This window comes from Nocardioides ureilyticus (assembly GCF_051280745.1).
Taxonomy (GTDB): Bacteria; Actinomycetota; Actinomycetes; order Propionibacteriales; family Nocardioidaceae; genus Nocardioides.
In genome coordinates this window covers 1-55939 of record NZ_JBNCOG010000009.1, presented here as the reverse complement: position 1 = coordinate 55939, position 55939 = coordinate 1, and the positions used below count along the sequence as shown (strand labels likewise).

Sequence of the window (55939 nt, the reverse complement as noted above, 5' to 3'; positions counted from 1 at the left end):
CCTCGGGCTCGGTGGTGTTGCAGCCGAGCTCGTGATCGACCTTCCCCGCCCCGTGGTGGTCGCTGGAGCCGGTGACGACCAGGTCCAGCTCCCGGGCCAGCGCCCGCAGGCGCCGGCGGCTGGCCGGGGTGTGGTCCTCGTGGTCGACCTCGATCCCCGTGAGGCCGGCGGCCTTCAGCTCGGCCAGCTCCGGCTCCCCCGGCCACTCGCGCTGCGACCGGCCCCAGGGGTGGGCGACGACCGTGACCCCACCGGCCTCGGCGACGAACCGGATCGTGTCGAGCAGCGGGGCGGCGTAGCGGTCGACGTACGCCGGACGCCCGGCGCCGAGGTACCGGTCGAACGCCTCGCTCCGGTCCCGCACCGCGCCGAGCGCGACCAGCGCGTCGGCCACGTGCGGGCGGCCGGTCGCGGCCGTGCCGTCCGCAGCCCGGCGTACGTCGTCCTCGCTCACGTCGACCCCGAGCGCGCGCAGCCGGTCGAGCATCTCCGGCACCCGGGCCCGCCGGCCGGACAGCACCCGGTCGAGCTGCTCGACCAGCGGCGGGTACGTCGGGTCGGGCAGGTAGGCGAGCAGGTGCACGCCGCGGCCCTGGTGACGGGTGCTGATCTCCATCCCGCGCACCAGCTCGAGCCCGACCTCGCGCGCTGCCGCCTCCGCCTCGGCCCAGCCGTCGGCGGTGTCGTGGTCGGTGAGGGCGAGCACGTCGATCCCGGCCGCAGCGGCCGACCGCACCAGCCCACCGGGCGGCTCGGTCCCGTCGCTGGCGCGGGAGTGGGTGTGCAGGTCGATGCGCACGCGGGTCAGCCTCCGTGCGGCCGGAGGTCACGGCGCGGGCGCATCCGGGCCGCCTCCGTTCGTGGCGCAGTCGCCGTTGGTGCACACGCGCTCGTCGACGGTGCTGTCGTTGTCGCCCCGGACGGTCGCCCGCGCCGGGTCCTCGGTCGCGCGGTGCGGGCGGAGCTCGGTGGGTGATCCGCAGACGCGGCACGCGGCGTGGTCCTGGTACATGCCGCGCAGGTACCCACTCTCACCACGACGGGCGGGGCCCGCCGAAGGGCATCTCGACCAGTGCGGGACCCAGGGCGGAGACGTCGCGGAGCAGCCAGTCGTCCCGCAGCAGCAGCATCGCCGATGCCGGGCGCAGCACCAGCCACAGCCACCGCCCGCCGGCCTCCCCCGCGACCACGGAGCGGTCCCACTCCCCCGACGCCGCGCTGGTCGAGACCGGCCAGAGCCGGACCGCCTGCCCGTCGGTGCGCACCTGCACGGCCGGGGGCCCCTCGACTGCGTCGAGCCCCGGGTCGTCGTACGGCGTGCCGGCGCAGCGGCCACCGAGGCCCGTCCCCGCCTCCTCGACGACGACGAGCACGTCGACCGGGCCGTCGAGCTCGCTGGTCCCCGAGCAGCAGGTCATCGTCGCGCGGGCGCGCTCCGGGTCGCTGCCGACCACCCCGAAGTCGGTGACCGACCAGCCCGGGCTCATCGGCCACGGCAGGTACGTCGGGAAGCCCCGCGAGGCCTGGAGGTGCTCGTGGAACCCCTCGTAGGACGCCTCGGCCGGCCGCCACAGCGGCTCCAGGACGCCGTGGTCGGGGCAGGCCCACCGCCCCTCGGGGGCAGGCGCCACGGGGGTCGGGCAGCGCGGACATCCGGCGGTCAGGGACATGCGGTCCACCGTCGGGTCAGGCCCGGCCGGTCGTCAAGCGTTCCACCGCTCGACGACGGGGGTCTCCCGCTCCCAGCCGAGCACCGAGACCGTGGCGGTGCCGAGCCGGAGCAGCCGGCCCTCGCGCGCGGGCAGGCCGAGCCAGCGGGCTGCCAGTGCGCGCAGGCTGTGGCCGTGGGCGAAGACGAGCGTGCGTCCGGGCACGGCCCGCGCCCGGGCGACCACGCGGTCCAGCCGCTCGGCGACCTGGTCGGCGCTCTCGCCGCCGGGCGTCTCGTGGGTCCACACCGTCCAGCCGGGGACCGTCTCCCGGATCTCCGCGGTCGTGATGCCCTCGTAGTCGCCGTACGCCCACTCGACGAGGTCCTCGTCGACCTCGGCGTCGGGGAAGCCCGCCAGCTCGGCGGTGTGCCGCGCCCGGAGCCGAGGGCTGGTGAGGACCTGCTGGAACTGCGCGGGGTCGAGGCGCCCGCGCAGCGAGCGGGCGACCTCCTCCCCCTCGGGCAGCAGCGGGAGGTCGGTGACCGAGGTGTGCCGGTGGTCGCGGCTCCACTCGGTCTGCCCGTGCCGGACCAGCCACAACTCGTTCATGGCCGATCGGTGTCCCGCCGGCAGGGCCCGCAGACCCGACGGTGGTCCTGCCGACGGTCGTGGGAGTTGTAGTGGACCGCTCTGGTGTCGCGCACGCCGTGCAGGCTCGCACGCTACGGGAGCGAGGTGCTCACTCGGGCCGGAGTGCCGGCATCGCGGCAGATGAGTGCCTCCTGTCAGGGCACGTAGACGACCGTGAAGCCCTCCGGCAGTTCACTACGCAGCCGCTCCACCAACACCAGCGCCCCCGCGGCGAGCCTGCGGTCGCGAGCGCGCAACGCTTCGACTGCGAACTTCTCGCCGCGATGGGGCGCGTTCCAGTCGTCACCCCACGCCGCAAGGTCTGCCACTAACTCCGGGCTCAATCCAAGTGCCCGGTTGAGCCACTCCGGTTCCTCTGACAGTAGGCCTTCCTCGTCCCAGAGGGGGACGCTCACCGAGTCCTCTGGCATGAAACGGATGACTGTTCCCTCCACCTCGAAGGACTCCGGGGGCTCTACGTATCCCTCCGGTGGAAACGCAGCCCAGTAAGCCCCGTTCGGGTAGCCACCCAGGTACGGAGGCGGTCGGTCGGGTCCGCTGCTCACCCGTCCAGTTGAGCACGAAGCAGCAATCCACTCATCGCCAGAGTCGCGCGCTCGGCCCGAAGCGCGCTGATTGCGGAAGTGATCCGGGGTCAGGGCCGTTCGAGCTTGCCGTGCCTACGTCCGGCGGATAGCGCAGAGACGAAGAGTCCGAGCAGTAACGACAGCGTTAGCGTCATCTGGACCATGTCTTGTGCATCCTGCTTCTCCGTTGTGAGCGACCAAGCGAAGAACGCGCCGGCGAGGGCAGCGAAGACCGCGAAGCCAGCCGCCGTGGCCATCCAGAAGGCGTGAGTTCGGGCGACCTCTGGGCTTCGAAATAGCAACACGTTCCGCCACGTCAGCCATGCGAAGAAGGAGAGGCGCACAGCGGCGCCGGTGCGATCAACAGCATCGTCGCCGGTCACGATGTCGAACACGGCTTGGGGCACGAGAACCAGCAGCAGCCCTCCAACGAGGAAGACCATGCAGCCACGACTCATGAGTGCTTCGGCAGGGTCCCTCCCAGGCGGTTGCTCGTCAGAGTCCACTGCCGGAGTCTGCCACTCCAACACGGCTGCCCCCGGGGACGAAACCGGGTCGAGTGCCTACGGGAGCGCAACCCGAATGAGCTGCCGTTGAAGTGGCAGCCGTAGCGGCCGTAGCGGTCGTGTCAGCGACAGCTGTGTTTGGGCATCGGGTCGGGCGCAACCTCGAAGGGGATCTCGGCGCCCCCATCCGCGACGAACAGAGCAGCGTCCACCTCCTCGATGACAAAGCGGCCGTCCTCAGTGAAACCCTCCGGCAGGCCGCCTCCGTACCCCACGTATGCGCGCTCGGTGACCCACTGGCGGCCAGCAACTGTGAGGGGCTCGACGAAGCAGTGCCCTACCTCCAGCGTGACTCTCGTCCCTGCATCCTCGCGGACTCCGCCCGTAGGAGCGGTAGCCGCATCGTCCTCCCGGGGCAGTGATCGCCCGTCAGCCGAGGGCCCCGCTGAGCAGCTCGCCGTGACCAAGGCCACGAGCAAGCCGACAGGAATCTGGCGCATGACCTTGGGACGTAGGGGTGACTTCGGGGGTTCCGCCCTTGCGTCAGATCTCTGATCCGGGCCCGGGCGTGGGTAGTCGTCGCGTGCGCTCCGGGGCGCGGTCTTCGCTTCGCGCGTGGCCGCGCGCAGGTGGGCCCAGACGCCTGCGGTGATGGCGCGCGTGGCAGGTCGGTCGTCCGAGGCTCTGCAGATGGGGGCGGGCCACACCGTCACTGTGAACTTGTCGGTTCTCGGCGAGACCTCGACGGCCGGCGAAGCCTGTCTGCGACGGAAGTCGAACGGCCGCGTCATCGAACAGAGTCTTGAAAACGCTGTCCGTCATGTGAACAAACGGCGTGGTTCCGGGCTCGGACTGTCGGTGGTCACGGCTTGACTGGGGTCATGGCCAAGGACGTGCGACCCGGCGGAGACCACCCGGTCTCGCGTGCGGTCGCGCGGCTCCGTTCAGAGCTGGACGCGCTGGCCGAGGTGCCGTTGTTCGGCATGGACGCCGAGGAGACCGGCGCGGCGCTGGTGCAGCTGACCCGGCTCGCCGCGCAGGTCGCCGAGCTCGAGCTTCGGGTGGCCGCGCACGCCGGGGAGATCGGTGTCGAGCAACGGACCGGCGCCACGTCGACGGCGAGCTGGTGGGCGCAGGAGACCCGGCAGGACCGCCGCGCCGCCGCCGGCCGCGTACGGCTCGCCGACGCGCTGGGTCGCTTCCATCACGTGCGTGAGGCGCTGGCAGCCGGTGGGATGAACGCCGAACAGGCCCGCGTCATCACCGCTGCGTTGAACGCGCTGCCCGACGACCTCGACGTGGAGCTGCTGGCGAAGGCCGAGGAGCACCTGGTCGCCGAAGCAGCCCACCACGACCCGACCGCGCTGCGGATCATCGGCAAGCACCTGCTCACCGTGATCGCTCCCGAGATCGGCGAGGCCCACGACGCCCGCGCCCTCGAACGCGAGGAGCAGGCGGCTGCGGCCCGTGCGTTCCTCACCCTCTGCCCCGACGGGCGCGGCAGCATGGTCGGCAAATTCTCGGTGCCCGAGGCGCAGGGTCAGATGCTGCACAAGGCACTGCTCGCGCTGTCGGCGCCCAAGCACGTCACCGGCATGAACGGTGCAGGGTCCTACGAACGTCGTCCCTCACCCGAACGGCTCGGGGAGGCGTTCACCGAACTCATCGAACGCTTCCCCAGCGACCGGCTCCCCGACCTCGGCGGCACCAACGCCACCGTCGTCGTGACCATGGACCTCGACCCCTCACCGGGGGCCTCGCCCACGCGCAGCTGGACACCGGCGCAGTCGTCTCCGCTGCCCAGGCCCGGCGGATGGCCTGCGAAGCAGGCCTGATCCCCGCTGTCCTCGGCGGCGCCTCCGAGGTTCTCGACCTCGGCCGCACCAGCCGCCTTTTCGTCCGACCGCAGCGCACCGCCCTCAACCTCCGACAGCCGACCTGCACCGCACGAGGATGCGACTGGCCCGCCTACCTCTGCCACGCCCACCACGACACCGCCTGGTCACACGGCGGCCTCACGAACCTGGCCGACGCCCGCAACCTCTGCCCCCACCACCACGCCCGCATCCACGACCCCACCTACGAGACCACACGACATCCCGACGGCACCGTCACCTTCCACCGACGCGAATAGCGCAGGCGGGGTCTCGACAAGCTCGACCGACGACCGGGCGCCCGACCGAAGACGGGCGCTCGACCGACGAACGGCGCTCGACCGACGAGGGGCGATCGACCGGCGACCGAGGCTCGACCGACGAACGGGCGCTCGACCCGGATGGAACCGAGCGCGGGGTCCGTCACGTCCGAACAGGAAAAGTGCCACGGAGAGGGCGATTGATGACTGAGGCTCCCGATGGATCGCCGGACGAGCTCCCCGTCGGGCCGGCGGCGAAGCGGCGGCGTCGCGGGTCGGTCGCCGGTGCCGCCGTCGCGACCGCGCTCGTGGTCGGCGGTGCGGCCGTCGGTGGGAGCGCCGTCGTCGGGGACAGCGACGACACCCCGGTCGCCAGGCAGCCGGACGACGCCATCGCCGTGGACCTGCCCACCAGTGATCGGAAAGCGGGCGACGGCGGGTTCCGCGCCCTGCTCCACGGCACGCTCGCGATCGACGAGAACGACTGCGTCTACCTCGCGAACGACGACGCCGAGCGCGTCTACGCCATCTGGCCGTCCGGCTACACCGCGACCGCCGACTCCGCCGACCTCCACCTGTTCGATGCCGAAGGCGCCGAGGTTGCGCGGGACGGCGACATGGTGCAGGTGCGCGGCGGCTACGGGCCGGCGCGGTCCGCTCACCCGTGCCTTCCGACATCCGCCGAGATCGCCCACATCCAGTCCGAGGTCGAGGTGACCGCACCGAAGCCCGAGAGCAGACCTGACCCGGCCGCCGGACCCGGCGACCCCGCGGTCTGGCACGTGGCCGACGCTGCGGGGCTCACGGCCTCGACCACGACGTTGACGGCGGACGTGCAGCGGCTCGGCTGCAACAGCGGCGTCACCGGGCGGGTGCTCTCTCCCGTCGTCGAGTACTCCCCCACCCAGGTGGTCGTGACGTTCGAGGTCGAGGCCGATCCCGACGGCGGTGACTGCCCGGGCAACAGAGCGGTGCCCTACGACGTCGAGCTCGCCGAGCCCCTCGGCGACCGGGCGCTGGTCGACGGCCAGTGCCGACCCGGCGAAGCAGCGGCCACGACGAGCCACTGCTCCTCCGGGGGCCTCCGGTGGGAAGCAGCGTCGGGCGAGTGACCTACTCGCCGGCGGCGTCGGGGCCCGGCCAGTTCTTGTCCGGCTGCGGGACGGGGCGGCCCGGCTGCTCGCCGCCGCGCTGCTCGAGGTAGTTGTTCTTCGGCACCATCACCTTGCGGCGGAAGATGCACACGACCTTGCCGTCCTGGTTGTAGCCGATCGTCTCGACGTGGACGACGCCGCGGTCGTCCTTGGACTTCGACTCCCACTTGTCCAGCACCCGGGTCTCGCCGTAGAGCGTGTCGCCGTGGAACGTCGGCGCGACGTGGCGCAGCGACTCGATCTCGAGGTTGGCGATGGCCTTGCCGGAGATGTCGGGGACCGACATGCCGAGCAGGATCGAGTAGACGTAGTTGCCCACCACGACGTTCCGGCCGAACTGGGTCGTCTCCTCGGCGTAGTTGACGTCCATGTGCAGCGGGTGGTGGTTCATGGTGAGCAGGCAGAACATGTGGTCGTCGAACTCGGTGACCGTCTTGCCGGGCCAGTGCTTGTAGGTGGCACCGACCTCGAACTCCTCGTAGCTGCGACCGAACTGCACAGGGGCTCCTCACGACAGGGGGACGGCGACCCGGACATCCTGCCCGGGCCCCGTCCCCTCCGTCACGGGTGCCGCCGCGTGGGTTACCTCACGGTAGGTTCACGAGCCCCCTCCGCCGGCCTTGCGGCGGTGCATCTTCGGAGCGCCGCCGACGACCTCGGGCCCGTGGGCCTTGGCCTTGGCCGGCCGGTCCTTCGGCACCCCGCGATCGTTGGCCTGCTTGTGGGCCAACGCCTCCTTCATCCGCGCCTTGAGGTCGTCGTTCGCGCCGTTCGTCGCCGTCATGGGTCCTCCTGGGTCGGTGCCGGACCTCCACCGTCGCACCGCACCCCGCGCCCTGTCGACGGCTTATCGCCGCGGCACGTCGGCTCAGGTCGCCATGAACAGGATCATCTCCCGGTCGTACTCGCGGCCCGGGTGCTCCTCGGCGAGGTGGGCCTGGACCCCCTGGACCAGCTCGTCCTCGTCCTGGCCCTTGACCACCTGGCCACAGGGGCAGGTCAACCGCGTCTTCATGCCCGCACCGTAGCCGCGTTGCTTCCGGAGCGCCGCTGCTCGGCCCGCTGGACGGTCGCTCCCGCGAGCACGTCGACCGCCGCCGCCAGCCGTACGTCGGCCGGCACGCCGGCCGGGTCGGCGCCGGGCACCGTCACCGGCGTGAGGTCCGCCAGGTCACCGACCACCCGCGCCCCGGTGGCCGCGACGCGGGCGGTGACCTCCTCGGCCCGCTCCCGGAGCCACCGCGGCGGCGCGAAGCCGATGGGCTCACCGCCGCGGGCGGCCATCACCCGCTTGGCCAGGCCGAACTTCACCAGCGTGTGGTAGTCCCGCTTCTCCAGGCCGGCCTCGGCCAGGCGCCGGTTGAGGTCGAGGAGGACGAGCGCGGAGGCGGCGTCCAACGACGTGTTGGCCGGGCGCACCTCGGCCGCGCCCGAGCCGTCGAGGTGCGCCGCGGTGCAGAAGCGGTCCCACAGCAGGTCCGGCGGCGCGCCGGGGGGCGGCACGGTGACGGCGGTGGTGCGGTCGGGGCCGACCGCGGCGACCCAGTTGCCCACGATCCGGCCCATCCCCTGCTGCCGCCAGAACGCCCGCGCCGGGTCCCGGCCGCCGGCCAGCCCCTCGACGTACTCGGTCCACTCCGTCGTGCCGCCGTTCTGCAGGCTCTCCTGCCACATGGCCGGTACGGCGCGGCCGAGGTCGCGCAGCGTCACGACGACCTCCACCGGCGTCGGCGCGAAGGCGCCGACGACCGCGGCGATCCGCTCGGGCGGCGCCGGGCCGAGGAACTCCATGCTGACGACCACCACGCCGTCGTGCGCGCCGGCCTCGCCCACCAGGCCGGGCCACCGGCCCCGGGCGGCCCGCCCGGCCTGCCGACGGCCGAGCACGTCGCTCACCGCCAGCACCTGGTCGCGCCACGTCTCCCCCGGGAACAGCACGCCGCGCTCGAGCAGGAGCGCCCGGTTCGCGCCGAGCCGGTGCTGCAGGTACGAGGTGCCGGACTTCATCAGCCCCACGTGCAGGACCACCCGGCTCGCCATGCCCGCAGGCTAGTCGAGCCGGGTGGTGTGTCGTCTCCGACGGCGCCGCCGGTCAGGCCTTGAGCTTGTACTCCTTGAGGAGGGAGCGGCCGATGATCATCTTCTGGATGTCCGAGGTGCCTTCGCCGATGAGCATGAAGGCGGCCTCGCGGTAGAGGCGCTCGATCTCGTACTCCTTGGAGTAGCCGTAGCCGCCGTGGATGCGGAAGGAGTCCTGGACGACCTCGTTGCAGTACTCCGCCGCCAGCATCTTGGCCATGCCGGCCTCGACGTCCATCCGCTTGCCGGAGTCCTTGAGCCGGGCGGCCTTGACCATCATCGCGTGCGAGGCCTCGACCTTGGTCGCCATCTCCGCGAGCCGGAAGAGGATCGCCTGGTGGTCGGCGATCTGCTTGCCGAAGGTCTCCCGTTGCTGGGCGTAGGCGATGGCCAGCTCGAAGGCGCGCAGCGCGATGCCGCACGCACGGGCGGCGACGTTGACGCGGCCGACCTCGACGCCGTCCATCATCTGGTAGAAGCCCTGCCCGGTCTGCCCGCCGAGCACCTGGTCGGCCGAGATCTGCATGCCCTCGAAGACGGCCTCGGTGGTGTCGACGCCCTTGTAGCCCATCTTGTCGATCTTCCCGGGGATGGTCAGGCCCGGGGCGGTCTCGCCGAAGCCGGCCTCCTTCTCCACCAGGAAGGTCGTCATGTTCTTGTAGACCGAGTCCGCGCCCTCGTCGGTCTTGACGAGCACCGCGATCAGGTTCGACGTGCCGCCGTTGGTCAGCCACATCTTCTGGCCGTCGATCGTGTAGCCGCCCTGGCCGTCCGCGACGGCCTTGGTCTTGATCGCGGAGACGTCCGAGCCCAGGCCCGGCTCCGACATCGAGAACGACCCGCGGACCTCACCGGCCGCCATCCTCGGCAGGTACTTCCGCTTCTGCTCCTCGGTGCCGTGCTTCATCAGCATGTAGGCCACGATGAAGTGGGTGTTGATGACGCCCGAGACGCTCATCCAGCCCCGTGCGATCTCCTCCACGCAGAGCGCGTACGTCAGCAGCGACTCGCCGAGGCCGTCGTACTCCTCGGGGATCATCAGCCCGAAGATGCCGAGCTCCTTGAGCCCGTCGACGATCTCCTGCGGGTACTCGTCGGCGTGCTCGAGCTCGGTCGCGACCGGGAGGATCTTCTCGTCGACGTACGTCCGGACCGCCTTGATGATCTCGGTCTGCTCCTCGGTGAGACCCTCGGTCTCGCACAGGCGGCCCATGCATTGCTCCTCGGTCGTGGTGGCTCGTGGCTCGGTCGGATGCGGTCTGGGGCCGGCTCGTGCGGTGGCCCGCGACCGAGGTTACCGGTCGGTAGAAGTCGGCGGTATGTCGCGGTTCACACCTGCCGGGCCGGCCGGCCGGGCATCCCCCACCTCCAGTCCCAGCATCCGCAGGCGGCGCTCCAGCGGCTCGACCAGGGACCGCTCGAGGTCCGCCACCAGCGCGGTGAGCGGCACCTCGAGCGCGGCGTTCTCCTCGACCGCCTCGGCCAGCTCCTCGACCTGCCGGGCGAGCTCGGCGACCTCCTCCACCCCCGTGCCCGCGGCGACCCGGCGCAGCACGTCGGGTGAGCGGAGCCGACGCCTCATCGCGCGCCCCTCACAGCGACTGGTTCCGGTAGGTGTTGAGCGCCTTCGCGGTCACCCGGCCGTCGGTCGACCGGGGCGGCAGGAGCAGCTCGGTGACGACGTCGGAGAGCTCGGCCACCCGCAGCTGGAGCTCACGGCTGCGCGCGACCTCCTCCTCGAGCTGGGCGATCCGGGCGCGCAGGTCCTCGGCGCGGCTCTCCACCCGCGGGGCGGTGATCCGGCGGACGACGCCCTTCCCGAGCGCGACGACCCGGGGCTCGTCGGGGTTCGCGACCGAGGCACGCCGGGCGGCGTCCCGCTCGTGCGTGCGCTCGCGGACGAGGAGGAGCAGGCGCACGATGGCCTCGACCGCCACCTCGAGCAGCTCGCCCTCCGCGGCCTCGCCCGGCGTGCGCGCCTGCGGTCGGGTCGCCCGCAGGTCCTCGAGGTCACCACGGACGTCGTAGCCGGCCGCCGCGAGAGCCACGACGGCTGCGTCCGCGCGCTGCGCCGCGTCGGCGTACTGCTCGTCGGTCAGGCCGATGGGCTCCCGGCCCAGCTGCGCCAGGACGCCGTGCGCCAGGGTGTCGCGCAGCCACAGCGCCTGCTCGCGGTTGCCGGTGATCGGCTCCCGGACCTTCTCGTTGACCCGCCGCAGCAGCTCGGCCGAGACCAGGCCCATCGACTCGTTCACCCGCTCCAGGTCGAGCCGCAGGCCGGGCGCCTCGATCCCGCACGCCGCCGCGAACCGGCGCCACAGCTCGTGCTCGTCGCCGGGAGTGGTCGGGACGGTCACCACGTGCACCCGTGCGGGCGGGAGCTCGGCTCCCCAGCGGGCGGCGACACCCGCCGGGTCCATCGTCCGCCAGCCCCACTCCGCCCGGACGCCGGCCGACTCGGGGCGGGGCCGCCAGCGCTCGAGCGGCGTGGTGAGCGCGAACTTCAACCGCTCCTGCCACGCCGACGGCACCGACCGACCGAGGTCACGGGCCGTGATGACGACGTGCACCTCGATGCCGTCCAGGTCGCGGAGGACCCGCGCCACCTGGTCGGCCGAGGCACCGGCGAGGAGCTCGTAGCTGAGCACGGCGACCGGACCCCGCCAACCGCGGACCTCCGCGACCAGGCGGTCCCAGGCGCCCGCGGCGCGGGCGGGGAGGGAGTCGAGGCGGGGGTCCTCGCGGACCACCATCGCCGCGTGCACCCGCTCCAGGTGGGTCTCGCCGACGACGAGCACCCCGGCGTCGGCCAGCACGCCGCGGTTCGCCTCGAGGATCTGCTGCAGGTAGGTCGTCCCGGACTTCGGAGCGCCGACGTGCAGGTAGACGCGGTCGGTCACTGCTGGTCCTCCCTCGGCCGCTCGGGCCACTCGATGATCATCCTCCACTGCGCGGGAGCCCCGCCGGCCACCGCCGCGGCGGCGGCGAGGAAGCCCTCCCGGTGGACGACCCGGCCACCGGCGCGGACCGCCCGGCCCTCCAGCACGCGAGGGTCGACCGGGTGCAGCCGGCCACCGCCCCGCTCGGCCCGGTGCTCGCTGGCGTCGGCCGGTGACAGCGCCCAGCCCGCGAGGTAGGCCGTCCCACCGGTGCGCAGCGTCATCGAGACGAAGCGCCAGAAGTTCTCGGCGCCGTCCGGCTCGAGCGCCTCCAGGAGCTCCCGGGCGTAGACGGCCTGTCGTCGGGCGCGGTCGCGGGCGACCAACGCGCCGCGAGTCAGCACGTCGCGCAGGTCGTAGAGGTTGAGGTGGTCGAAGTCGACGGGGAGCCCGTCGCGCCGGGCCCGCCTGGCGGGGGCACGCAGGCTCTGACGGCCGTAGTCCAGGGCGAGGACCCGGTGGCCCCGCTCGGCCAGGCGCAGGGCGTCCTGGCCCGTGCCGGCCCCGAGCTCGACGACCCGCACGGCGTCCTCCCCGTCGCCCACCGGCAACCGGTCGGCCACCCAGTCGGCGAACCCAGACGGCCCGTGCCCCTCTTCCTGCGCCAGGTCGGCCAGGTACCGCTCCCAGTCGCGTCGCTGGCGCATGAGGGAGGAGAACCAGCCGTCGAAGCGGTCGGTCACCTCCGGTCCGGGCTCGTGGCGGAACGACGGGTCGGGCACCCGCCAGCCGGGTCCGTAGGACACGGTGAGCATGGCGTCCGGGTCCGCCGGCGCGGGCAGCATCCGGCCCTCGAAGGAGATCTCCCGCAGCGGCACGATGGCGCTCCTGGGGACGCGGCGCCGCACCGTCGCGGTCTCGTGGAGCAGGTCGCCGATGTAGAAGCAGGTGTAGACGTCGATGCTGGCCGTGCCGCCGTCCGGCGAGCTGAAGAGGACCGTGATGAACGCCGCCGACTTGTGCAGGACCCGCATGCCGTGGGCCCGCAGGGCCCGGGCGATCCCCCACAGCTCCAGCGCCATCTCGGCAGGGGTGTCCCGCTCGCTGAGGTACGCGAGGTCGATGTCGGAGTCGTGCCCGATCACCGCGCCCTCGCGGGCGGCACCGAGCAGCGTGCCGAAGGCGATCCAGCCGTCGACCCCGCACTCGGTGCGCATCACGTCGAGGATCTGCTCGGTGACCTCGACCATCTGCTCCACGACCCGGGTGTCACGTCCGGAGAAGGGGCGCTGGAGCAGCCCCCACTTGTCGATCATGACGGGGATGCCGTCCTTGTCGACGAAGCGGACGCGCCCGTCGCCGCTGCCGAAGACGACCTCACCGGCGAAGATCTCGGTGCCGGCGGCGACCACCCGGACCTGCGAGGTCCCGTCGAGCCACCGGGTCATCCGCTTCGGCCAGGCGACGAACCGCTCGCCCGGCCCCGCCGCGAAGGACCAGGCGTGGTGGCCGTCGAAGAGCACGTCGGCGGAGCCTTCGAAGCCGTCCGGCAGGTGGACCCCGGCGTCGTCGACGCGCGGTCGCGCGTCGGTACCCGCGTCGTCCACCATGAGGCGTGAGGCTACGGCACCGACACCTGGGTCGTGATGACGGCGTGGTCGGTGATGCGGCGGACCAGGGGGCCGGTGTCCATCCGGAAGCCGGAGAACTGCACGTCCCGGGTGCCGAAGATCCAGTCGACCCGCATCGGCCGCGGCGGCCGGCAGGTGCCGTCGTTGCTGCCGCCGTTCGCGGCCTGGAGCCCCGCCTGGCCGGTGAACCGGCAGAAGGCGTCCTCGTGCTCGTTGAAGTCGCCGATGATGAAGACGGGGATGCCGTCGCGCTTCAGCGTGTTGACCGCGGCGACCTCGATCTGCTCCGCCTTGTCCCGCTCGTCCTCCCGGCCCTGGCGGTCCTTGGGCGAGTTGTGGACGTTGACGACGTAGACCTCGCGGCCTGTCTCCAGGTGCTGCAGGCGCACCACCGGCTGCGGCCGGGTGCCGCCCATGAACGGCACCGTGATCGAATCGCGGTAGGTCGCGGTCCACACCGAGGTGTCCCACATGAGCGACTGCGGGATGCCCTTGCCGCCCAGCGCCGCGCCGGGCCAGAACTCGAAGCGGCCACCGGTGGCCCGGCCGAGGGCCTCGACCTGGTCGGCCTGGATCTCCTGCAACCCGACGATCGAGGCGCCGTAGGAGGCCACCAGTCCGGCGGCCCACTCGGTCCGGAGCCGGCCGGGCGCGTACTCCGCAGCCGAGCCCCCGGGGGCGGTGTGCTGGCTGCCGAGGATGTTGAAGGTCGTCAGCGTGAAGGAGTACGGGTCGTCGGCCGCCTCGTCCTGTGCGCGGCGCGCCAGCTCCTCGGCGCCGCGAGGCACCCGCTGCAGGGCCTGGGGCGCCACGTCACCGCGGTCGAGCAGCGCCGCCTCGGCCACCTCCTGCGGGCTCAACCGGGCCAGCTCGGCGGCGCTCGTGCGGCTCGCGGACGGGGACGCCGCCGGGCCCGCGGCCGGCTCTCCTCCGCCGCCGGGCAGCAGGTTGGCCAGGGCGACCACCGCGACGACGGCCACGACGCCGCCCACCGTGCCGAGGGCCGCCCGCCGCTCGGCGCGGCGCTCCAGCTCCCGCTCGGCCGACTGCTCGTCGAGGGGACCGCTCACGAGACCTCCTCCGGAACCGGTCGATCGGTGCTGCTGCCGTCGCCGACCTGCCCCACCTCGTTGTTGCCCCAGCACGCCGTACCACCCCGCGCCGTGCCACCACAGGCGTGGAACCAGCCGGTGTCGAGCGAGAGCCAGGCGTGCCCTCCCCCGACCGGGACCGGGACCGTCCGGTCGCCCCGGGTGCCGTCGCCGACCTGCCCGTAGCGCCCGCTGCCCCAGCACCAGGCCTGACCGGCGTTGTCGACGCCGCACGTGGTGGCGTCGCCGGTGCTGATGCTAGTCCAGATCTGCTGGCCCGCCACCGGTTCCGGCGTACGCCGCGGCGCGCGGCGGGCGCTGCCCAGCTGGCCGTCGGCGTTGAGCCCCCAGCACAGGGCGGCGCCGGCGACGCTCACTCCGCAGGTGTGGCCCCAGCCCGCGTCCAGTCGCGCCCACTGCTGTGCCGGACCCGGTGTCGCCCCGGGCTGCGGCACCGGCTGCGGCACCGGCTGCGGCTCGGGCCTGGCGTTGCCGAGCTGGCCGAAGGTGTTCTGGCCCCAGCACCACGCCGTCCCGTCCAGCTTGGTGCCGCACGTGAAGTAGCCGCCGGTCGTCACGGTGGCCCAGTCGCGGCCGGTGCCCACGCGGGTGGGCCGGCCCCGGTGGCGGTAGGTGCCGTCGCCGAGCTGGCCGCGCAGGTTCTGCCCCCAGCACCACAGCGTGCCGTTCTGCCGGGTCCCGCACGTGTGGAACCAGCTGGTGCTGACCGAGGTCCACGTGGTGTCGGCACCTACCTGCACCGGCGTGGTCCGTGGCCGGCCCTTCCCGATGCCGAGCTGGCCGAAGTTGTCCAGGCCCCAGCACCACAGCGAGCCCTCGGTGCGGATGCCGCAGGTGGTGGAGCCGCTGGTGCTGAGGGTCCTCCAACGGTCGTCACCCGCCACCTCGACCGGCGTCAGGCGAGTGGTCGTCGTGCCGTCGCCGAGCTGCCCGTGGCTGTTGCGCCCCCAGCACCAGGCGGTGCCGTCGTCGCGCACGGCGCAGGAGACCTGGCCGCCGGCGGTGACGGCGGCGGGGCCGGCGGGGACGGTCAGCACGACCACCCCGGTCGTGGCCGTCGTCGCCGGCGTGGTGCCACGGACCCGGTAGGAGATGTTCCACGTCCCCGCCTGCTCCGGCGTGCCTGCGAGCAGGCCGTCGGCGTCGAGCACCAGGCCCGCCGGCACGTGCTGCGGGTCCTCCCAGACGACTCCGGGGCCCGCGGCGGGGTCGACCGACACCTCCAGCTGGAGCCGGAACGGCTGGCCCAGGGTGGCCGTGGCCACCTGGACGTCGGGGCGCGGCACCGGCCACGACGTCGCGCGGGCCACCAGCGCCCGGGCGGCCCGACGGACCGCGGCCGCACCGGGCCCCGAGGCGTAGGACCGGGCGGTCCGGACGGCGGCCCGGACCGGGGTGTTCCTCGGGTCGCAGACCAGGTCGCCGTCGGTGCACACGCTCCACACGGCGTACGTCGGGGTGGGGGCCGGCACGTCGGGCCCGGCCGCCAGCAGCCGGGTCGCGATCCCGCTGCGCCCGCGGGCGGCCGGCGGTGCGCCGAGGGCGGTCGCCGACGTACCCGCCCGCCGGTCGGGGTCCGAGACGAGCGCGGCCCCGGCCACCCGCGCCAGCCCGTCGGGTCGCTCCGCGAGGACGTCGAGGGCTCGGTGCACCGCGGCGGCGCCCTGGGCGTGGCCGACGAGTCCGACCTGCTGGTCGGGGCAGTCGACGGCCCTGCGGTCCAGGAGCGACAGGAGCGCGTCCGTCGCTGCCGGGACGGGACGCATCCAGGCGCCGGCCCGTGCACGGGTCACGGCCCGCAGCGCACGGTCCCGGCGGGCCCGGGGGGCGACGAGGGCCGTCACGGGCCGGGAGGCCATCGGCACCCGCACCGCTTCCACGGTCCGGCCGGCCTCGCGGGCGACGCGGGTGAGGGCCCGGGCGGTGGCCTGGACGGTGCGGCCGAAGGTCTGGCCGCTCCGCGGCGTCTCGCCGGCACCGTCCACGCCGAGGACCAGGAGGTCGGCGCAGGACTCGACCGCCACGGCCGTCGCGGCGCCGAGCACGGCGCGGTCCCGTTCCTGCCGGTCGCTCCGAGCCGAGCCGGTGTGGAGGAGCGCCGCGACCACCGCCACCGAGACGACGGCGGCGGCGATCAGCAGGAGGGCCTGGCTGCCCTGACGTCGCACGGAGGTCAACCTAGGCCGCGACCACGCGCGCGCCGCGGCGCCGCGCGGGAGTGATCAGTTGACCTGGATGCCGGCGTAGGGGTTGCCGCCCCGGGCCACCAGCGCCCTGCGGGCGAGCAGCGCCTGCGTCTCGCGCTGCTTCTGCACGCGCGGGTTGCGGCTGTAGGCCGGCGGGTTGGCGTAGAGGTGGTCGACCCAGTCGGCGTACTGCTTGCGGACGCCGGCGCCGTAGATCCGCATCACGATCTCGTCGCTGACCAGCGCGACGCTGGTCCAGTTCGCCGAGCCGTTCCACGTGACCTCGGCGTCGGTCTTGCCCTGGTACCGACCGCTGACCGCCATGTACTTCATGTGCAGGTAGCGGTCGTAGACGCCGTCGAAGTTCCAGTCCTGGGCGATCTGCCGGTGCGGGACGGGGCCCCGGCCGGTGTTGCGCAGGATGTTGAGGACGTTGTTGCCGAAGACGGCGTAGACGATCTTGATGTCGCAGCCGCGCTGCCACATCGTCCGCAGCCGCTGGGCGATGGCCTTGCCCCGCTCGCCGTGCATCGAGGTCTGGGCGATGCGGATCTTGGTCATGCCGTTGGTGCCGGTGCCGCCGGTCGCCCCGGCGCACACGATGTCGTTGAGGTCGCGCAGCAGCGGGTCCTCCTGGGTGCCTGCGCCGCGGTAGGGGTAGAAGTACGACGTGTAGGGGCCGTGCTCGTAGGACTCGTAGGCCTGCCGGACGACCTTGTCCTTGCGCATCTGGTCGAAGACGTGCTCGAACTCGGCGTAGATGTTGGCGCGGTTGCGGATGGTGAAGACGTCGTTCCACTGGCCGTAGGCGGCGAGGTCCGTGGCGTTGTTGGAGCCGTAGATGACGACGTCCTCGGCCCGCCCGGCCTTGCTGAAGAGGAAGAACTTGGTGTGCGCGATGCCGCTGCGGTTGCGGCACGAGCTCACGCACTTGCGCACGTCGCTCTTCATCTCGGCCCTGCGGTTGGCCTCCCGCTTCTTGAAGGCCGCCTGCATCCGGTTCACGCCCTCGTTGACGTTCTCCTTGTTGGCGTTCAGCCGGTCGAGCACCACCCGCACGGAGACGCCGCGGTTGTGCGCCGCGATCAGCGCGTCGACGATGTCGTCGCTGCGGATGTTCCAGCTCGCGAACCGGATCTTCTCCCGCCCCGGCACGCTGTTGATCGTGCGGATCAGGTGGCCGATGATCCGGCGGCGCGCCTCCCGGTCGCCGAGCGGGTCGTTGACCCGGACGCCGACCGGCGGGGTGTAGCGCATCGGCGCTGGCTTCACCCGGCGCGTCGGCGCGGCGAGCCGCTCGGGCGCGGCCTCGACGGCGGGCTCGCTGGACGACGGCTGGCTGGACGACGGCTGGGCGATGGACGGCGAGGCGCCGAGCAGCCCGGCGAGGAGGGCCAGGACGGCGGCGAGCACGGTCGCGGCGGAGAGACGGCGCACGCGGGTTCACACTCCGGAGACGAGAGGACGACCAGCCCGGGGCCGAGGCTGTCCGGGGACGGTCGTCCCGGGCGGAAGGCTACCCCCGCAACGGCTCAGCCGCTGCACTTGCGCAGGACGTCCTGGTACGCCGGATCCTCGACCAGCTCACCGGCCGCCTCCGCGATCCGTCCCCCGGGCACGGCGTAGAACCGCTCGTGGGTGACCAACGGCTTGCCGAACTCGCAGTAGCGCCCGTCCATCGCGACCCACGCCCCGGCGTCCACGCACCCGTCGTAGCCGCGCGGCAGCGTGGCACCCTCGGTCCAGACGTCGGTGCAGGCGGGCCCGGCGGGCTCCGATGGCTCCGATGCCGCCGGGCTCGACGCCGAGGCGGCGGGGTCCGCAGCGGTCGTACCCGCGTCCTCGCCACAACCGGTGAGGAGGGCGGCGCCCAGCGCCAGCGGCGCGAGCAGGGTGGCGGACCGACGAGGGGTCATGGCCGCACTGTACGCCGGAACAGCCCGCGTCGCCGAGGGCCGCGGCCGGCCTCCTCGAGCAGGCGGGCCGCGATCCGCGCCGGGTCCTCGCCGGCCGGGGGCGGCACGTCGGGGTCGGGGTCCCCCGGCCCGCCGAGCACCGGCCACAGCTCCGCGGACGGGCCGTGCAGCGGGTGGGCGCCCGCCGCGAGCTCCCCGAGCCACTGCTCGGTCACGCCCTCGAGCAGGGCCCGGAGCCGGTGCGGGGCCCGGGGCCGCGGCGAGCGGCGCGCCGCGAGCTCCCCCTCGGCGTACTGCTTCTTGACGACGCGGTTGTGCTCGGCGGGGCCGAGGCGGCCGGCGAGCTCGCGGTTGACCGCACGGAGCAGCGCGATCTCCGGCGCGCCCAGTGACGGGTTGGCGAGCGCCTCGGCCGGCCCCTCGACCAGCGCAGGGTCGAGCCGGCCGGCGGCGGCGAAGCGGCGCCACAGCTCCAGCGGCTCCGCTCCGGGGGGCGGGCAGACGACCAGGTGGACCCGCTCGGGCGGGAGCGGGGCGGACCAGCGCTGCAGCGCCCACACCCAGTCCTGGGCGTGCCAGAAGTGCGGGCGTCGGCCGCCGGCGTCGGGGCCGACGTCGCGGCCGGTGTCGGCCCGCAGCTCGCTCGCCTCCAGCTCCGCGAAGGAGCGGACGTCCCCCCGCTTGACCTCCTCCTGCCAGTGCGCGGTCACCTGCCGGCCGAGGTCCCGCGCGGTGACGACCACGTCGACCTCGACCCCCGCCAGCGGCGCGAGGGTCGCCTCGACCTGGGCGGGGGTGGCGCCGGCCAGCACCTCGTGCCCCAGCACCGCCACGCCGTCCCAGCCGCGTGCCCGGTCCACCAGCGCCGACCAGGTGCCGGCGACCTCGCGCGCCGCGAGCCCGAACCGATCGTGGGAGCCACGGACCTCGACCGCGGCGTGGAACATCGCGCCCGGCCGCAGGAAGGGGTAGAGCACCCCGCCGGCACGCAGGGCCTCCCGGTGCGTCGCGAGCAGCGACTGGAGGTAGGTCGTGCCCGTCTTGGGCAGCCCGACGTGGAGGACGACGCGCACGTCCGCCATCCTCGCACCGGACCGCTCCGGCGGCGGGTGGGCCGCTAGCCTCGCTCCGTGAGCACCACGCCTGTCCGCGTCTACGCGGCCCGACTGGTCGGGTTGCCGATCTTCGACCCCCAGGGCGACCAGGTGGCGAAGGTCCGCGACCTGGTGGTCGCGGTGCGGTCGGAGGTCAACCAGCCACGCGTGCTGGGCATGGTGGCCGAGGTGTTCGGACGCCGGAGGATCTTCGTGCCGATGACCCGGGTGACCAACATCGACGCCGGCCAGGTCTACACGACCGGGCTGCTCAACATGCGCCGGTTCGAGCAGCGGTCGACCGAGACGCTGGTGATCGGCGAGATGCTCGACCGACAGGTGACGATCCCCTCCAGCGGGGTGAGCGGCACGGTCTACGACGTGGCCATGGAGCAGGCCCGCAACCGGGACTGGGTGCTGAGCCGGGTCGCCGTGCAGGAGCCGGCCAAGGGGCTGCGCCGCCGCGGCCAGACCCACGTCGTCGAGTGGCGCGACGTCGTCGGCCTGACCCGACGGGAGCAGACCCAGGGCGCCACCCACCTCGTGCACGCGCTCAACGAGATGCGCCCCGCCGACGCTGCCAGCATGATCCACGACCTGCCGAAGGAGCGCCGGACGGCCGTCGTCGCCGCGCTCGACGACGAGCGGCTCGCCGACGTCCTTGAGGAGCTGCCCGAGGAGGACCAGGTCGAGATCCTCAGCCACCTCGACTCCGAGCGCGCCGCCGACGTCCTCGAGGAGATGTCGGCCGACGACGCCGCCGACCTGATCGCCGAGCTCTCGCCCGAGGCGGCCGAGGCGCTGCTGAGCCTGATGGAGCCGGCTGAGGCGGACGACGTGCGCCGCCTGATGTCGTACGTCGAGGACACCGCCGGCGCCATGATGACGCCCGAGCCGGTCATCCTCGGCCCCGACGCGACCGTGGCCGACGCGCTCGCCCACGTCCGCAACCCCGAGCTCACCCCGTCGCTGGCCGCGCTGGTCTACGTGTGCCGACCGCCGCTGGAGACGCCCACCGGGCGCCTGCTCGGGGTGGCCCACATCCAGCGGCTGCTGCGCGAGCCGCCCTCCACGCTGGTGGCGGGCGCGCTCGACGACTCCATGGAGAACCTCAAGCCGGAGGCGACGATCGACCAGGTGGCCGCCCACCTCGCGACGTACAACATGGTCGCCGCGCCGGTCGTCGACGAGAACGGCCACCTCCTCGGGGCGGTCACCGTCGACGACCTGCTCGACCACATGCTGCCGGCGGGCTGGCGGGACCGGGCGGTGCGCCATGGCTGAGGGCCGCACCAGCCGGGGTCCGCGGCTGGACACCCCGCGGGAGACCCGCCGCACCCTCGTCCGGCGCCCGACGTACGACCCCGACACCTTCGGCGTCTTCGCCGAGCAGTTCGCACGGTTCATGGGCACCGCCCGGTTCCTGCTCTACATGACGGGCTTCGTGGTCATCTGGGTCTGCTGGAACCTCCTGGCGCCCGAGCGGGTGCGCTTCGACGACTACCCGTTCATCTTCCTCACGCTCATGCTGAGCCTGCAGGCGTCGTACGCCGCGCCGCTCATCCTGCTGGCCCAGAACCGGCAGGAGGCGCGGGACCGGGTGATCGCGGAGCAGGACCGCCAGGCCGACGCCCGGGCCCACGCCGACATGGAGTTCCTGGCCCGCGAGGTCGCCTCGCTGCGGATGTCGGTCGGCGAGGTCGCCACCCGCGACTTCCTCCGCTCGGAGATGCGCTCGCTGGTCCAGGAGCTCGAGGAGCGTGAGTCGCGTCTCGCCGGGTCCGCCGATGACCGGTCCGACCCGGCGGCGACCTAGACTCGATGATCATGAGCACCGGGCTGGTCGACAAGGTCAACGCTGCACTCGCGACGGTCAACGACCCCGAGATCAAGCGCCCCATCACCGAGCTGGGCATGGTGGAGTCGGTCACCGTCGACGGCTCCGGCGTCGCCCACGTGACCGTGCTGCTCACCGTCGCCGGCTGCCCCCTCAAGGACACGATCAACCGCGACGTGACGACGGCCGTGGAGAAGGTCCCGGGCATCGTCGGCGTCGAGCTGGAGCTCGGCGTGATGACGGCCGAGCAGCGCGCCGGCCTCAAGGACGTGCTCAGCGGCGGCGCCGCCCAGCGGGAGATCCCGTTCGCCCAGCCGGGCAACCTCACCAAGGTCTTCGCGATCGCCAGCGGCAAGGGCGGTGTCGGCAAGTCCTCGGTCACCGTGAACCTCGCCCTGGCGATGGCCGCCCAGGGCATGAAGGTCGGCGTCGTCGACGCCGACATCTACGGCCACTCGGTGCCCGCCATGCTCGGTGTCGCCGACGCACGGCCGACCCAGGTCGAGGACCTGATCATGCCGGTGCCGACGCCCAGCGGCGTCTCGGTCATCTCCATCGGGATGCTCAAGCCCCGCCGCGACCAGGTGGTCGCCTGGCGTGGGCCGATGCTCGATCGGGCACTCGTGCAGATGCTCGCCGACGTCTACTGGGGCGACCTCGACGTGCTCCTCCTGGACCTGCCTCCGGGCACCGGTGACGTCGCGATCTCGCTCGGCCAGCACCTGCCCGGCGCCGAGGTCGTCGTCGTGACCACGCCGCAGGAGGCCGCCGCCGAGGTCGCCGAGCGCGCCGGCACGATGGCCTCGATGATGCACCAGCGGGTCGTCGGCGTCGTCGAGAACATGAGCTACCTGCCGTGCCCGCACTGCACCAGCGAGGGCAAGGAGCACCGGCTCGAGGTCTTCGGCTCCGGCGGCGGCGAGCGCGTCGCCCAGACGCTGTCCTCCCGGTTCGGGTACGACGTGCCCGTGCTCGGGCAGGTGCCGCTCGACATCTCCCTCCGCGAGGGCGGCGACGTCGGCAAGCCGATCGTCGACGCCGACCCCACCGCCCCCGCCGCGCAGGTCCTCACCAAGGTCGCCGCGACGCTGTCCGGCCGCGGCCGAGGCCTGGCCGGGATGCAGCTGGGACTCACCCCCACCGCTAAGTTCTGACCCGTGTTCGGGGTCGGCCTCACCGAGATGGCAGTCATCGCCTTCGTGGCGGTGCTCGTGTTCGGCCCGGACCGGCTGCCCGACCTGGCCAAGCAGGCGGGGCAGTTCCTCCGCAAGGCGCGCCAGCTCGCGAACGCCGCGCGTGACGAGCTGCGCGACGAGCTCGGCCCCGAGTACGCCGACCTGGAGCTGCGCGACCTCGACCCTCGCGCCATCGTCCGCAAGCACGTGATGGAGGCGATGGAGGACGCCGAGGAGGAGTCGGCCCGCCCCAAGCGGCGCGGCCTGCGGCCGCTCGCGGACGGCGAGGTCCCGCCGTACGACGTCGACGCGACCTGACCCGGCCCGATCCTCTGGGGCCCAGTCCTCGGGCCCAGTCCTCGGGCTCAGTCCTCGGGGGTCAGTCCTCGGGGGTCAGTCCTCGCGGCTCTGGACCGCCGCCAGCGCGTCGAAGGGCAGCAGCACCACCCGGTGGGCCTCGCCCACCCGGACCTCGGCGAAGTCGCTACCCACCCGCGTGACCACGCCCTCGTACCGACCGCCGTCGACGGTGTGCCACACGCACCGGGCGGAGAGGTCCGCCAGCCGGCGCAGCGCCGACCGGAGCCCGAGCCGCGCGGTCACGGGCCAGGCGAGCTCGGGCACCGACCGGTCCGAGGCCGCGTGCACGGCGAGGACCGCCGCGAGCCGGACGACCCAGTCCTGGCCGCGGCCGTGGAGCAGGCACCAGCCGTCCGCGACCCGCTCGAGCGAGCCGGCGAGCGTGCCCACCCCCCGGACCTCGAGCGCGAGCTCGGTGCCGATCGAGGCGACGAGCCGTGAGGCGAGGGTGACCTGCTGGTACTCCGCACGGCTGCGGTCGGCGAGCTCGGCGGCGCGCTCGGCGTCGTACGCCGCCTCCGCCTGTTGCTCGAGGTCCTCGAGCAGCCCGAACAGCTCCTGCTCCCACGCCATGGGCCGACCCTAGGGCGTGGCGCACGCCGCGGGGTTCCGCGATCCACGGACAGAGCCGGCGGTCGTCCCTGACCATGGACCCCGAGGCACCGCGGGACGGCCGCGGGCCCGTCCGGGACCGAGGTGGAGACGATGACGATGCAGATGTGGTGGGGGCTGTGCCTGGTGGCCTCCGCGGCGGTGACCGGGCTCGGCATCCAGCTCTCGCTCGCCGGCGAGGGCCCGCTGGCGAGCTACCCGCTGGTGGTCGGGGGCATCCTCCTCCTCCCGGCCGCGGCCGCCGTGCTCGAGCGGCTCCTCGGCGAGTCGGTGGTCGGGGCGCGGACGGGGCACACCGAGGACTGACCGATCGGGGGAGGCGTGCGCCGCGAGCGCTGGGGGTACCGCCTCACCACAGGCGCCACTGCGCCCCTCAACCCCGAGAGAACGAAGGAGCCCGAATATGTGGGAGATCGTCGGAATCATCGTCGCGGGCCTGATCATCGGCCTGCTCGGCAAGCTCGTCGCCCCTGGCGACAAGGACAACACCCCGATCTGGCTGACGCTGCTGTGCGGCATCGGCGGTGTCCTCCTCGGCCTCGTCGTCTACCAGGCCTTCGGCGGCGATGGCTCGCCTGGCATCGACTGGGTCCGCTGGGCCGTCTCGATCGCCATCGCGGCCGTCCTGGTCGTGCTGGCCTCGACCCTGACGGGCCGCAACCGCACGCACGCCCACCGCTGAGACCACCGGGCGTGGCGCACGCGCCTCGCCCGGCCCAGCACCACGGAGGCGTGGTCGCGCACCCAGCGCGGCCACGCCTCCTGCTGTGCCCGGCCCCTCCCGACGGACCATCCCGGCTCATCCGTTCGGCCCGGCGACGTGGCGATCGGGACGGTTGTGACGGATGATGTCAGCGTGACGACGACTGGACGCCGCCCGCTCCTCCTGGCCCTGGCCGGGGGGACCGCCGCCGTGGCCGGACTGGGCACTGCTGCCCGCACCGGGCTGCTCGGCGGTGACGACCGACCCGCCGACGGCCGGCTGCAGCTCAGCGCCGGTGACGACATGGGGGTCGAGTCGCTCTCCGTCCCCCTCGACGAGGACGTCCTCGTCGGTGGCTCCGCGCCCGGGGGACGCGCCTCCGCACGGATGGCGACGACCACCTTCTCGATGGTGGGCTTCACCTGGCCGCGTGGCGCCGCCGAGCCGGCGATCGAGATGAGCGTCCGCCGCGACGGCAGCTGGCAGCCGTGGCAGCCCGCCCCACACGCCCACGAGGCGCCGGACCCCGACAGCCTCGACGCCAGCCCGACCGTCGGCACCGACGTCGTCTGGGTGGGCCCCACCGACGGCATCCGGGTGCGCGTCGACGGCGAGCGACCGGCCGGCCTGGCCCTTGTCCTGCTGCACCCCACTCCCCTGCCCGGCGACGCTGCCACGGTCGCCGACGACCCGGCCGACGACGCCGACCCGGCAACGGCCCAGCCCGCGTCGTACGACGCCTCGGCGGGGTCGGCCGCGGTCGTGGCCGCCCGCACGACGACCGCCCGGACGACGACCACGGGCGTCGTCCCGCGACCCAACATCCGCAACCGCAAGGCGTGGGGCGCGAACGAGAACCTGCGCGACGGCAGTCCGTCGTACATCCCGACGATCAAGCAGGTCCACGTCCACCACACGGTCAACAGCAACGACTACGCACGTGAGGACGTCCCCGCGCTCATCCGCGGGATGTACGCCTACCACACGCAGAGCTTGGGCTGGTCCGACATCGGCTACAACTTCCTCGTCGACCGCTTCGGCCGGATCTGGACCGGCCGTTACGGCGGCGCCGCCAAGAACGTCCGCGGCGCCCACACGCTGGGGTTCAACCACAACTCCGCCGGCGTCTCGGTCATCGGCAACTTCGACCAGGCCACGCCGACCTCCGCCGTCATCGCCGCCATCGCCCGGGTCGCGGCGTGGAAGCTCGACCGGTACGGCATGGACCCGGTGGGCCGGGTGACGGTGACCAGCGAGGGCAGCGACAAGTACCGCTCCGGACGCGCCGCGACGCTCCCGGTCATCGACGGTCACCGTGACACCAACGACACCTCCTGCCCCGGCAGCAACCTCTACGCCAAGCTGCCGGCCATCCGGGAGAAGACCCGGGTGCGGATCGCTAACTTCCGCCGGGCCGCGGAGCGGGTCGAGGCCGAGATCACCGAGCCCTTCGCCGCGGCGAGCTCAGCGGTGGTCGGCCGGCGCCTCCGGATCCGTCCCGGGAGCTGGACCCCCGGCAGCGCGAAGCCGTCCTACACCTGGCTGCGCGACGGTGCCGTGATCGCCGGCGCGAGCGGCCGCACGTACACCGTCACGACCGCGGACGTCGGCGCCCGGCTCTCCGCACGGGTGAGCGTCGGCGGGTCCGATGTCGAGCCGGCCACCCAGGACCTCTCCTGGCCCGACCCCGCACGGGCGCGGACCAGCCTGGTGCTCGACGCCGCGGGTCGCCGCGGCAAGGCCAGGCTGCGGGTGCGCGCCTCGGCCCCGGGCCTCCCCGGGGACGTCCCCACCGGCTCGGTCGTCGTCATCGTGGCCGGCCGCGAGGTCACGCTGCCGCTGGACGACGAGGGCCGCGCGACCACCGTCGTGACCGGTCTCGAGCCCGGCACCTACGCGGCCCGCGCCGTCTTCGCCGGCGACACCCAGGCTTCCTGGGCCCGCGCCACCGACCAGGTCATCGTCAAGCCACGTCGTCGCTGACCCACCCGGTCCCGGCTCCGCGCGTGCCGCTCCCCTGGGAGCGGTGACGCCGATCGGCCGCTGAGCCGCTCGACCCGGCTCGACCCCGCCCGGCTCTGCCGGCCTCCCGGAGCGGGGTCGCTGGCGACCCTGTGGACAGGGGGTTGACCCCACGCCCCCGGCCCGCGTTGTCTTGTCACCGGACACAAACCGCGGCAAACGCAAGGGTCGGCACGATGGCGGAAGCAACTCCGGGCTCGACGCCCCGCTGCCTCGCGGTCGTCTCGTCCGTCACGGCCGCGGGTGCGGCCGTCCTCGCGACCGCCTGGCCCGCGACGACGTGGGTGGTCCCGCGCCCGGATCGTTCCTTCGAGGAGCTCCTGACCGGCGGGTGCGCCGTGGCCGCGCTGGTGGCGATGGCTTGGCTCTGGCTGGCGGTCGTCGCCGTCGCCCTCGAAGCCCGGCGGACGCGCGGCCGCGGCAACGGTCCCCGCGGCGTGCCGCCGGCCGTGCGTCGGGTCGTGCTGCTCGCCTGCGGCATCGCCCTCGCCGGCGCGGCCACCCCGGCGGTCGCCGGCGAGCAGCCGCGCACCACGCGCCCGCCGGTGGTGCCGGAGCAGGCGCCGTCCACCGCAGCGTGGGTCGCCCGGGCGCTGCACGACGCCCGGCCGACACCAACCGCCGACGCGGTGGTCGTGCGCCCGGGTGACTCGCTCTGGGGGTTGGCCTCCGCCGCCCTGCCGAGCACCGCCGACACCGCTCAGGTGACGCGCCACTGGCACCGCATCCACGACCTCAACCGGGCCGTCATCGGGGACGACCCGGATCTCATCCACCCGGGCCAGCGGCTGCGACTGCCGCCGGCTCCGCAGGAAGGAGCACCCTGATGAACCGCAGCCAGCACGAAGCCGACGTCCTGTCGTTCCCCGCTCGCGGCCCGGCGATCGCGCCGATGAGCGTCCAGGGTGCTCTCGCGCTGGACCTCGGCCCGCGACTCGACCCACCGGCTACCGACGTGGCGGCCGGCGCCACCGCCGGGGTGGTCCCGGTCGACGTGCGCCACCGCCGCGGCGTGGAGCAGTGGTCGCGTCGCTTCGCGCAGGCCGCCGTGGAGATCGTCGGTGGCGACCGACCGGTGACCCAGCTGCTGCGCTGGACCTCGACCACCGTCTACGCCGACCTCGAGCGGCGTGCGCAGCTCGTCGCCCGAGCCGGCGGTCACCGCCCGGGCCAGGGGCGGCCGCAGCCGGTGCGCCCGAAGGTGATGAGCGTGCACACCTGCTTCCTCGACCGGCAGGTGGTCGAGAGCAGCATCCACGTCCGCTACGGTCCGCGATCACGGGCGCTGGCCGCCCGGTTCGAGCAGCGACCGGGCCGTCACGCCGACGAGGGCGCGCGGTGGGTCTGCACGGCGCTGGACTTCGCCTGACCCCGGAGCGGGGCGGCCAGGACCAGCGCCGTGCGGCCCGGGTCGGTCAGCCGTTGACGCGAGCCGCGTGGCCGGTGGGGCCGTTCGGCGCGCCGTGGCACTGCTTGTACTTCTTGCCGGAGCCGCACGGGCACCGGTCGTTGCGCCCCGTGCCGGCGAACTCGTCCTCCTCCGCCTCCACCCGGGTCTGCACCGCGGCCTCGCCGTCCACCGACGGCGCGGTGTAGGAGAGCTGCTGGGGCCGGTTGGGCCGGTCCAGGCCCTTGGCGCGGATCTGCGGGTGCTGCTCGGCGGGAGCCGACTCCGCACCGGCGACGACCGGCGACTGGAGCCCGTCGGCGACCGAGAGCGCCGGGGCCGGCTCCGGCTCGACCTGGACCTCGAGGTTGAAGAGGAAGCCCACGGCCTCCTCCTTGATGCCGTCCATCATCGCCGAGAACATGTCGAAGCCCTCGCGCTGGTACTCCACGAGCGGGTCGCGCTGGGAGTAGGCACGCAGGTAGATGCCCTCGCGCAGGTAGTCCATCTCGTAGAGGTGCTCGCGCCACTTGCGGTCGAGCACGGAGAGCAGCACGCGCCGCTCGAGCTCGCGCATCACCTCCTCGCCGACCTCCTGCTCCCGGCGGTCGTACGCCGCGTGGGCGTCCTCGCGCAGCGCCTTGACCAGGTCGTCGCGGTCGAGCACGGCCTTGCCTCCGGCCTGCTCGGCGAGGGCCTCGTGGTCGACCGAGATCGGCCACAGCTGACCGAGGTCGGTCCACAGCTGCTCGAGGTCCCACTCCTCGGCGAAGTCCGCGAGCGAGCCGGCGACGTAGCCCGCGACGACGTCGTCGATGAAGGACCGGATCTGCTGCTGCAGGTCGGCGCCCTCGAGGACGGCGCGGCGCTCGGCGTAGATCACCTTGCGCTGGCGGTCCATGACGTCGTCGTACTTGAGGACGTTCTTGCGGGACTCGAAGTTCTGCGACTCGACCTGGCCCTGGGCGTTGGCGATCGCGTTCGTGACCCGCTTGTTCTCGATCGGGACGTCGTCGGGGATCTTGAGGACCTGCAGCACGCGGTCGACCCACTCCGACTTGAACAGCCGCATCAGCTCGTCCTCGAGCGACAGGTAGAACCGGGACTCCCCCGGGTCGCCCTGGCGGCCGGAACGACCACGCAGCTGGTTGTCGATGCGGCGCGACTCGTGGCGCTCGGTGCCGATCACGTAGAGGCCGCCGAGCGCCTTGACCTCGTCGTGCTCGGCGGCGACCTGCGCCTTGAGCCGCTCGAGCGTCTCGGGCCACGCGGCGTCGTACTCGTCGGCGGTCTCGCCGGTGGGCTCCAGGCCGCGCTTGCGCAGCTCCTGGTCGGCGAGGAACTCCACCGAGCCACCCAGCATGATGTCGGTGCCTCGACCGGCCATGTTGGTGGCGACCGTGACGGCCCCCTTGTGACCCGCCATGGCGACGATCTTCGCCTCGTCGGCGTGGACCTTCGCGTTGAGCACCGTGTGCGGGATGCCGCGCTTCTTGAGCTTCTCCGAGAGGTGCTCGGACTTCTGCACCGAGACGGTGCCGACCAGCATCGGCTGGCCCTTCTCGTGGCGCTCCGCGATGTCCTCGACGACGGCGTCGTACTTGGCCTCCTCGGTGCGGTACACGAGGTCGGGCTGGTCGATGCGGGCCATCGGCTTGTTGGTCGGGATCGGGACCACGCCGAGCTTGTAGATCTTGTCGAACTCGCTGGCCTCGGTCATCGCCGTGCCGGTCATGCCGGAGAGCGTGTCGTAGAGCCGGAAGTAGTTCTGCAGCGTGACGGTGGCGAGGGTCTGGTACTCCTCGCGGACCTCCACGCCCTCCTTGGCCTCGATCGCCTGGTGCAGGCCGTCGTTGTAGCGGCGGCCCGACAGCATCCGGCCGGTGTGCTCGTCGACGATGAGCACCTCGCCCTGCTGGACGACGTACTCCTTGTCGCGGCGGAAGAGCTCCTTGGCCTTGATGCAGTTGTTGAGGAAGGAGATCAGCGGGGTGTTCGCGGTCTCGTAGAGGTTCTCGATGCCGAGGTGGTCCTCGACCTTGGTGATGCCCGGCTCGAGGACCGAGATCGTCCGCTTCTTCTCGTCGACCTCGTAGTCGACGTCCTTCTCCAGCTTCCGGGCGATCTTCGCGAACTCGCCGTACCACTTGACCTCGTCCTGGGTCGGACCGCTGATGATGAGGGGGGTCCGCGCCTCGTCGATGAGGATCGAGTCGACCTCGTCGACGACGGCGAAGTTGTGGCCCCGCTGGACGCAGTCCTCGAGCGCCGAGGCCATGTTGTCGCGCAGGTAGTCGAAGCCGAGCTCGTTGTTCGTGCCGTAGGTGATGTCGCAGTTGTAGGCCTCGCGGCGCTCCGCCGGCCGCATCTCCGGCAGGATCACGCCGGTGGTGAGCCCGAGGAAGTGGTGGATGCGCCCCATCATCTCGGACTGGTACTTGGCCAGGTAGTCGTTGACGGTGACGACGTGGACGCCCTTGCCCGACAGCGCGTTGAGGTACGACGGCAGGGTGGCGACGAGCGTCTTGCCCTCGCCGGTCTTCATCTCGGCGATGTTGCCCAGGTGCAGCGCGGCCCCACCCATGATCTGCACGTCGTAGTGGCGCTGGCCGATGACCCGCTTGGCCGCCTCGCGCACGGTGGCGAACGCCTCCGGCATCAGGTCGTCGAGCGACTCGCCGTTCTCGTGGCGCTGCTTCAGCTCGCCGGTCATCGCCTGGAGCTCCGCGTCGGACATCGTGACGAAGTCGTCCTCGATGGCGTTGACGGCCTTGGCGATGGTCTCCAGCTGGCGCAGGATCTTGCCCTCGCCGATGCGGAGGAGCTTGTCGAGGATCACGGGCACGGGGGTACAACTCCTAGCGGTGGGAAGCCGAGCGGACGGCGCCGCCACTCTACCCAGCGCCGCTAACCCTCCCTAACCGGTGCGCAGCACCCCGGCGAGGGCCGGCGCGAGGTCTCCGCGGGGCTCGACGACCACGGGGGCGGCGGCGTCCAGACCGAGCCACCCCGCCAGCCGGGCCAGCTCGGCCAGGAGCTCCGCAGCGGTCTCCGGCGGCGCGCCCGGCTCGGCGTACGCCGCGCGGACGAGCAGGCGCCGGGCCGACCGGTCGGCCTTGAGGTCGACCCGCGCGACGAGCCTCTCACCGAGGAGGAACGGCAGCACGTAGTAGCCGTGCACCCGTTGCGCGGCCGGGACGTAGATCTCGATGCGGTACCGGAAGCCGAAGAGCCGCTCGGTCCGTTCCCGCTCCCACACGACCGGGTCGAACGGGCTCAGCAGGGCACGTGCCCCGACCCGCCGAGGCAGGCGCGCGGCGCGGTGGAGGTAGGCCGGCCGCGCCCAGTCCTCGACCCGGACGGGCAGCAGGTCACCGGCCTCGACGAGCTCGGCCACCGCCCGGCGGGTCTCCTCGACGCCCATCCGGTAGTAGTCGCGCAGGTCGGTCTCGGTCGCGACGCCGTGCGAGCGGGCCGCCCGCCGCACCAGCTCCCGCGCGGCCTCGGCGGGCGACGGGACTGGCACGGCCAGGACCTCGGGCGGCAGCACCCGCTCGGGCACGTCGTAGACCGGCTCGAACTGCGCCGTGCGGGCGGCGATGGCGAGCTCGCCGCCCATGTAGAGCAGGTCGAGCGCCTTGCGCGTCGCCGACCAGTTCCAGCCCCAGTGCTCCTTGCGCCGCGGTCCCCCGTCCCCGACGACCGCCGCCGCCTGCCGGGCCGTCATGGCTCCGTGCCGGGCCACCGCCGACAGCACCGAGGCGGCGAGCTCCTCGGGCACGTCGCGCCACCACTTGCCGCCGCGCTCGCGGTAGGACGCCATCCGGTGCTGCATCACCGGCCAGAGCTCGACCGGCATGAAGGCCTGGACGTGCGCCCAGTACTCCACGACCCGGCGTGGCCGCCGTTCGGCGGCCCGCCGCAGCAGGCCGGTGTCGTAGGGCCCCATCCGCGAGTAGAGCGGGACGTAGTGGGCCCGCTGGAGCACGTTGACCGAGTCGACCTGCAGCACGCCGGTGCGCTCGAGCGTCCGGGCGAAGGTCCGCATCGTCGGCGCCGCGTGCGGCGGGTCGAGGAAGCCCTGGGCGGCCAGCGCGACCCGGCGGGCCTGGGCGCGGGAGAGGTGGTCGACCACGGCCTCAGGCTACGAGCCCCTCCCGACAGGCCGTCACGAGCAGCTGCGGGCGGGCGCCGGAGGCGGACGACGGGCGGGCGGCCCCGGTCGTGGTTGGGTCTGGCGGCCGGAGCGAGGGACGAGCGGAGGCTGGTAGACCGGGGCCGTCCGTCCGGCGGGAGCCGCAGGCGCCCGCCCGCACGATCCCCTAGGGCAGGTCGAGGAGTTTTTCCTTGACCGCGTACATGACCGCCTCCATGCGGGAGTGCAGCTGCAGCTTCTCGAGGATGTTGCGGACGTGGTTCTTGACCGTGTTCTCGGAGATGAACAGCTGCTTGGCGATCTCGCGGTTGTTCATGCCCTTGGCCACCAGGCGGAGCACCTCGAGCTCCCGCTCGGTCAGGCGCAGGCCCGGGACGTGCTCGCGCTCGGGGCGCGACATCTGCTTGAACTCGTCGATGAGCTTGACCGCCATCGACGGGCTGATGAGCGACTGGCCGTCGGCGACCACGCGGACGGCCTGGGCGACCTCCTCGATCGAGGAGTCCTTGAGCAGGTAGCCGGACGCACCGCTCTTGACCGCCTCGTAGAGGTCGGCCTCCTCGTCGGAGACGGTGAGCATGATGATCTTGGCCGACGGCACGGCCTCCTTGATCGCCTTGCACGCCTCGATGCCGGAGCGCTTGGGCATCCGCACGTCGAGGAGGACCACGTCGGGGGCGGACGTCGCGGCGAGGCTGGTGCCCTCGACGCCGTCGCCGGCCTCGCCGATGACCTCGATGCCCTCCTCGACCGTGAGCAGCATCGTCAGTCCACGCCGGAAGAGCTCCTGGTCGTCGACCACCAGCACCCGGGTCGGCTCGGCAGCCGAGGCTGCGGCCGTGCTCTGTTCCACCACGGCGGAATCATGACACGCCAGACGCTCCTGACCCATCCGTGTCACCCCGAAGGCGTGACGGGGTAGCCCGTTCGGGCCACCCCGTCACCGCGTTCCGGCGACTCGCGCGCCGGCTGCTCGTCACTCCCCGGCGCTACTCCTCCGCGCCGAGGTCCAGGGAGATCACGCCGTAGTCGTAGCCGCGCCGCCGGTAGACGACCGAGGGGCGCTCGCTCTCCTTGTCGACGAAGAGGTAGAAGTCGTGGCCGACCAGCTCCATCTCGTAGAGCGCCTGGTCGAGCGTCATCGGGCTCGCCGGGTGGGTCTTCTCCCGGACCACGAGGGGACCGTCACCCATCACCGCGATGGGACCGACGTGGCGCTCCTGGCCGGCGCCGTCGGACTCCGGCTCCGCGGCCGGCTCCGGCGCCGGCTCCAGCCCCGCCAGCGCCTGGCCGACGGAGACCGGCGTCTTCTGCCCTCGGTGGACCCGGCGGCGGTCGGCCGCCCGGCGCATCTGCGCAGCCATCTTGTCGAGCGCGAGGTCCAGGGCGGCGCGCTTGTCCTCGGCGGCCGCCTCCGCCCGGATGACCGGGCCCTTGGAGAAGGCGGTCAGCTCCACGTGGACCGACCTGTCGTGCTGCCGGGGGTTGGGCTCGCAGTCGACCTCGACGTGCACCCGCATGATCCGGTGGTCGTGCTTCTCGAGCCGGGACAGCTTCTCGGCGGCGTGCTCGCGGAACCGCTCCGACAGCTCGCAGTGGCGACCCGTGACGACAACTTCCATGTGAACCTCCCGATCAACAGTTGGTTGTTCAGCCTCCGCGCGTGCCCTCCTGCGGGCAGCACGACACGCCCCTCGGAGCGCGCACCGGGAGGCGCACGTCCAGGGGGACGCATGAGGAAGGAGTCCGTCCGGCCGACCTGGTCTTCGACCCCACAACCGCCTGCTGGGGCTTCCGCAGCTTCTCCGCCACTACCGGCCCTCTCCCGCCGTCGGCCACATCTGGTGACCGGGGCGAGGCAGGTCTTACTTCTAAGCCGCACCGTGATCGACGGACCCGGGCGGGCCCGGGTCGCGCCTTACGTGGACCGCTTCGCCTGCGACTGGCATCGGCTAGTCGACCAGGCGCCGCGCCCCGAGCCGGGGCGAGCGCCGAGACGACGCAACCACGGACCCGGACGGACTCCATGTACTGACGTTAGACGGTGGCCCAAGTCACGGGAAGGGCACCCGGTCCCGGTCCGGTCAGAACCGCGGTCCCGTGGGCGTACGCCGGCGCGCGGTCGCCGCGACGACCGCCACCGCTGCGACGTGCAGGCCCACCGTGTCGAGCGCGCGCTGGGCCTCCCGGGCGGTGGCGCCGGTCGTGAGCACGTCGTCGCAGACGACCACCGAACCCGCGGCCCGGCGGCGCGCCAGCCGCCGCAGCGCCGGGGCCGGGCAGGTCAGCGACCCCGCGAGGTTCGCCGCCCGCGCCGCGGCGTCGAGGCCGGCCTGGTCGACGAGGCCGGGGCGGGTCCGCAGCAGGCGCACGGCGATCGCGTCCCGGCCTGCCCGCCGCAGCAGCTGCGCAGCGGTGGCCGTGACGGTGTACGTCGGGTCGTGCCCGCGAGCGCGGACGGTGACGGGCCGAGACGGGACGGGCACGAGCACCACCGGACCCGCCGGCACGCAGCCGGCCACCGCCTCGCCGACGGCCGCGGCCAGCAGTCCGCCGAGCGGCCTCCGCAGGCCCAGCAGACGGCGCTCCTTGTGCCCGAGCAGCAGGCTGCGCACCAGGCCGTCGTACGGTGCGGCCGCCCAGGGCGGCACCAGGCCGGGCGGGACGGGCGAGGGCCAGGCAGGGAAGGCGCCGTCCGGCAGCGCGGCGGCGCAGTCACCGCAGAGCACCCGCCCCGGCCGCTCGCAGCCGGCGCAGCGCCCGCCGAGCAGCAGGTCCGCGGCGGCGTCGAGCACGTCCACGAGCCTGCTCCGCCGTCCCCGCGACGGCAACCGGTTCTCGCCGCGGCTGTGGAGACCTCAGCCCACGTGGCGGACGGCGGTGGTGCCCTCCACCAGGTCGATCGCCGGGCCACCCTGGTTGGCGATGTCGACCAGGGCCTCGCGCGTCACGGCGTACACGGTCTCGTCCGGCACCGGCGTGCCGGCCAGCGAGACGAACCGGCCACGCATGGTCGTGGCCGCGGCCTCGGCGCCGGCGGGCGCGCCGTCGACCGAGAGCGTGCGCACCTCGTACAGGTCCTCGGCGAGCCGGTGCAGGACCGCGACGGACGTCGGGCTCCGCCAGCCCAGGCCCTTGATCCGCAGGTCGCGACCGCCCTCCCAGGCGAGCCGCCTGCTGGGCGAGGCCGAGAGGAGCCGGTTCTCGCCGTACCGGAGGCGGCTGACCCGGACCTGGTCGCGCCCGCGGGCGCGGACGACGGCGATGATCCGGGAGCCGTCCCGCGAGACGAGGAAGGAGCGGACGTCCGCACCGCTGATGCCGGGCACCCGCACCTCGACCGGGCCGCCGTCCTCGGTCACCGTCGAGACGCGCGCTCCCGCCGGTGTCCGGTCGACCACCCAGAGCCGGCCCTCGAGGTCCCACGCCGGCCGCAGCAGGTCGGAGGCGCCGCTCACCACGGACACGGCTCCCTCGCCGCTCCCCCCGTCCTGGACGGGCGCCCGCAGCAGCGTGCGGCCTTCGTCGGTCACCGCGGCGACCGTCTCGCCGGCGAGGTCGACGCCGAAGGACCGCACACCGAGGTCCCGGGTGCCCAGGGGCCCGTCGGTCGACGCCAGGGCGCCTGGCACACCGGAGACCAGCAGGCCGTCGCGGAGGCCGAACAGGCGCGAGGTGGCCTGGTAGCCGGAGGGGTCGTAGGGCGCCCCCTCCTCGACGCTGAACTCGGTGACGCCGCCGGGCAGCTGCACCGGCCGCCCGTCGACCAGGAGGCGGAACCGATCGATGGTCGGGACCTGGCGCAGGGTCCAGGCCAGCTGCGCCACGATCAGCCGCACGGCCTCGGGGGTGGGCGTCGGGGCCTCGCCCGGGGTGCCGACGACGATGTCCACGACGTCGTCGACCGGCACCGAGAGCTCCACCGTGGCACCGGCCGGCAGGAAGGTGGTCTCGACCCGCGAGAGGTCGCTCGGCGGACCGGCGAGCAGGGCCGAGACCAGGTTGCTCACGAGCTGGTCGCCCCGCGGCACGAAGACCGGCTCGGGGACGAGCACCTCGGCGTCGGGGTCGAAGTAGTAGAGCGACATCCGCTCGTAGCGCTGCTCGAACCACGACTGCGGCACCACGAGCGCGTCCGGCGCCGAGGCGATGCGGTACTGGCCGTCGACCAGCTCGACCGGGAAGTCCAGGACCTCCTCCCCTGAGGAGACCGGCCCGAGCCACCGGCCGGCGCTGTCGTAGCGCTCGGCCCCCACGAGCCGCACCGACACCGGCGAGCTGCCGCGGGGCGCGACGAAGTCGTCGTAGGTGATGATCCCCTGCTTGGGGCTCCACGAGTCGCGGAACTCGGGCGTGAGGTACTGCCGGGCGACCGACGTGCTGACCGGGATCGCCGTCATGCCGTCGAGGAAGCGGTCGACGATCTCGGCGGGCGGCGCGCCGTCCGGAGGGGGCGGGGGGTCGAAGTAGTACTGGCCGCCGACCTCCGCGTCACCGGTGCCCGCCCCCGCCTCGGTCACCGGGCCCGACTCGGGGAGCGACACGCAACCGGTCAGGACCAGCGAGGCAACCACCGGGGCCACCACGGCGTCCGCCAGCAGGCGCCGCGAGGCCCGGCCCGGCCGGCGGCTCACGAGATCACCTTCGTCAGCCGCTCGCGCGCGTCCGTCGGCACCAGCGGCAGCGGGCTCTGGCGCAGCGTGGCCCCCGCCCGGCGCGGCAGGGTGAGGCGGAACTGCGCGCCCTCGTCCAGCCGGCCCCAGGCCTGGAGCCAGCCACCGTGCAGGTGGGTGTCCTCCAGCGAGATGGAGAGCCCGAGTCCCGTGCCACCGCTGGTGCGGGCGCGCGCCGGGTCGGCGCGCCAGAACCGGTTGAAGACCAGGGCGGCCTCCCCGGGCGCCAGGCCGATCCCGTAGTCGCGCACCGCGATCGCGGCGGCATGGTCGTCCCCACCGACGTGGACGACGACCTGCGCGCGGCCGTCGCCGGGGGATCCGGCGTGGTCGATGCCGTTGGTGACCAGGTTGCGCACGACCCGCTCGACCCGGCGGACGTCGGCCTCGGCCACGCAGGGCCGGTCCGGGGCGCGCACGGAGAGCTCGACGCCGCGCTGCTCGGCCAGCGGGCGGGTGCGCTCCACGATCCGGTGGGCGACGTCGACCAGGTTGACGTCCTCGACCTCCAGGACCGCCGCACCGGCGTCGAACCTGCTGATCTCGAGGAGGTCGACGAGGAGCGTCTCGAACCGGTTGAGCTCGGTCTGCAGCAGCTCCGCCGCCCGTGCGGTCACCGGGTCGAAGTCGGTGCGCGCGTCGTAGAGGACGTCGCCGGCCATCCGGACGGTCGTCAACGGGGTGCGCAGCTCGTGGGAGACGTCGGAGACGAAGCGCCGCTGCACCCAGCTCAGCTCCTCGAGCTGGCGGATCTGCCGCTGCAGGTTGCTGGCCATCTGGTTGAAGGAGAGCGCCAACCGGGCGAGGTCGTCCTCGCCGCGGACCTGCACCCGCTCCTGCAGGCGCCCTGCCGCCAGGCGCTCCGCGACCCGCCGGGCCATCCGGATCGGCGTGACGACCTGCCGGGTCACCAGCCAGGTGAGCCCCGCGACCAGGACCAGGAGCAGCAGGCCCGCGGCCAGCAGCGCGCGGGTGACCAGCGCGAGGGTCTCCTGCTCCTCCTCCAGCGGGAACAGGAAGTACAGCGTCCAGAGCCGGCCGTCCGAGGGCAGCTGCACCTGCGAGCCGACGACGATCCCCGGCGTGCTGGACACCACGCGGCCGTGGTCGTCGACGGTCCGGATCGGCGCGTAGGTCCACGCCGTCTCGGAGCTCTCGGAGAAGTGCTCCAGCAGGGACTGGGGCACGCTGCCCGTGTCGAGGCCAGGGCTGTAGACCGCGCCGCTGGCCGCGAGACCCTCCTCCTCGCTGTCGGGCCCGCCGAGCACGACGTCGAAGCCGCGGGCCTGGCCACGGCTGATGATGGGGGTGGCCAGCTCCGAGGCCTGGGTGGTGGCGTCCGTCTCGGTGCCCGGCACCGCCACCAGCCGCTCCACCGCCTCCTGCGACTCGCTGCTGGCCTCGGCCACGACCGCCTCGACCCGGTTCTCCAGCAGCCCCTCACGGGTCTGCTGCAGCAGGAACCAGCCCACCGCGCTGACCACCACGGCCGAGAGCGCGAGGGTGCTGGCGACCACCCGCGCCTGGATCGAGCGCCGCCAGAAGGTGAGCGCCCGGCGCACGGCCGCCGCGACCTCACGCCACGCCCCGGCGCCCCTCCTAGGCCGTGCCGGCCTTGTAACCGACGCCACGGACGGTCACCACGATCTCTGGGTTCTCGGGGTCGTGCTCGACCTTGGACCGCAGGCGCTGCACGTGGACGTTGACCAGCCGGGTGTCGGCCGCGTGGCGGTACCCCCACACCTGCTCCAACAGGATCTCGCGCGTGAAGACCTGCCACGGCTTTCGGGCGAGCGCCACGAGCAGGTCGAACTCGAGCGGCGTGAGGTTGATCGGCTCCCCCGCCCGGGTGACCGAGTGACCCGGGACGTCGATGACGAGGTCACCGACCGTGAGCGTCTCCGCGCGGGTGGTGGAGTCGAAGCGGCGCACCCGGGCACGGATGCGCGCGATCAGCTCCTTGGGCTTGAACGGCTTGACCACGTAGTCGTCGGCCCCGGACTCCAGGCCCACCACCACGTCGATCGTGTCGCCCTTGGCCGTCAGCATCACGATCGGGATGCCCGACTCGCTGCGGATCTCCTTGCACACGTCGATGCCGTCCTTGCCGGGCAGCATCAGGTCCAGCAGCACGAGGTCGGGGTGGTACTCGCGGAAGGCGGCCATCGCCAGGTCGCCCCGCGTCACCATCCGGGTGTCGAAGCCCTCCTGCCGCAGCACCAGCGTGAGCATCTCCGCGAGGGACGCGTCGTCGTCGACGACGAGGACGCGGCCCTTCGCGGGGACGTCGGGCGCGGTGGACGGCTGGGTCATGGCCTCAATCCTGCCAGCCGACCGGAGCCCCCGGTGCGGCGCCGGGGCCGGTGGCACGTGCTCAGTAGCGGTACTGCTCCGACTTGTACGGCCCCTCGACCGGCACGCCGAGGTAGCTGGCCTGGGAGTCGCTGAGCGTGGTGAGCCGGACGCCGAGGGCGCCGAGGTGCAGCCGGGCGACCTCCTCGTCGAGGTGCTTGGGCAGCACGTAGACGCCGACCGGGTACTCCTCGGGCTTCGTGAACAGCTCGACCTGCGCGAGGACCTGGTTGGTGAAGGAGTTCGACATCACGAACGACGGGTGGCCGGTCGCGTTGCCGAGGTTCATCAGGCGGCCCTCGGAGAGCACGATGATCGCGTTGCCCTCCCCCTCGGGGAAGGTCCAGACGTCGACCTGCGGCTTGACGTTCTTCCGCTCGACGCCCGGGTAGGTCTCCAGGCCGGCCATGTCGATCTCGTTGTCGAAGTGGCCGATGTTGCCGAGGATGGCGTTCTGCTTCATCCGGCGCATCTGGTCGACGGTGACGACGTCCTTGTTGCCGGTCGCCGTGATGATGATGTCGGCGGTCTCGACGACGTCGTCCAGCGTGGCGACCTGGTAGCCGTCCATGGCGGCCTGGAGGGCACAGATGGGGTCGATCTCGGTCACGATGACGCGCGCGCCCTGGCCGCGCAGGGACTCCGCGCAGCCCTTGCCGACGTCGCCGTACCCGCACACCACGGCCACCTTGCCGCCCATGAGCACGTCCGTGGCGCGGTTGATGCCGTCGATGAGCGAGTGGCGGCAGCCGTACTTGTTGTCGAACTTCGACTTGGTGACCGAGTCGTTGACGTTGATCGCCGGGAAGAGGAGCGAGCCCTCGCGCATCATGTCGTAGAGGCGGAGCACGCCGGTGGTGGTCTCCTCCGTGACGCCCTTGATCTCGCCGGCGACCTGGGTCCACCGGTCGCCGCTCTCCGACAGCGAGCGCTGGAGGGCCTCGAAGATGACCCGCTGCTCGGTGCTCGTGGCGGTCGCGGGGTCCGGCGCCTCGCCCTTCTTCTCCGCCTCGACGCCGAGGTGGACGAAGAGGGTGGCGTCGCCACCGTCGTCGAGGATCATGTTCGCGAACCGCTTCTGGCCGTCCGCGCCGTCGGGCCACTGCAGGATCTGCTGGGTGCACCACCAGTACTCCTCGAGCGACTCGCCCTTCCAAGCGAAGACCGGGACGCCCTGCGGGTCCTCGGGGGTGCCCTCCGGACCGACCGCGATGGCGGCCGCGGCGTGGTCCTGGGTCGAGAAGATGTTGCACGACGCCCACCGCACCTCGGCGCCGAGCGCGACCAGGGTCTCGATGAGGACCGCCGTCTGGATCGTCATGTGCAGCGAGCCGGCGATCCGCGCACCGGCGAGCGGCTGCTCGGCGGCGTAGCGCTCGCGCATCGCCATCAGGCCGGGCATCTCGTGCTCGGCGAGCCGGATCTCGGTGCGGCCGAAGTCGGCGAGGCTGAGATCGGCGACCTTGAAGTCCAGCGTCTGGTCCATGGGTGCTCCTGGGGTGCGGCGGCGGTTCCTGCCCTCCGAGGCTAGAACGGCCCGCCGCCGGAGCAGCAATCCTCGACCGCGCCGGCCCGGACGACCGCCCGTCGGCGCGTGCCTTCCCCGGCGGGGCTCAGTGCGCGGCGCCGTGCTCCTTGCGGCCGAAGGGCAGCACGTGCACGACGGCGACGACGACCGCACCGAGCACGAGGCCGAAGAGCGCGGAGGCCGCGGTGTTGACCAGCCAGGCGAGCACCCCGCCGATGCCCTCGACGGCGTGGTGCACCTCCTCCTCGAGGTGGTGCACCAGGTCGTACGGCGCGTGCCAGCCGAGCTCGGCGAGGCCGACCAGCTCGATGTGACCACCGACCCACAGCATGGCGGCCGTGCCGACGGTGGAGATGACGGCGAGCACCTTCGGCATGCCGGCGACCAGCCCGTGGCCGACCTTGCGGGCCAGCGTCGAGGTGCGCTGGGTCAGGCGGAGCCCGATGTCGTCCATCTTCACGATGAGCGCGACGACGCCGTAGACGGCCAGCGTGATGGCCAGGGCGACGACGACCAGGATCGCGGCGCGGCTCCAGAAGCCCTCGTCGGCCACCTCGTTCAGCGAGATCACCATGATCTCGGCGGAGAGGATGAAGTCGGTGCGGATGGCGCCGGCGACCATCGACTTCTCCGCCTCGGGCCCGGACGCGGCGACCGGGGCGGCGTGGTCGTCGTGCCCGGCGATCTTGCCCCAGATCTTCTCGGCCCCCTCGAAGCAGAGGTAGGCGCCGCCGAGCATCAGGATCGGCGTCAGCAGGAACTCGGCGAACTGGCTGAGCAGCAGAGCCGCGGGCAGGATGAAGAGCAGCTTGTTGCGCAGCGAGCCGACGGCGATCTGCTTGATCATCGGCAGCTCGCGGTTCGCGGCGACGCCGTGGACGTACTGCGGCGTGACGGCCGTGTCGTCGATGACCACGCCGGCGGCCTTGCCGGTCGCCCGGCCGGCGGCGGCGCCGACGTCGTCCACGGAGGCGGCCGCCAGCCGCGCCAGCGCGGCGACGTCGTCGAGCAGTCCGAAGAGTCCCGCAGCCATGCCGGGAGCCTAGGGCACGGGCCCGCGACCGACGTGCTCCCGGCCCCGCGCGGGCTCGGCACGCCGGCTCGCGCCCTCCACCGCCTCGGCGATCACCCCGGCCTCGACCGTGGCGCGCTGCAGCTCGTGGGCGTGGGCGAGCCGGGTCTGCGCCGAGCCCACCGGGTCGACGAGGTGCTGCAGGCGCGTGGCGACCGGCGTCCACGCGAGGAGCAGCGAGAGCCCGACGCCCCCGCCCACGGCCAGCACGGCGGCGAGGAGCGGGTGCTGCTCGGCCCAGGACGGGAAGCCCGCGTAGTCCGCGGCCTTGATGCCGAAGCCGTGGAAGAGGTAGACGACCAGCGTCGCCGCGCCCATCCGGCTGAACCAGCCACCCACCCGCGGCACCAGCGCGAGGAAGGCCCAAGCGCCCAGCGTGCCCATCACCAGCAGGCAGGCCCGGGTCAGGAACGCCTGGCCGTCGCTGACGTCCAGCGCCTCGTACCGCGACCGGTAGTAGAGCCACTCCGTCGCCGCCCAGTCGTCGGTGCGGGAGGTGAGCAGCCAGATGGCGACGAGGACGCCGACGGCGCACACCTGCACCCACCGCTCGCGGAGCAGCTCGAGGTGCCCGGGCGTGGCTTTCAGGCCCAGCACGAAGAAGGGCAGCAGCCCGAGGACGCGGGCGAGGTCGAGCGTGTCACCGGCGTAGAGGCCCGCGACGAGGCTGACCAGGACCGCGACGACCACGCCCCCGATCATCGGCCGGAAGACCGGGGTGAGCAGCCGCCAGAAGAAGAGCGCGGAGAGGTACCACATCGGCCAGTGCGGATCGGCCCACAGGTCCTCGAGCCGCTCGCCTCCGACATGGATCCGGAACGCCGCGATCGCCGCCTCGAAGACGACGTACGGCACCGCCACCGTCCGCACCAGCTGCCACAGCCGGTGCCGCTCCCAGGTGAAGGAGCGGGAGAGGTAGCCGGTGACGAAGACGAACGCCGGCACGTGCCAGGCGTAGAGGAAGTCGTACCCGTGGTCGCGGACGTCGCCGGACGGCAGCAGCACGAGCGCATGGCCGACCACCACCAGGGTGACCAGCGCCATCTTGGCGTTGTCGAACCACGGATCACGCTGCACCCCAGGCCGCTACCCGCGCAGGCGGGCCGGCATGCCTAGGAGGTGTCTCACCCGACCGGCGGCCGCCGCGTGCGCCGCCGACGGCTCAGTCGTCGACCAGCCCGAGCCGGAGGTACTCCGCCGCCCACGTGCCCTGCAGCAGCAGCGACGCGTAGCGCGCGACCTCGCTGGGCGCCTCCGTGGTGAGGGTCTCGACACGTACGCCTCGGGAGCCGGCGGCGTCCAGCAACCGTCGGCGGTGGCCGAGCAGGACCGGGTCCTCGTTGCCGTCGTCGAGGACCAGGAGCGTCGGTCGCAGGTCTCCCCCGCCCTCGCTGAACGGGTCGTCGAAGACGTCGCGCGGGCGGGCCGCCTCGATCACCGGCAGCACCTGCTCCACGTCGCCGGCGAGCGCCGTGCGCCCGCTCGCGCGCCGGATCGACTCGGCGACCCGTCGGGCGGCCCGGGCCGCCAGCACGGAGCCGCCCCAGACCACGGGGGCGGCGTCGGCCAGCGCGATCGCGAGCATCTTGGCCGGGTTGATCGACAGGTCCCGGTGGGGCGAGCAGGTGACGGCCACCTCGTCGAGGGCGTCGGCGACGACGTCCGGCTCGGCACTCGGGCCGAGCCCGATCTGGTCGAGGAAGGAGAGCACCACGACCGCCGTGGCCAGCGGGTCGCTGGTGGAGATCGGGAAGATGGTGCTCCACCGGCCCGCCGCGTGCTCACCGACCAGCGAGGTCGGCGGACAGGCGACCACGACCTGGCAGCCGCGGCGCACCGCCTCGGCCACCGCCGACGCCGTCCCCCGGTCGGCCCCGTCCGGCGCCAGGACGACGACCAGGTCGAGCGAGCCGGCCCATCCGGGCAGGGTCGGGCCGGGCCACGCTACGAACGGCACGGGACACCACGGTTCGAGGACGGCCCGCAGCAGCCGGGAGTCCGGACCGGCGGCGATGACCGCACGCGGGCGCGCCTCGCCGTTGCGGGCGACGGCCTCGGCCACCGCCTCGGCCACGTCGCTGCACTCCCGGCGTACCCGGGGGCCGGACTCCGCGAGGGTGCGGAACCGCAGGTCGGCCGCCCCGATCGCGGTCTCGTCGTCGAGGCGGGACTCGTCGAACCAGGTCATCGCCGGCTCACGGCTTCCGGGCCTCGTCCACCAGGAGCACCGGGATGTCGTCCCGCACGGGGTAGGCGTTGCCGCACTCCCCCTGGCAGACCAGCTCCTCGACCCCGGCGTGCTCGCCGGGCTGGAGGTCGCCGTGGCACTGGGGGCAGACGATGATGTCGAGCAGCCCTTGGTCGATGTTCATCAGCCCTCCTGGCGGATCATGGCGAGGACCTCGTCGCGGACGGCCGCCATGGTCGGCTCGTCCTTGCCCTCGGCGTTGAGGCGGAGCAGCGGCTCGGTGTTCGAGGGCCGCACGTTGAAGGTCCAGTCTGCGTGGCTCACCGTCAGCCCGTCGAGGTGGTCGGTGGCGACCCCCTCGCGACCGGCGTACGCCGCCTCGAGGTGCGCCAGCACGGCCGCCTGGTCGCCGACCGTCGAGTTGAGCTCCCCGCTGACGGGGTAGCGCTCGTACGGCGCGAGCAGCCGGGAGAGCGGGACGTCGACCTCCGCCAGCGCCGCGAGCGCGTGCAGCGCCGCGAGCATGCCGGAGTCGGCGCGCCAGAAGTCGCGGAAGTAGAAGTGGCCGCTGTGCTCACCGCCGAAGACCGCGTCGGTCTCGGCCATGGTCGCTTTGATGAACGAGTGGCCCACCCGGGTGCGGACCGGCGTGCCGCCCAGCTCCGCGACCAGCTCGGGCACCGCCCGGCTGGTGATCAGGTTGTGGATGATCGTCGCTCCGGGCTCCTTGGCCAGCTCCCGCGCGGCGATGAGCGCGGTGAGCGTGCTCGGCGAGACGTTGCGTCCCTCCTCGTCGACGAGGAAGCAACGGTCGGCGTCGCCGTCGAAGGCCAGGCCGACGTCGGCGCCCGTCTCGAGCACCGTGGCCTGGAGGTCGCGGAGGTTCTCCGGCTCGATCGGGTTCGCCTCGTGGTGCGGGAAGGTGCCGTCGAGCTCGAAGTACATCGGCACCAGCTCGACCTGACCGGGGCCCAGCCGCTGGAAGACGGCCGGTGCCGTGTGCCCCGCCATGCCGTTGCCGGCGTCGACCACGACCTTGAGCCGGCGGCCACGCACCGGTGCCAGGGAGAGCAAGTGCTCGGCGTACGCCGCCAGCACGTCCTGCTCGGTGACGGAGCCGGTCGGGCCGTCCGGGGGTGCGGCGGCCGGGGCACCCGATCCGACGAGGTCGCGGACCTCGCCCAGCCCGCTCTCCATGCCGACCGGCTGTGCGTGCGCCCGGCACAGCTTGATGCCGTTGTACTGGGCGGGGTTGTGGCTGGCGGTGAACATCGCACCCGGCACGCCGAGGTGGCCGGAGGCGAAGTAGAGCTGGTCGGTGGAGGCCAGACCGATCTGCACCACGTCGGCGCCCGCGGCGGTCGCTCCCTCGGCGAAGGCCGCGGCCATCGAGGGGCTGCTCGGGCGCATGTCGTGCCCGACCACCACGGTGCGGGCCCCGACCACCTCGACGAAGGCGCGGCCGGTCGCGCGGGCGAACGCGTCGTCCAGCTGGTCCGGCACCGTGCCGCGGACGTCGTACGCCTTGAAGACGGCGGCGACGTTCGCCGGGTCGAGGGTGTCGGCCATGGCCGCACCCTAACGATGCGCGCGTCGACTGCGTCAGTCGGTGCTGAGCACCCGCAGGTGCCCGCGGCGTCCACGCTCCCGGCCGCCCTCCTCCGAGGGAGGGAGCCGCACCACCTGCGAGACCGGTCGGGCCGCCTCGCGGACGGCGTCCGCGAGCGCCAGCAGGTCGTCGGTCGAGGGTCCCTGGGCCGCCGGGTCCGGGGCCAGGCGCAGCACCTCCCAGCCCCGCGGGGCCGAGAGCCGCTCGCTGTGGGCGTCGCAGAGGTCGTAGGCATGCGGCTCGGCGTAGGTGGCGAGGGGCCCGAGCACGGCGGTCTGGTCGGCGTAGACGTAGGTGAGCGTGCTGGTCGCGCGACGGCCGCAGGCGGTGCGGCTGCAACGACGGGCGGTACTCACGCCCAGACCGTACCTCCCGAGGGCGCCGGCTCGGTCTAGGCTCGCGGGATGGAACAGCCGGCGCCCCGCCACCGTCGCACGCGCGACCGCCGGGGCCGTGGCCAGCGCGGGCCGGGCGTCGTGCCGCGGGTGCCGGGCCGCCCGGAGCTGCGCACCGCGCGGGAGCGCTTCGACGACCTCGTGCTCGACATCGTCACCGAGGTCGACACCCGCTGGCAGGACCACCTCGGACTGGTGGAGTACGCCGTCGAGGACGCCCCTCAGGTGCCGGACGACTGGGACCCGCCGGTGGTGCCGCTCGCCTCGCTCGTGCGCGGGTCGGGAGGCGAACCGTCGCGCATCGTCGTCTTCCGGCGCCCGATCGAGCACCGCGCCGAGAGCCGCTCGGAGCTGGAGGCGCTGCTGCACGGCGTGGTGGTGGAGCAGGTCGCCGAGCTGCTCGGGGTCGAGCCCGGCGTCGTCGATCCGCGGTACGGCGACGACGAGGACTGAGGCCTGCGGCCGGGTGCCTGTCACGGTGGTCGAGCCTGTCGAGACCACGCCCCCTTTCGGTGGTCGAGCTGGCTGATCGGTGGTCGAGCCTGTCGAGACCACGCTCTATTCGGTGGTCGAGCCTGTCGAGACCACGCCCCCATTCGGTGGTCGAGCTGTCGAGACCACGCCCCATTCGGTGGTCGAGCCTGTCGAGACCACGGCCCGGCGGTCGAGCAGGGCGACTCTCGGTGGTCGAGCCTGTCGAGACCACGGCCCCTTTTGGTGGTCGAGCAGGGCTTCGGTGGTCGAGCTTGTCGAGACCACAACCCGGCCCGGCGGTCGAGCCCGCTCGCCTGTGCAGATCACGGTCGGGACGCGCCCTGTGGACAACTCGCGGACCGGCCCTGACGTGCGGAAACAGTATCTGGGACTGTCGGTGGCGGGTGCTTGAGTGGGGTCATGGCCAAGGACCTGCGACCCGGCGGAGACCACCCGGTCTCGCGTGCGGTCGCGCGGCTGCGTGAGGAGCTGGACGGGCTGGCGGAGGTGCCGTTGTTCGGCCTGGGGCCTGGGGAGACCGGCGCGACGCTGGTGGAGCTGACGCGCTTGGCGGCGCAGGTCGCGGAGCTGGAGCTGCGGGTGGCCGCGCACGCTGGTGAGGTCGGTGTTGAGCAGCAGACCGGTGCGACGTCGACGGCGAGCTGGTGGGCCCACGCCACCAAGCAGGACCGGCGTGCCGCCGCCGGCCGGGTGCGGCTCGCGGAGGCGTTGGGGCGGTTCCCCCTCGTGCGGGAGGCACTCGCTGCTGGTGGGGTGAACGCCGAGCAGGCCCGCGTGATCACCCGGGCGTTGGACGCGCTCCCCGACGACCTCGACACTGAGGTGCTGGCCAAAGCGGAGCAGCACCTCGTCACTGAGGCCGCCGACCACGGCCCCAGGGCGCTCGCCATCATCGGCAAGCACCTGCTCACCGTCATCGCACCCGAGATCGGCGAGGCCCACGACGCCCGTGCGTTGGAGCGGGAGGAGCAGGCCGCTGCGGCGCGCGCCTTCCTCACGATCTGTCCCGACGGTCGCGGGAGCATGGTGGGGAAGTTCAGCGTCCCCGAGGCGCAGGGACAGATGCTCCACAAGGCCCTGCTGGCGCTCTCGGCGCCCAAGCACCTCACCGCCACCGACGGCGCCGGCACCTACGAACGCCGCCCCTCACCCGAACGCCTCGGCACGGCATTGGTCGAGCTGATCGAGCGGTTCCCCGCCGACCGGCTCCCCGACCTCGGCGGCACCAACGCCACCGTCGTGGTCACCATGGACCTCCACACCCTCCTCGGCGGCCTGCGCCACGCCTCCCTCGACACCGGCGGCGTCATCTCCGCCGCCCACGCCCGCCGCCTCGCCTGCGAAGCAGGCATCATCCCCGCCGCCCTCGGCACCCACAGCGAGGTCCTCGACCTCGGCCGCACCACCCGCCTCTTCACCAAAGCCCAACGCACCGCACTCAACCAGCAACAACCCACCTGCACCACCGTCGGCTGCGACTGGCCCGCCCACCTCTGCCACGCCCACCACGACACCCCCTGGCACTCCAGCGGGCCCACCGACCTCGCCAACGCCCGCAACCTCTGCCCCCACCACCACGCCCGCATCCACGACCCCACCTACGACACCCAGCGACATCCCGACGGCAGCGTCACCTTCCACCGACGGACCTAGGCCGACGGCACTACACGCGTGGTCTCGACAAGCTCGACCACCGAAACAGCCTGCTCAACCACCGAACAGGCCCGTGGTCTCGACAAGCTCGACCACCGAACAGGACGTGGTCTCGACAAGCTCGACCACCGAAACAGCCTGCTCGACCACCGAACGTGGTCTCGACAAGCTCGACCACCGAAACAGCCTGCCCGACCACCGGGCCCGGCCAGGGCTCAGGACGCGGGGAGCCCTGGCCGGACTGCGGGGACCAGGCCGGAGAGCACGAGCTCGCGCAGCCGGACGACGCTCGTGCCGCCGCCGTCCCCGCCGGCGAGGACCGCCGCGACCACGGGAGTGCGCTCGGGGGTGACGGTGAGGCGCACGGTGCCGTCGGGCAGGTCGACGGCGAAGCCGCGGTCGGGCGTGAGGCCGACCCGGCGCGAGGCGAGCTCCTCGCCTGAGGCGTCCTGGGCCACGATCTCGACCGCGCCCGTCGACTCCGCCCCGGTGACCAGCAGCCGCTTCGTGCCGGGAGGCACGAGCGCGGTGGTCGGCCCCGCGAAGGCACCGGCCGGCACGGCGTGGGAGAGATCCCCGCCGACGAAGGAGCGCAGCGTCGCCGTGACCGGCGCGGTCGCGGACACCTGGAGGCCGATCGCGCCGTCGCGGGCAACACCGGCGAGGGCCACGCCGAGGTCGACCCGTTCCACGCTCTGGGGGCCGACACGGACCTCCTTCATGCCCTCGGGTGTGAAGACCGACTGCTCCCCCACGACCCGGATCGCCGCTCGCACCTCCGAGTCGCCGGGATTGGCCAGCAGCAGCGTCCGCGCGCCGGGCCCCGCGGGCAGGCCCAGCAGCGTCGACTCCGCCTGCGGCTCGGCTTGCCCGGACAACCACTCCTGAGCACGCACACCGGCGCCCAGCTCGTCGACCGTGTCGAGGACCGACGCGTGCACCCGGCCGCGCTGCGTGGTCACCCGGAGCGCCAGCTCGTCACGGCGCGGCACGATCTCGGCCAGGTCCAGCCGCAGCGCCTCGCCCCCCGGGACCGACACGCCACGGAGCGCCGGAACGTCGACGACGCCGGACCGGCCGGTCACCACCACGTCGACGATCGCCGGGCCGTTGTCCGGGTTGACCAGCTCGATCACCGAGGAGTGCCCCGCCGCGGCACCGGCACCGGTGAACCACTGCTCGGGAGCGGGCGCCCGGCACTCCGTGGCAGCCAGCGGCTGCTCGTCGAACCTGCTCGCCACCAGGCCGGGAGCCAGCCCGTCCTGGCCCTCCACCACGACCGGGCCGTCGTCGGTGTCGACGGCCGCGACCTCACCGGCGCGCACCCGGACCCGCTCGCCGGCGACCTCCAGCCGCCCCGAGCCACCCGCGCCGCTGGTCACCAGGGTCGGCGTCGGTCCCGACCGACCCGGGGGGCAGACGAGCGACACCGCGGACAGCGCCGTCTCCGTCGGCGGCCGGCCCGGCGCCGACGGCGGCTCCGTGCCGGTCAGCAGGACGGCGCCGCCGGTGACGAGCGGCAGCACGACCGCGAGCACGACGGTCACGTCCGGACGCCAGCGGGTGGACCGCGCCGGCCGCCGGCTCGAGGCGCTCATGCTCTCTTCCGTTCCACGACCCGGCGGGTGGTCGGCGCACACAGCACCAGTACCCACACCAACGCCACGCCCTGGACGACCAGCAGCAGCACCCGCCACCACGACCCGGGTCCGTCGACAGCGTCCTCGGCCACCGGACGGTCGACCTGCCAGGCGCGCATGCCGAGCTCACCGGCGCTCGCCTGGTCCAGGCCGGCGGTCGCGTCGAGGGCGGCCGCCACGTCGCCGTCCGCGGGCGCCGGCAGCACGACGTACTCGATCCCTCGGTCGGCGAGGTCGCCGACCAGCGCGGGGGTGGGGCGGGAGACCAGGGCGCGGACGTCGTCGGTGAGGCCGGTGTCCTCCGGCGCGAGCGCGAGGATCTCGTCCTCGCCCAGCGTGACGCCGTCGCCGCGCCGAACCACCCAGCGCAAGCCGTCCTCGACCGACCCGCGGAGGACCAGGATCCCGCGGCTCTCGTCGGCGGTCGCGGCCTGGACCATGTACGCCGGGATGCCGTCGGTCGGCTCGTCGTCGAGCCGGCTGTCGACGGTGAGGAACCACGCCAGGCCACCGAGCGGCACCACGCTCGCGACCGCCGTCAGGACCGCCGCGACCCGCCGCGGGGCTCCCTGACCGCCGAGGACCGCGGCCACGACGAAGGCGCCGTGCAGCACGAGCACCAGGACGCCGAGCGCGGGGCCGACCTCGACCGCCGCGAGGGAGAGGGTGACCGTCGAGAGCACCGCGGCGGTGCCCGCCGCCACGGCCGCGACGATCCAGCAGACCAGGACCGGCACGCGGGTGCTCCGCGGGACGAGCGCGGCCAAGGCCAGCGCGGGCACGACGACGCCGAGCCACCACGGCGCGCCGAGGGCGTCGGCCAGGCCACCGAGCCGGCCGGCAAGGAGGTCGAGGCCGTCGACCGTCGGCCCCGGCACCCGGCCGGGCCCCAGGAGCAGCCCCTCCGCCGCGCGCTCGGTCACCGACGGCAGCCACCACGGCGCGAGCAGGGCGAGCGGCACGGCCAGGGCGACGACGGGCGGCCCCCACACCGACCGGTCCCGCAGGCCCGAGCGGACGACGGCGTACGACGCGGCGAGGACCACCACGCCGAGCACCACCGCGAACGGCCAGACGACCGGGGCGAACGCCGCGGTCAGGGCCAGGAGCGCGCCGGTGCGCCACCCGGCTCGCCACCGGCGGTCGGCCTCCGGGTCGGCGAACCCGAGCGCGGCGTGGGCCAGCCACGGGAGCACGGCCGCGCCGACCACCGGTCCCAGCCGGCCCGCGCCCCACGCGCCGCTGGCCACGGCCACCAGCGACCAGGTCGTGGCGCCCCACAGCAGCAGCCACCGAGGGGCGCCCCGCGGCGAGACGAAGCGGCCCACCACCCGCAGCAGGCGCCAGGCACCCCACAGCGCAACGGGCGCGGCCAGGACGAGCACGGCGCTGACCGCGGCGGTCGTCCCGACGAGGGTGCCGAGCAGCGCGAGCGGGGCCAGGTACGGCGGTGCCGGGACGCCCGTCCCCTGGCCGAGCGCGTGCCAGTGCTCGAGGTGGAGCTCCCGCCACTCGCCCACCGACTCGGGGACCGGCGAGAGGCCGCCACCGGCCACGGCACCGTAGGCGTCGCGGGCACCGACGAGCAGGGCGAGGACCACGACGGCGAGGGCGACGGCCACGGGATTGGTGAGGAAGCGGGCGACGACGCCGGTGTCGGCGTACTCCTCGTCCTCGTCGAGGTCCCGGCGGCGGGCCGCCATCGACGACGGGTCGAGCGCGGCCCGCGCGGCGCGCCGCCGCTCCGCGACGTCCGCGGCCTGGTTGGTCGCCGCCGCGGCGAGGTCGCTGAGGAAGTCCAGGCCGTGGCGGTAGGGCAGCCACGGCGGCGCGAGCAGCCGGCGCACGTCGGCCGGCTCCCGGACCTGACGGCGCTGGCGCTCGCGGCGGGCGGCGTGGACCGCGCCGGGCCGGGAGTAGACCGAGACGAGGGCCGCGAGCTCGTCGAGAGCCTCGCCGACGGAGCGGACGAGCAGGAAGCCGACGACGCGCAGCAGGGTCCCGAGGCCGAGCCGGACCAGCTGGAACGGAAGCGAGCGGGCGCGGGAGTTGGCCAGCAGGGTGAAGAGCGCCGCGCGGCGCTCCTGGTAGTGCGTGTGCCGCCCGGTCAGCGGCGTGCGGCGCAGCCCCCGGTGGGCGGCCTCGGCGTGGAAGACGACGGCCTGCGGCACGACGACGGTGCGGTGGCCGGCTGCCGCGGCACGCCAGCCGAAGTCGACGTCGTTGCCGAAGATCGGCAGCTGGTCGTCGAAGCCGTCGAGCGCCTCGAGCACCGAGCGGCGCACCAGCATGCCTGCGGTGTTGACCGCGAGCACGGTCCGGACCTCGTCGTGCTGTCCCTGGTCGTACTCCCCACGCTCCAGGCCGGTCTCGCGGCGCCCGGTGCCGGAGATGGTGAGGCCGACCTCGAGCAGCCGCCGCAGCGAAGGCCACTCACGCAGCTTCGGGCCGAGCACGTCCGCGTCCGGGTCCTGGCGGGCGGCCTCGAGCAGCGCCTCGAGGGCGCCGGGGTCGGGGTTGCTGTCGTCGTGGAGGAGCCACACCCACTCGGCGTCACCGGCGTGGGCCAGGCCGAGCTCGACCGCGGCCGGGTACGACGTCGCGCGCGGCGCCTCGACGAGGCGACCGGCGGGCAGGGTGGTGAGCGCCGCCTCGACCAGCTCCCGGCTGCCGTCGCGGCTGCCGGTGTCGACGGCCACCACCGCGTCGACCGGCCGGGTCTGTGCCCGCAGGCCCTCGAGCACCGCCGGCAGCCAGCGGGCTCCGTCGTGGCTGACCAGCAGCGCGACGACTCGACCCGGGGCGACCACGTCGGCAGACCCTACGGGGACCGCGCGAAGCCCCCGAAATACGAAGGACCCCGACCGCTCCCGGTCGGGGTCCCCTTCTCAGACGACCGCGCTCTTCTTCAGCTTGCGGCGTTCCCTCTCGGAGAGCCCGCCCCAGATGCCGAACCGCTCGTCGTTCATCAGCGCGGACTCCAGGCACTCGGTCCGCACCTCACAGCTGAGACAGACCTTCTTGGCCTCCCTCGTCGATCCACCCTTCTCGGGGAAGAACGCCTCGGGGTCGGTCTGGGCGCACAGGGCACGCTCCTGCCAACCTGTTTCCTCGGCGTCCCCGTCGAGGAGAAAGAGTTCTCTCACGGCACTCGCCCTTTCGACCCGGTGATGCATGTGTGCTGCTGCCCGGTGTCCCAACGACACGCCGACAGTCAACAATGACACTGTGGGAATTACATGCCTGTCGTGCACCAGGAGTCAAGCCCGGATCTGCTATAGGCCCACAACCACCCGATCGGGCCATGCCCGGCACCGCCCGGGCCACCGTCCGGCTGGCCCGCCGTCGACGGGATGATGGCACCCATGATCAAGCAGATCACCGTCCTGGCCGGCGGCACCGGCGGGGCCCGTTTCCTGCAGGGCCTGCTCCACGGCATCGCGACCGGCGCGCTCCCCGGCGTCGCCGAGGACGCCGAGGTCACCGTCGTCGCGAACACCGCCGACGACCTGTGGGTCCACGGGCTCAAGGTCTGCCCCGACCTGGACACCGTGATGTACACGCTGGGCGACGGCATCGACCCAGTCCGGCGCTGGGGTCGGCGCGACGAGACCTGGAGCGTGCGCACGGAGCTGGCGGAGTACGGCGTGGAGCCGACGTGGTTCGGGCTCGGCGACCGCGACGTCGCGACGCACCTGGTCCGGACCCAGATGCTCGAGGCGGGCTACCCGCTCTCGCAGGTGACCGAGGCCCTGTGCCGGCGGTGGCTGCGACCGACGTACGGCGACCGGGTGCGCCTGCTCCCGATGACCGACGACCGGGTGGAGACCCACGTTGCGATCGCCGACGACGACTCACCCAGCGGCCGCCGAGTGGTCCACTTCCAGGAGTACTGGGTCCGCTTGCGCGCCTCGGTGCCGGCCGAGGCGGTCGTCGTCGTGGGGCTCGACCAGACCACTCCGGGCCCCGGGGTCCTCGACGCGATCACGGACGCCGACCTGGTCCTGCTCCCGCCGTCGAACCCGGTGGTCTCCGTCGGCACGATCCTCGGCGTCCCCGACGTGCGTGACGTGCTGCGGGTGACCCGCGCACCAGTGGTGGGCCTCTCCCCCATCGTCGGGTCGAGCCACGTCCACGGCATGGCCGAGCAGATGCTGACCGCCATCGGGGTCGAGGTCAGCGCCGGCGCGGTCGGCCGCCACTACGGCGCCCGCTCGGCCGACGGCGTGCTCGACGCCTGGCTGGTCGACGAGCGCGACGCCGAGCAGGTCGCCGAGGTGCGGGCGGCGGGCATCCGGTGCGACGCCGTACCGCTGATGATGACCGACGCGGACGCCACCGCGGCGATGGCCGCCGCCGCCGTCCGGCTGGCGCAGGGATGACCCCGGCGCCTGGAGCACCTCGTGGGACCGGCGGCCCCCGCGGCCCCCTGGTGGTGACCGCACCCGACGGTGTCCCGGAGGTGCGGGCGGGCGACGACCTGGCCGGCCTGCTGCTGGACCTGGCGGAGCTCGCCGACGGCGACGTCGTGCTCGTGACGAGCAAGGTCGTCAGCAAGGCGGAGGGCCGGGTCGTCCCCGGCGCGACGCGGGACGACGTGCTCGCCGACGAGACCGTCCGCGTGGTGGCCCGCCGGGGGCCCACGACCATCGTGCGCACCCGGCACGGGCTCACCATGGCCGCGGCGGGCATCGACGCGAGCAACGTCGAGCTCGGGTCCGTCGTGCTGCTGCCCGAGGACCCCGACGCCTCGGCCCGGCGGCTGCGGTCCGAGCTGCGCGCGCGCACCGGCCGGAACGTCGGCGTGGTCGTCACCGACACCGCCGGCCGGGCCTGGCGCGAGGGCCAGACGGACATCGCCATCGGCGTCGCAGGGCTCCTGGTGAGCGAGGACCACGCCGGTCGGGTCGATGCCTACGGCAACCCCCTCGCCGTCACCGCGCCCGCGGTCGCCGACGAGCTGGCCGGAGCGGCGGAGCTGGCGCAGGGCAAGCTGGGCGGCCGGCCGTTCGCCGTCGTCCGCGGGCGGGCCGACCTGGTGCTGGCTCCCGACGACGACGGACCCGGCGCCCGCGCACTCGTGCGGCCCGAGGGCGGCGACCTCTTCGGGTACGGCGCCCGGGAGGCGGTCGTGCGCGCGCTGCTGGGCGACTCCGCGGACCGGGCGCCGTTCGGCGCGCCCGCCCCCGCGGAGGAGCTGGCCGCGGTCCTGGCCCGCGTGACCGCGGCGGAACCGACGCCGGAGCCGGGCGGGCTGCTGGTGCGGACCGACCGTCCGGAGGCGGTCGCGGCGCTCGCCTTCGCCCACGGGTGGCAGGTCGAGCTGGAGCAAGCGGAGGTCCGCTCCGCCGTCGTGGCACGGCTGCGACCGGCAGTCTCCTAGACTTCCGGCCTGAGAGGTGCGGTACCCCAACCGCTCCCGCCCCACACCCCCGAGTCCTCGAGGAACACCGCGCCGTGGCCAAGAAAGCCAAGAACGACCGTCAGGCGGTCATCGACCAGATCCGCAAGAAGCAGAAGAGCGCCGACAAGCGGCGCAGCTCCGCGATCATCAGCGTCTGTGTCCTCGTCGCCCTGTTGATCGTCGGCGCCGCGGCGTACAAGCCGATCGTGGACTGGTGGGACCTGCGCAAGTTCAACGACATCGAGCTCGCGTCGATCGGGGGGCCGGCCTCGGTCTGCCAGGAGATCACCACCGAGCCGGCGACCGAGGGCAGCGGCAACCACGTCGACACCGGCACCCAGGTCGACTACGAGTTCGCCCCGCCGGCCTTCGGGCCGCACTGGAACGAGCTGAACGTCGCGCCCGACCCGATGGAGCGGAAGTTCTACAGCGCCGGCGACCGCCCCGAGCTCGAGTCGCTCGTGCACAACTCCGAGCACGGCTACACGATCCTCTGGTACGACGAGACGGCGGCCGAGGACGAGCAGATGATGGACACGATCCGGGCGATCGCCGACAAGTTCAAGGGCACGTCCAACATGCGCCTGAAGTTCAAGGCGGTGCCGTGGACCAGCGAGGACGGCGAGCCCTTCCCCGACGGCCAGCACATCGCTTACACCCACTGGTCGATCGGCGGCGCCGACGCGGCCGACACGACGAACCAGGTCGGCGTCTGGCAGTACTGCTCGGAGCCGTCCGGCGAGGCGCTCGAGGACTTCATGATCGAGTACCCCTACATGGACTCCCCCGAGCCGAACGCCATGTGACCCGAGCCGGCCCCGGCCCACCGGTCGGGGCCCGGTTTGCCCGGGCGTGGCTGTGCCCCCGCCGGGTGGTGCTGCGGCGGGGGTGGGGGGCGGGGTGGTTACTGGTCGGGTGGTTCGCCGGCCACGGGTCTGGCCTGGGGTCTGGTCTTGGCTGGGCCGGGGCGGTCGTGGTGGTGGTGATGCCCGTTGGCGTCGTGGGTGCCGGTGGGGTCGACGAGGTAGCGCAGTCGGTGCGGGCTGGTCCACAGGTAGGTGCCGGCCACGAGGGGCTCGTAGGTCCAGCCGCCGTGGGTCTTGATCCGGTGGTGGCGG

The 55939-nt window shown here is 73.4% G+C and carries 55 protein-coding genes and 1 pseudogene (1 of these 56 cut by a window edge); 17 read left to right on the top strand and 39 right to left on the bottom strand.

Annotated features, from left to right (window positions below; all coding sequences use genetic code 11):
• The 6 genes from ACSMHG_RS06980 to ACSMHG_RS06955 form a co-directional block, all read right to left on the bottom strand.
• Positions 1-799 carry the 5' portion of a PHP domain-containing protein gene (locus tag ACSMHG_RS06980; RefSeq protein WP_435743079.1) on the bottom strand. The gene continues 80 nt to the left of window position 1, outside the view, so only the first 799 of its 879 coding nucleotides appear in the window; it begins with the start codon at positions 797-799; its stop codon lies beyond the left edge, outside the window.
• 27 nt (positions 800-826) lie between these two features.
• Complete coding sequence (locus ACSMHG_RS06975) at positions 827-1012, bottom strand: hypothetical protein (RefSeq protein WP_435743077.1); 186 nt, start codon at positions 1010-1012, stop codon at positions 827-829.
• 19 nt (positions 1013-1031) lie between these two features.
• Complete coding sequence (locus tag ACSMHG_RS06970; RefSeq protein WP_435743075.1) at positions 1032-1670, bottom strand: DUF6758 family protein; 639 nt, start codon at positions 1668-1670, stop codon at positions 1032-1034.
• A 33-nt stretch (positions 1671-1703) separates the two neighbouring features.
• Positions 1704-2261: a histidine phosphatase family protein gene (locus ACSMHG_RS06965; protein WP_435743073.1), complete on the bottom strand. Its 558-nt coding sequence runs from the start codon at positions 2259-2261 to the stop codon at positions 1704-1706.
• Between the two features lie 176 nt (positions 2262-2437).
• Positions 2438-2848 carry an immunity protein CdiI family protein gene (locus ACSMHG_RS06960; protein WP_435743071.1) on the bottom strand — a complete coding sequence of 137 codons (411 nt, stop codon included), beginning with the start codon at positions 2846-2848 and terminating at the stop codon, positions 2438-2440.
• An 89-nt stretch (positions 2849-2937) separates the two neighbouring features.
• The gene (locus ACSMHG_RS06955) at positions 2938-3375 is read right to left on the bottom strand and encodes a hypothetical protein (protein WP_435743069.1); all 438 of its coding nucleotides are present in this window, start codon (positions 3373-3375) and stop codon (positions 2938-2940) included.
• An 881-nt stretch (positions 3376-4256) separates the two neighbouring features.
• On the opposite strand from ACSMHG_RS06955, the gene ACSMHG_RS06950 reads away from it, so the two are divergent.
• The 3 genes from ACSMHG_RS06950 to ACSMHG_RS06940 all read left to right on the top strand — a co-directional run bounded on the left by ACSMHG_RS06950 (position 4257) and on the right by ACSMHG_RS06940 (position 6621).
• A complete protein-coding gene (locus tag ACSMHG_RS06950) occupies positions 4257-5210 on the top strand; it encodes a DUF222 domain-containing protein (RefSeq protein WP_435743067.1) in 954 nt (317 codons plus the stop codon).
• On the top strand, positions 5189-5509 hold the full coding sequence (locus ACSMHG_RS06945; RefSeq protein WP_435743065.1) for an HNH endonuclease signature motif containing protein: 321 nt from the start codon (positions 5189-5191) through the stop codon (positions 5507-5509). The genes ACSMHG_RS06950 and ACSMHG_RS06945 overlap by 22 nt, the downstream gene beginning before the upstream one ends.
• A gap of 203 nt (positions 5510-5712) precedes the next feature.
• Positions 5713-6621 (top strand): hypothetical protein, encoded by a 909-nt coding sequence (locus ACSMHG_RS06940; protein WP_435743063.1) that lies wholly within the window; start codon positions 5713-5715, stop codon positions 6619-6621.
• Position 6622: 1 nt separating this feature from the next.
• Here ACSMHG_RS06940 and ACSMHG_RS06935 read toward each other — a convergent pair whose 3' ends face one another.
• From ACSMHG_RS06935 to ACSMHG_RS06875, 13 genes are all read right to left on the bottom strand, one after another.
• Positions 6623-7162 carry a MaoC family dehydratase gene (locus tag ACSMHG_RS06935; protein ID WP_435743060.1) on the bottom strand — a complete coding sequence of 180 codons (540 nt, stop codon included), beginning with the start codon at positions 7160-7162 and terminating at the stop codon, positions 6623-6625.
• Positions 7163-7261: 99 nt separating this feature from the next.
• Positions 7262-7447, bottom strand: a complete 186-nt coding sequence (locus ACSMHG_RS06930) for a DUF5302 domain-containing protein (protein ID WP_435743058.1) — start codon at positions 7445-7447, stop codon at positions 7262-7264.
• An 84-nt stretch (positions 7448-7531) separates the two neighbouring features.
• A complete protein-coding gene (locus ACSMHG_RS06925) occupies positions 7532-7678 on the bottom strand; it encodes a DUF1059 domain-containing protein (protein WP_435743056.1) in 147 nt (48 codons plus the stop codon).
• A complete protein-coding gene (locus tag ACSMHG_RS06920; RefSeq protein WP_435743053.1) occupies positions 7675-8703 on the bottom strand; it encodes a hypothetical protein in 1029 nt (342 codons plus the stop codon). The genes ACSMHG_RS06925 and ACSMHG_RS06920 overlap by 4 nt, the downstream gene beginning before the upstream one ends.
• Before the next feature lie 52 nt (positions 8704-8755).
• Entirely contained in the window at positions 8756-9955 is a 1200-nt protein-coding gene (locus ACSMHG_RS06915; RefSeq protein WP_435743051.1) for an acyl-CoA dehydrogenase family protein, read from the bottom strand.
• An 81-nt stretch (positions 9956-10036) separates the two neighbouring features.
• Positions 10037-10324, bottom strand: a complete 288-nt coding sequence (locus ACSMHG_RS06910; protein WP_435743049.1) for a hypothetical protein — start codon at positions 10322-10324, stop codon at positions 10037-10039.
• A 10-nt stretch (positions 10325-10334) separates the two neighbouring features.
• Positions 10335-11642 (bottom strand): DUF6752 domain-containing protein, encoded by a 1308-nt coding sequence (locus ACSMHG_RS06905; protein ID WP_435743047.1) that lies wholly within the window; start codon positions 11640-11642, stop codon positions 10335-10337.
• A complete protein-coding gene (locus ACSMHG_RS06900) occupies positions 11639-13231 on the bottom strand; it encodes a class I SAM-dependent methyltransferase (RefSeq protein ID WP_435743046.1) in 1593 nt (530 codons plus the stop codon). Before ACSMHG_RS06900 ends, ACSMHG_RS06905 begins: the two co-directional genes overlap by 4 nt.
• 11 nt (positions 13232-13242) lie before the next feature.
• Positions 13243-14322, bottom strand: a complete 1080-nt coding sequence (locus tag ACSMHG_RS06895) for an endonuclease/exonuclease/phosphatase family protein (protein ID WP_435743044.1) — start codon at positions 14320-14322, stop codon at positions 13243-13245.
• A complete protein-coding gene (locus ACSMHG_RS06890) occupies positions 14319-16532 on the bottom strand; it encodes an RCC1 domain-containing protein (protein ID WP_435743042.1) in 2214 nt (737 codons plus the stop codon). Before ACSMHG_RS06890 ends, ACSMHG_RS06895 begins: the two co-directional genes overlap by 4 nt.
• Positions 16533-16586: 54 nt before the next feature.
• Positions 16587-17987, bottom strand: a complete 1401-nt coding sequence (locus ACSMHG_RS06885; protein WP_435743040.1) for a phospholipase D-like domain-containing protein — start codon at positions 17985-17987, stop codon at positions 16587-16589.
• Positions 17988-18082: 95 nt separating this feature from the next.
• Positions 18083-18466, bottom strand: coding sequence for a hypothetical protein (locus ACSMHG_RS06880; protein WP_435743038.1), 384 nt, complete (start codon positions 18464-18466; stop codon positions 18083-18085).
• The gene (locus tag ACSMHG_RS06875; protein WP_435743036.1) at positions 18463-19539 is read right to left on the bottom strand and encodes a hypothetical protein; all 1077 of its coding nucleotides are present in this window, start codon (positions 19537-19539) and stop codon (positions 18463-18465) included. The genes ACSMHG_RS06880 and ACSMHG_RS06875 overlap by 4 nt, the downstream gene beginning before the upstream one ends.
• A 57-nt stretch (positions 19540-19596) precedes the next feature.
• Between ACSMHG_RS06875 and ACSMHG_RS06870 the strand changes: the two genes are divergently transcribed.
• The 4 genes from ACSMHG_RS06870 to ACSMHG_RS06855 are packed head-to-tail and all read left to right on the top strand — an operon-like array spanning position 19597 to position 22890.
• Positions 19597-20844, top strand: a complete 1248-nt coding sequence (locus ACSMHG_RS06870; RefSeq protein WP_435743034.1) for a magnesium transporter MgtE N-terminal domain-containing protein — start codon at positions 19597-19599, stop codon at positions 20842-20844.
• Positions 20837-21376 carry a DUF1003 domain-containing protein gene (locus ACSMHG_RS06865; RefSeq protein WP_435743032.1) on the top strand — a complete coding sequence of 180 codons (540 nt, stop codon included), beginning with the start codon at positions 20837-20839 and terminating at the stop codon, positions 21374-21376. Before ACSMHG_RS06870 ends, ACSMHG_RS06865 begins: the two co-directional genes overlap by 8 nt.
• A gap of 11 nt (positions 21377-21387) precedes the next feature.
• Positions 21388-22551, top strand: a complete 1164-nt coding sequence (locus ACSMHG_RS06860) for an Mrp/NBP35 family ATP-binding protein (protein ID WP_435743030.1) — start codon at positions 21388-21390, stop codon at positions 22549-22551.
• A 3-nt stretch (positions 22552-22554) separates the two neighbouring features.
• The gene (locus ACSMHG_RS06855; RefSeq protein ID WP_435743027.1) at positions 22555-22890 is read left to right on the top strand and encodes a sec-independent translocase; all 336 of its coding nucleotides are present in this window, start codon (positions 22555-22557) and stop codon (positions 22888-22890) included.
• A 75-nt stretch (positions 22891-22965) separates the two neighbouring features.
• On the opposite strand, the gene ACSMHG_RS06850 is transcribed toward ACSMHG_RS06855, so the two are convergent.
• Entirely contained in the window at positions 22966-23505 is a 540-nt protein-coding gene (locus tag ACSMHG_RS06850) for a hypothetical protein (protein ID WP_435743025.1), read from the bottom strand.
• Between the two features lie 132 nt (positions 23506-23637).
• Here ACSMHG_RS06850 and ACSMHG_RS06845 point away from each other — a divergent pair, with 132 nt between their 5' ends.
• From ACSMHG_RS06845 to ACSMHG_RS06825, 5 genes are all read left to right on the top strand, one after another.
• Positions 23638-23850 (top strand): hypothetical protein, encoded by a 213-nt coding sequence (locus ACSMHG_RS06845; protein WP_435743023.1) that lies wholly within the window; start codon positions 23638-23640, stop codon positions 23848-23850.
• Between the two features lie 97 nt (positions 23851-23947).
• The gene (locus tag ACSMHG_RS06840) at positions 23948-24226 is read left to right on the top strand and encodes a GlsB/YeaQ/YmgE family stress response membrane protein (RefSeq protein WP_435743021.1); all 279 of its coding nucleotides are present in this window, start codon (positions 23948-23950) and stop codon (positions 24224-24226) included.
• 174 nt (positions 24227-24400) lie between these two features.
• Entirely contained in the window at positions 24401-26230 is a 1830-nt protein-coding gene (locus ACSMHG_RS06835; RefSeq protein WP_435743018.1) for an N-acetylmuramoyl-L-alanine amidase, read from the top strand.
• A 215-nt stretch (positions 26231-26445) separates the two neighbouring features.
• Complete coding sequence (locus tag ACSMHG_RS06830) at positions 26446-27096, top strand: LysM peptidoglycan-binding domain-containing protein (protein ID WP_435743017.1); 651 nt, start codon at positions 26446-26448, stop codon at positions 27094-27096.
• Complete coding sequence (locus tag ACSMHG_RS06825; RefSeq protein WP_435743015.1) at positions 27096-27638, top strand: Rv3235 family protein; 543 nt, start codon at positions 27096-27098, stop codon at positions 27636-27638. Before ACSMHG_RS06830 ends, ACSMHG_RS06825 begins: the two co-directional genes overlap by 1 nt.
• 46 nt (positions 27639-27684) lie before the next feature.
• On the opposite strand, the gene secA is transcribed toward ACSMHG_RS06825, so the two are convergent.
• The 15 genes from secA to ACSMHG_RS06750 form a co-directional block, all read right to left on the bottom strand.
• Complete coding sequence (gene secA, locus ACSMHG_RS06820; RefSeq protein WP_435743013.1) at positions 27685-30501, bottom strand: preprotein translocase subunit SecA; 2817 nt, start codon at positions 30499-30501, stop codon at positions 27685-27687.
• Positions 30502-30573: 72 nt separating this feature from the next.
• The gene (locus ACSMHG_RS06815; protein WP_435743011.1) at positions 30574-31791 is read right to left on the bottom strand and encodes a winged helix-turn-helix domain-containing protein; all 1218 of its coding nucleotides are present in this window, start codon (positions 31789-31791) and stop codon (positions 30574-30576) included.
• Between the two features lie 187 nt (positions 31792-31978).
• Complete coding sequence (locus ACSMHG_RS06810) at positions 31979-32668, bottom strand: response regulator (RefSeq protein ID WP_435743009.1); 690 nt, start codon at positions 32666-32668, stop codon at positions 31979-31981.
• A gap of 133 nt (positions 32669-32801) precedes the next feature.
• Positions 32802-33434 (bottom strand): ribosome hibernation-promoting factor, HPF/YfiA family, encoded by a 633-nt coding sequence (gene hpf / locus ACSMHG_RS06805; protein WP_435743006.1) that lies wholly within the window; start codon positions 33432-33434, stop codon positions 32802-32804.
• Positions 33435-33896: 462 nt separating this feature from the next.
• Positions 33897-34607 carry a ComF family protein gene (locus ACSMHG_RS06800; RefSeq protein WP_435743004.1) on the bottom strand — a complete coding sequence of 237 codons (711 nt, stop codon included), beginning with the start codon at positions 34605-34607 and terminating at the stop codon, positions 33897-33899.
• Positions 34608-34670: 63 nt separating this feature from the next.
• Positions 34671-36446 carry an LpqB family beta-propeller domain-containing protein gene (locus ACSMHG_RS06795; RefSeq protein ID WP_435743002.1) on the bottom strand — a complete coding sequence of 592 codons (1776 nt, stop codon included), beginning with the start codon at positions 36444-36446 and terminating at the stop codon, positions 34671-34673.
• On the bottom strand, positions 36443-38047 hold the full coding sequence (gene mtrB / locus ACSMHG_RS06790; RefSeq protein WP_435743000.1) for an MtrAB system histidine kinase MtrB: 1605 nt from the start codon (positions 38045-38047) through the stop codon (positions 36443-36445). Before mtrB ends, ACSMHG_RS06795 begins: the two co-directional genes overlap by 4 nt.
• A gap of 37 nt (positions 38048-38084) precedes the next feature.
• Entirely contained in the window at positions 38085-38798 is a 714-nt protein-coding gene (mtrA, locus tag ACSMHG_RS06785; protein WP_435742998.1) for an MtrAB system response regulator MtrA, read from the bottom strand.
• Between the two features lie 61 nt (positions 38799-38859).
• Complete coding sequence (gene ahcY / locus ACSMHG_RS06780) at positions 38860-40323, bottom strand: adenosylhomocysteinase (RefSeq protein ID WP_435742996.1); 1464 nt, start codon at positions 40321-40323, stop codon at positions 38860-38862.
• Positions 40324-40450: 127 nt separating this feature from the next.
• The gene (locus ACSMHG_RS06775; RefSeq protein WP_435742994.1) at positions 40451-41398 is read right to left on the bottom strand and encodes a DUF808 domain-containing protein; all 948 of its coding nucleotides are present in this window, start codon (positions 41396-41398) and stop codon (positions 40451-40453) included.
• A gap of 9 nt (positions 41399-41407) precedes the next feature.
• On the bottom strand, positions 41408-42514 hold the full coding sequence (locus tag ACSMHG_RS06770) for an acyltransferase family protein (RefSeq protein WP_435742992.1): 1107 nt from the start codon (positions 42512-42514) through the stop codon (positions 41408-41410).
• 85 nt (positions 42515-42599) lie between these two features.
• Positions 42600-43625: an SIS domain-containing protein gene (locus ACSMHG_RS06765; protein ID WP_435742990.1), complete on the bottom strand. Its 1026-nt coding sequence runs from the start codon at positions 43623-43625 to the stop codon at positions 42600-42602.
• A 7-nt stretch (positions 43626-43632) separates the two neighbouring features.
• A complete protein-coding gene (locus tag ACSMHG_RS06760) occupies positions 43633-43809 on the bottom strand; it encodes a Trm112 family protein (protein ID WP_435742988.1) in 177 nt (58 codons plus the stop codon).
• On the bottom strand, positions 43809-45194 hold the full coding sequence (locus ACSMHG_RS06755; protein WP_435742986.1) for a phosphomannomutase/phosphoglucomutase: 1386 nt from the start codon (positions 45192-45194) through the stop codon (positions 43809-43811). Before ACSMHG_RS06755 ends, ACSMHG_RS06760 begins: the two co-directional genes overlap by 1 nt.
• A gap of 33 nt (positions 45195-45227) precedes the next feature.
• Positions 45228-45590: a DUF3499 domain-containing protein gene (locus ACSMHG_RS06750; protein ID WP_435742984.1), complete on the bottom strand. Its 363-nt coding sequence runs from the start codon at positions 45588-45590 to the stop codon at positions 45228-45230.
• 48 nt (positions 45591-45638) lie between these two features.
• Between ACSMHG_RS06750 and ACSMHG_RS06745 the strand changes: the two genes are divergently transcribed.
• Together ACSMHG_RS06745 and ACSMHG_RS06740 are read left to right on the top strand one after the other, a co-directional pair.
• Positions 45639-46082, top strand: a complete 444-nt coding sequence (locus ACSMHG_RS06745; protein WP_435742982.1) for a metallopeptidase family protein — start codon at positions 45639-45641, stop codon at positions 46080-46082.
• A 441-nt stretch (positions 46083-46523) separates the two neighbouring features.
• Complete coding sequence (locus ACSMHG_RS06740) at positions 46524-47777, top strand: HNH endonuclease signature motif containing protein (RefSeq protein WP_435742980.1); 1254 nt, start codon at positions 46524-46526, stop codon at positions 47775-47777.
• A 215-nt stretch (positions 47778-47992) separates the two neighbouring features.
• Here the strand turns inward: ACSMHG_RS06740 and ACSMHG_RS06735 are convergent, their stop codons facing one another.
• The 3 genes from ACSMHG_RS06735 to ACSMHG_RS06725 all read right to left on the bottom strand — a co-directional run bounded on the left by ACSMHG_RS06735 (position 47993) and on the right by ACSMHG_RS06725 (position 52563).
• Complete coding sequence (locus tag ACSMHG_RS06735) at positions 47993-49375, bottom strand: DUF5719 family protein (RefSeq protein ID WP_435742978.1); 1383 nt, start codon at positions 49373-49375, stop codon at positions 47993-47995.
• On the bottom strand, positions 49372-52227 hold the full coding sequence (locus ACSMHG_RS06730) for a glycosyltransferase family 2 protein (protein WP_435742976.1): 2856 nt from the start codon (positions 52225-52227) through the stop codon (positions 49372-49374). Before ACSMHG_RS06730 ends, ACSMHG_RS06735 begins: the two co-directional genes overlap by 4 nt.
• A gap of 78 nt (positions 52228-52305) precedes the next feature.
• Positions 52306-52563, bottom strand: coding sequence for a WhiB family transcriptional regulator (locus tag ACSMHG_RS06725; protein ID WP_435742974.1), 258 nt, complete (start codon positions 52561-52563; stop codon positions 52306-52308).
• A 219-nt stretch (positions 52564-52782) separates the two neighbouring features.
• Here ACSMHG_RS06725 and cofD point away from each other — a divergent pair, with 219 nt between their 5' ends.
• The 3 genes from cofD to ACSMHG_RS06710 all read left to right on the top strand — a co-directional run bounded on the left by cofD (position 52783) and on the right by ACSMHG_RS06710 (position 55627).
• Positions 52783-53799: a 2-phospho-L-lactate transferase gene (cofD, locus tag ACSMHG_RS06720; RefSeq protein WP_435742972.1), complete on the top strand. Its 1017-nt coding sequence runs from the start codon at positions 52783-52785 to the stop codon at positions 53797-53799.
• Between the two features lie 53 nt (positions 53800-53852).
• Complete coding sequence (gene cofE / locus ACSMHG_RS06715; protein ID WP_435742969.1) at positions 53853-54800, top strand: coenzyme F420-0:L-glutamate ligase; 948 nt, start codon at positions 53853-53855, stop codon at positions 54798-54800.
• Positions 54801-54874: 74 nt separating this feature from the next.
• Entirely contained in the window at positions 54875-55627 is a 753-nt protein-coding gene (locus ACSMHG_RS06710; protein WP_435742967.1) for a DUF3105 domain-containing protein, read from the top strand.
• Positions 55628-55725: 98 nt separating this feature from the next.
• Here ACSMHG_RS06710 and ACSMHG_RS06705 read toward each other — a convergent pair.
• Positions 55726-55939 (bottom strand): annotated as a pseudogene (locus tag ACSMHG_RS06705) (hypothetical protein); the annotation flags it as partial.

Excerpts from the sequence above, each read along its gene's own strand:
- ACSMHG_RS06745 (WP_435742982.1), top strand. The coding sequence starts at position 45,639 with ATGGAACAGCCGGCGCCCCGCCACCGTCGCACGCGCGACCGCCGGGGC.
- ACSMHG_RS06735 (WP_435742978.1), bottom strand. The coding sequence starts at position 49,375 with ATGAGCGCCTCGAGCCGGCGGCCGGCGCGGTCCACCCGCTGGCGTCCG.
- ACSMHG_RS06880 (WP_435743038.1), bottom strand. The coding sequence starts at position 18,466 with ATGACCCCTCGTCGGTCCGCCACCCTGCTCGCGCCGCTGGCGCTGGGC.
- ACSMHG_RS06940 (WP_435743063.1), top strand. The coding sequence starts at position 5,713 with ATGACTGAGGCTCCCGATGGATCGCCGGACGAGCTCCCCGTCGGGCCG.
- hpf (WP_435743006.1), bottom strand. The coding sequence starts at position 33,434 with ATGGAAGTTGTCGTCACGGGTCGCCACTGCGAGCTGTCGGAGCGGTTC.
- ACSMHG_RS06755 (WP_435742986.1), bottom strand. The coding sequence starts at position 45,194 with ATGGCCGACACCCTCGACCCGGCGAACGTCGCCGCCGTCTTCAAGGCG.
- ACSMHG_RS06760 (WP_435742988.1), bottom strand. The coding sequence starts at position 43,809 with ATGAACATCGACCAAGGGCTGCTCGACATCATCGTCTGCCCCCAGTGC.
- ACSMHG_RS06840 (WP_435743021.1), top strand. The coding sequence starts at position 23,948 with ATGTGGGAGATCGTCGGAATCATCGTCGCGGGCCTGATCATCGGCCTG.
- ACSMHG_RS06845 (WP_435743023.1), top strand. The coding sequence starts at position 23,638 with ATGACGATGCAGATGTGGTGGGGGCTGTGCCTGGTGGCCTCCGCGGCG.
- mtrA (WP_435742998.1), bottom strand. The coding sequence starts at position 38,798 with ATGACCCAGCCGTCCACCGCGCCCGACGTCCCCGCGAAGGGCCGCGTC.
- ACSMHG_RS06850 (WP_435743025.1), bottom strand. The coding sequence starts at position 23,505 with ATGGCGTGGGAGCAGGAGCTGTTCGGGCTGCTCGAGGACCTCGAGCAA.
- ACSMHG_RS06860 (WP_435743030.1), top strand. The coding sequence starts at position 21,388 with ATGAGCACCGGGCTGGTCGACAAGGTCAACGCTGCACTCGCGACGGTC.
- ahcY (WP_435742996.1), bottom strand. The coding sequence starts at position 40,323 with ATGGACCAGACGCTGGACTTCAAGGTCGCCGATCTCAGCCTCGCCGAC.
- ACSMHG_RS06775 (WP_435742994.1), bottom strand. The coding sequence starts at position 41,398 with ATGGCTGCGGGACTCTTCGGACTGCTCGACGACGTCGCCGCGCTGGCG.
- ACSMHG_RS06765 (WP_435742990.1), bottom strand. The coding sequence starts at position 43,625 with ATGACCTGGTTCGACGAGTCCCGCCTCGACGACGAGACCGCGATCGGG.
- ACSMHG_RS06740 (WP_435742980.1), top strand. The coding sequence starts at position 46,524 with ATGGCCAAGGACCTGCGACCCGGCGGAGACCACCCGGTCTCGCGTGCG.
- ACSMHG_RS06825 (WP_435743015.1), top strand. The coding sequence starts at position 27,096 with ATGAACCGCAGCCAGCACGAAGCCGACGTCCTGTCGTTCCCCGCTCGC.
- ACSMHG_RS06920 (WP_435743053.1), bottom strand. The coding sequence starts at position 8,703 with ATGGCGAGCCGGGTGGTCCTGCACGTGGGGCTGATGAAGTCCGGCACC.
- ACSMHG_RS06965 (WP_435743073.1), bottom strand. The coding sequence starts at position 2,261 with ATGAACGAGTTGTGGCTGGTCCGGCACGGGCAGACCGAGTGGAGCCGC.
- ACSMHG_RS06910 (WP_435743049.1), bottom strand. The coding sequence starts at position 10,324 with ATGAGGCGTCGGCTCCGCTCACCCGACGTGCTGCGCCGGGTCGCCGCG.
- cofD (WP_435742972.1), top strand. The coding sequence starts at position 52,783 with ATGATCAAGCAGATCACCGTCCTGGCCGGCGGCACCGGCGGGGCCCGT.
- ACSMHG_RS06900 (WP_435743046.1), bottom strand. The coding sequence starts at position 13,231 with ATGGTGGACGACGCGGGTACCGACGCGCGACCGCGCGTCGACGACGCC.
- ACSMHG_RS06925 (WP_435743056.1), bottom strand. The coding sequence starts at position 7,678 with ATGAAGACGCGGTTGACCTGCCCCTGTGGCCAGGTGGTCAAGGGCCAG.
- ACSMHG_RS06915 (WP_435743051.1), bottom strand. The coding sequence starts at position 9,955 with ATGGGCCGCCTGTGCGAGACCGAGGGTCTCACCGAGGAGCAGACCGAG.
- ACSMHG_RS06930 (WP_435743058.1), bottom strand. The coding sequence starts at position 7,447 with ATGACGGCGACGAACGGCGCGAACGACGACCTCAAGGCGCGGATGAAG.
- ACSMHG_RS06865 (WP_435743032.1), top strand. The coding sequence starts at position 20,837 with ATGGCTGAGGGCCGCACCAGCCGGGGTCCGCGGCTGGACACCCCGCGG.
- ACSMHG_RS06945 (WP_435743065.1), top strand. The coding sequence starts at position 5,189 with ATGGCCTGCGAAGCAGGCCTGATCCCCGCTGTCCTCGGCGGCGCCTCC.
- ACSMHG_RS06830 (WP_435743017.1), top strand. The coding sequence starts at position 26,446 with ATGGCGGAAGCAACTCCGGGCTCGACGCCCCGCTGCCTCGCGGTCGTC.
- ACSMHG_RS06975 (WP_435743077.1), bottom strand. The coding sequence starts at position 1,012 with ATGTACCAGGACCACGCCGCGTGCCGCGTCTGCGGATCACCCACCGAG.
- ACSMHG_RS06970 (WP_435743075.1), bottom strand. The coding sequence starts at position 1,670 with ATGTCCCTGACCGCCGGATGTCCGCGCTGCCCGACCCCCGTGGCGCCT.
- ACSMHG_RS06950 (WP_435743067.1), top strand. The coding sequence starts at position 4,257 with ATGGCCAAGGACGTGCGACCCGGCGGAGACCACCCGGTCTCGCGTGCG.